Genomic DNA, 53,886 nt, shown 5'->3' on the forward strand with positions numbered 1-53,886 from the left:
ACGGCATAGACATGCCAGTCGCTCACGGTGGTGGCGATGTTGCCGCCGTACTGGGCGTACTGGCCGTTGTTGTCCTGCCAATGGATGGTGCCGTAGACCTTCTGCTCGTCGTTGACGTGTTCCATCACGTCGATCTCCCCGGAGGCCGGCCAGCCGACCTGCGGCAGGTTGGCGCCCAGCATCCAGAACGCCGGCCAGGCGCCGAGGAAAGCGGGCAGCTTCATGCGCGCTTCGAGGCGGCCGAACTTGAAGGTTTTGAGCCCCTGCGTCTTCATGCGCGCCGAGGTGTAGGCCATGCCGCCGAAGTTCTCGCGCTTGGCCGTGATGACCAGGGCGTTGTTCTCGATGGTGGCGTTCTCGCGCCGGTAGTACTGAAGCTCGTTGTTGCCCCAGCCGCCGGCGCCGGTCTCGAAGACCCAGTTCGGGCCGATGCTGCCGTTGAACTCGTCGCTCCAGACGAGCTGCCACTGGGCATGGGCGAGGCTCGCTGTGGCCATCAGCAACCCGGCCAAGGCGGGCCGGATGAGGGATCGAAGCAGATTCATTGAATGTCTCCAACAAGTGGTTGTGGTGCCCGTCGCCTGTATCGGCAACTTGAAAGCGCTTTCAAGCGTAAGCGGACGGATGCCTGGGCGGCAACACCTGGCGTGTGCCTGAACTCAGGGACGGGGAGACCCGAAGCCCCTCGTCCAAGGAAATACCTTGGCCGGTCCCCCGAGGGGACGGCGATGCTTGCGGCATCGAGCCGCAAGCACATCGCCTAAGGCGGGCCGGCTAGGGAGCGGCCCGGCGCTCGGCCCGCGAACGCCGGGTTCGGAACGTCAGGGCAGAGCGTTCAGCGCGTTGCGCACGCCGTTGGAGAAGGACTGCCCATCCTTCTTGTCCCAGTTGATGGACCAGGTCATGACGCCCTTCAAGGTCGGGTAGGCCACCGGCGGCTTGATGGCGCCGCACTGGGTCAGCCGCGTCAGGCAGTTCAGCGCCGCCGTGATGGTGGCGAGGCTGGCCTGGCCACTGTTGGCCGACGACGGGCCCGACGGCAGGCCGAAGGCGACCTGGTCGGGCGGGATGCCGCGGAAGACATACGGCCCGCTGCCGTTGTTGGTCGTGAAGCCCTCGATCAGCATGCGGCTGGCGGCCACCAGCATGTCGGTGCTGCCCTCGGCGAGTCCCTGCGTCGCATAGGGCGTGTAGACGGCGCCGTTGTTGTAGTACTGGACATGCAGCACCGAGAGTTCGTCGCGCAGGCCGTCGATGATGGGCAGGTAGGCGCCCCAGATGCCGCTGTTGGCGACATAGCCGCCCTGCACATACGGGTGCTCCGGTGCCATCGACAGATAGAAGCTGCTGCCGATGCGGGCCTTCAGCTGCTTTACGGCGGTGACGAGGTTGGTGATGACCGGCGCGCCCGACGTGACGCCGGCGCCACTTTCCAGGTCGATGTCGATGCCGTCAAAGCCGTATTTGCGCAGGATGGCCTCGACACTGTTGACGAAGTTGGTCACTTGGGTGGCGTTGGTCAGCGTGACCGTGCCGTTCTGGCCGCCGAAGGACAGCACGACCTTCTTGCCCTTGGCGCGCGCTGCGGCGATGTCGGCGATGAAGCGCGCTTCGCCGCCGGAGCCCGAGTCGAGGTTGAAGGTGATGCTGCCGTTGCCGCCGTCATCGGCAAAGGCCACGACGATGACGTCATAGGCCGCCGGCACATCGCTGATCGGGAAGGTGGCCCCCGACGGGTTGGTGAAGTTGTGCCAGTAGCCGATGAGCTGGTGCTTGCCGGGTGGCGGTGCGGGCGTGGGCGAAGGTGCCGGTGTGGGCGCTGGGGTCGGCGCAGGCGTGGGAGCCGGTGTTGGAGCGGGAGTAGGCGCCGGGGCCGGTGCGGGTGTTGGCGCAGGTGAGGGCGCCGGTGTGCCGCTGACGATGGTCCAGGGCTGGCCGGAGCCGGCCGGGCCGTTGTGCGTGGATGGGTTGTCGCCCTGGGTCCACCAGTTGGCCTTGTAGTTCACGCCCTGATAGGACACGACGGCGCCGGCCGAATAGGCGGTGCTGGCGCTCCAGGTACCGGCCGGCGTGGGGGCGGGAGCCGGCGTGGGAGCCGGTGTCGGCGCAGGTGTTGGGGCTGGGGTGGGCGCGGGCGTTGGCGCCGGTGTGGGCGCAGGGGCCGGGCCCGACGCCGGGCCGATGTCCGTCCACAGCGAGGTGTTGGTCGGGTTCCAGCCGGTGGAGGCGTAATCGGTCTGGTTGACGGTGGCCTTGTAGATGCGGCCGTTGTAGGTCACGACCGTGCCGGCCGTGTAGTAGACGTCGGCATGCCAGGCCGGGTAGGTCTGGGCAAAGGCGGGGTTGCTCAGCAGCAGGGCACCAGCGAGCAGCCAGGGCGTGGCCGCGCGCGGCAAAGGTGGGCGCGAGATCATGGAAAGTCTCCGAAGGGGATGGAAAAGGCCGCCGCCCGGCAGACCGGTGCGGCGGCGATTCAGCTCAGCGGAGCTGCTTACTTCCAGGGCGCGTTCTGCAGCGCCGGGTCGTCGACGAGGTTGAGCAGGCCGGCGGCCTTCTTGCCGATGGAGCCGGGCGAGGCCAGCGGCGCGCTGCCGCAGCTGCCGCTTGCCGTCTTCAGCGCCTGCCACAGCATGGCGCCGTCACGCGGGTTCTTGTTGGCCAGCGTGCTGGTCGTCACCGCGTTCAGATAGCGCTCCACCGAATAGGCCTGGTTGATGTTGACGCCATAGCTGTTCTGCAGGATGACGGAGCCCGTGCACTGCGCGTCGGCGTTGTTCACCACCAGATTCGCGCCGCTCCAGCCTTCCGGCGACGTCTCGAAGCCGATGGACACGATGGTGCTGGCCGGGAAGAGCTGGCGGTACTGCTTCCAGGCGGTCACGCCGTCGAAGTGCTCGAAGCGCGCGTCGTACGTCATGATGTTGACGATGTTGAACGCCGTCTTCAGCGCCGGGTAGGCGTTGACGAGCAGGCGCTCGCCGCCGGCCTTGCCGCCCCAATAGCTGGTGCCCACGCCGTTGCACTGCGGGTCGCTGCCTGTGGAAGCGGTGCAGTCCGAGCCGGACGACCAGGCGGCCACCGTCAGGATGCGCCCGCCGCCGGCCAAATCCACGGCCTTGCGCATGGCCTTCACGGCGCCGGCGTAAGCGTCCGTCGTGATGCCGTCGACCTCGTAGTCGACGTCCAGCCCGTCGAAGCCGACGTCCTTCATCAGGTTGGACAGGGCCGTGATGGTCGGGCCGCTGCCCGCATGGCCTTCAGCCGACAAGGTGCCCCAGCTGTTGTAGGTGGCGCCACCCACGGCCAGGATGACCTTGATGTTGCGGGCGTGCAGCACGTCGATGGCGGCTTTGATGTCCGACGGCCGGCCGTTGAAGTTGATGCCGGTGCCCGACCAGTTGTTGGTCGCCATGCCGCCCCACGAGAAGTTGGGCTGGGCAAAGGCCGCCACCACGTGGGTGTAGCTGGCCGGAATGCGCGCGAAGTTACTGGCCGCGAAAACCTGGTTCATCGTCATGCCAGTGGCATCGAACCAGTTGTCGCTCCAGCTCGGGTAGTAGACGGTGTAGGCGCGGCCGTTCTGGGTGGCGGACTTGGCGTTCGGGTCGCTCAGGCCGGGCGCCGGGGCAGGCGAGGGGGCCGGGCTGGGCGAGGGACTCGGCGACGGGCTCGGGCTGGGCGCGGGGCCGGTCGTGCACGCGCCTTGCGAGGTCCAGGGCTGGCCGCTGCCGACCGGGCCGTTGTTGGTGGCGGGGTCGTTGCCCTGGGTCCACCAGTTGGCCTTGTAGTTGGTCGTGCCCTTGCTGGCGATGGCGCCACCGTTGTAGGCCGTGGTGCTGGACCACACAGGCGCGCAGGTGCCGGTGGGTGCCGGCGCGGGGCTGGGGGCGGGTGACGGGGCCGGCGTGGGAGCGGGCGTCGGCGCAGGGGTCGGGGCGGGCGTGGGCGCAGGCGACGGCGCCGGGCCGGAGGCGGGGCCGAGGTCCGTCCACAGCGAGGCGTTGGTCGGGTTCCAGCCGGTGGATGAATAGTCGGTCTGGTTGACGAGGGCGCGGTAGTTGTGGCCCTGATAGGTCACGACGGTGCCGGCCGTGTAGTAGACGTCGGGCGCCCAGGCGGGATAGGTCTGGGCCAGGGCGCTGGTGGCGCTGGCGCCGAGTGCGAAGGCGGTGGCGGTGATGGCGGCAAGGCGACGCAGTTGCTGCATCGGGATGCCGGTAGAGGGCTGCTTCATGAGAGACGTTCCTGTTGTGCCAAGGTCTCGTTGAAAAGGAGAGTCCCAACGGGGCTCTCCGGCGGCTGGCCTGCCTCTCCGTGCAGGCTCTTTGGAGCTGGTTCTAACTGGTATGCATCCAGTTTGCGACTGCTACCACCTCTTAAATACCACTTTGCCACCAGTGATTTCGGCGTCACCGGTGGAAACCCGGGGTTCGGGTGACAAAACGTTGCTGTCGCGGGTTGGGCGCCTTCGTCTGAAGTTGCCCTAGGGTTTGTGCTGCTGGGGCGTCGCACCCGCTAGAAGCACAATCTTGAAAGCGCTTTCAAACCATGTCCGACTCCCATTCCTTCCCCCGTCGCCACCTGCTCGCGGCCGCCCTTGGCGGCGCTGCCGGCCTGAGCCACGCCAAGGAGCAGTCGCCACTGACCGTGGCCGCATTCCCACTGGTCGACGTCATCGCCAAGGATGTGCTCAAGGGCTGGAACCAGCGTCACCCCGAGATCCGCACCGAGGTCATCAGCCGCCAGTACGACGACCACCACACGGCGATGACGACAGCGCTATCGACCTCCGGCCACTTGCCCGACGTCATCGCGCTGGAGACGAGCTACCTCGGTCGCTTCTCGCTGGGCACGGGGCTGGAGGATTTGTCGGCGCCGGCCTTTGGCGCCGAGCGCTTCAAGGACCGCTTCGTGTCCTTCGCCATTGAGACGGCGCGCAACCGCGAGGGCGCCATCGTCGCCCTGCCCACCGACATCGGCCCCGGCTCGCTGTTCTATCGCGCCGACCTGCTGGCCCAGGCCGGCCTGAAGGAAGCCGACCTGACGCAGTCCTGGGAGGCCTACGTCGACGCCGGCATGCAGCTCAAGGCCAAGACCGGCGCCTACCTGATCGGCGACGTGCGCCTGCTCAAGGACATCATCGTGCGCGGCGGCACGCCGCCGGGCGAGGGCCAGTTCTTCGACAACCAGGGCCGCGCGCAGATCACGTCGCCGCGCTTCGTGCGAGCCTTCGAGCTGGCGCAGAAGGTGCGCCGGCAGAAGCTGGACGCGCGCGTCGAGGTCTGGTTCAACGATTGGGCCGAGATGCTCAAGCGCGGCCGCCTGGCCACCGAGCTGTCGGGCGGCTGGATGGCCGGCCAGATGGCCAACTGGGTGGCACCGCAGACGGCCGGCAAATGGCGCATCGCGCAACTGCCCGAGAACACCTACTGCTCCTACGGCGGCACCTACTACGCCATCCCGCGCCGCTCGGCGCCCGAGCGCAAGCAGCTCGCCTGGCAACTGATCCAGGAGCTGACGCTGGACCGCCAGCGCCAGCTCGAGGCCTTCAAGTCGCAAGACGCCTTCCCGGCCCTGCTGGATGCGCAGCAGGACGCCTTCTTCGACCAGCCGGTACCCTTCCTGGGCGGCCAGCACGCACGCCTGCTGTGGCGCGACGCCGCGCGGCGCATCCCCGTCGTCAAGATGCACAAGCAGCACAAGTTCGCCGACGAGGTCATCAACGCCGAGCTCGACAACGTGCTCGAGTACGGCAAGCCCATCCACCAGGCATTGGAGGATGCTCAGGCGCTGTTGGTGCACAGGGCGAATCGGTGATGGTTGCTCGTTCGAACCGGGGTGTTTTGGCCAAGCCCAGCCGGGATTTCGTCCCGGCGGCCGACCTACTTTTTGCGCCGCCAAAAAGTAGGCAAAAAGCTCTCCCCTGCGAAACCGCCCCTGTCGGGGTCCCCTGCGATGCTCGCGTTCAAACAAAGGGGCGCGAAGTCAGAAGTTGATGCGAGCTGCGCTCGCGCCTCGGGCTCCTGCGCTTCTCGGCGGTTTAGAAGGGGAGGCCCCGAACAGCCACAACAGCCAAACCCGAAATCGGGCTGCCACTGGGCTGTTCAATCACACCCCCTTTGAGGCCGCCGAGGAGCGCAGGACTTCAAGCCCGTTCGCGCAGCGAACCTCAAGAACTGACTCGCGACGCTTGTTTGAGCAGAGCGTAGCGGCGCGAGTTCGGCGCGCGGGCTTGAAGTCCGACGCACTGAGGCAGGACCGAGCACAGCACCTGCGTGCTGTGCGACGCCTGACGAAGGACTTGCCGCTTGCAAGCGGCAAGGCACGCAGGGCAGCCCGCTGCGAAGCTAAGGGCCGGGCGGTTCGGGGGCGACTCTTTGCCTTCTTTCTGGTCGCTCAGAAAGAAGGTCGCCCGCCGGGGCGACGTCCCGGCATGGCCATCGGCATCAACCTCCGACAGCTCGCGGAGCGCTGACCTCATGCGCATCCCTGCCTCCTGGACGCCCTACCTCCTGGTCAGCCCCTTCCTGATCCTGTTCGCCGTGTTCGGCCTGTTCCCGCTGCTGTTCTCGGCCTGGCTGGCCTTCCAGTCCTGGGAGCCGACCAGCGGCATCGACTCGATGAAGTTTGTCGGCCTCGACAACTTCATCTTCGCGTTGACCGACGGCTGGTTCTGGAAGGCGCTGCGCAACACGTTGTGGCTGGCCTTCGCCTCCGGCGCGCCGCAGCATCTTGTGGCGTTGCCGCTGGCCGTCTTCCTGCACCAGGCCTTCGGGCGTTGGCGCGGCCTGTTCTCGGGTGCCTACTTTCTGCCCTACATCACATCCACGGTCGCCATCGCGATGCTGTTCGGTTCGCTGTTCTCGAACGACTACGGGCTGATCAACCAGGCCCTGCATGCGCTGTTCGGCATGGAGAACATCAACTGGATGCGCTCCCCCGAGGCCATCAAGCCGGCCATCGCCCTCGTCGTGTTCTGGCGCTATGTCGGCTTCAACCTGGTGCTGTATCTGGCCGCGCTGCAGACCATCCCGCACGACCTCTACCAGGCCGCCAAGCTCGACGGCGCCAACGCCTGGCAGCAGTTCTGGCGCATCACGCTGCCCAGCCTCAAGCCCATGATCCTGTTCGGCGTCACCCTGTCCCTGATCGGCGGGCTGCAGCTGTTCGAGGAGCCCTTCATCCTGACCAATGGCAAGGGCGGTGCCGACCAGCAGGCCATGACGGTGGCCATGTACCTCTACCGCGAGGCCTTCGACTTCAGCGACTTCGGCGGCGCCAGTGCGCTGGCCTGGATCATGTTCGGCGTCATCGCCGGGCTGACCTGGCTGACCAACAAGGCCTTTGCGGACAGGCGGGTGCAGGCATGAAGAGGGTTCCGAAGTACGCGGCCTACGCGGTTGTCGGCGCTGGTGCGCTGATCATGCTGGCGCCGTTCTATTTCATGTTCGTGTTCGCGACCCAGTCGCGCACCGACATCTTCAACGTGCCGCCGCCGCTGTTCTTCAGCACCGAACTGCTCAACAACATCGGCGTGCTCACCACACGGCTGCCGTTCTGGAAGAACGTCGGCTGGAGCCTCTACGTCGGCCTCATGTCCACGGCGCTGACCCTGCTGTTCTGCTCGATGGCCGGCTATGCCTTCGCGATGCTGGAGTTCCGTTTCAAGAAGGCTCTGTTCGCCCTCGTCATGGGAACCATGATGGTGCCGGCCTTCATGAACATGATCCCGACCTTCATGGTCATGGACACGCTGGGCTGGATCGACACCCACCGCGCGCTCTACCTGCCCGGCGCGGCGAGCGCCTTCGGCATCTTCCTGATGCGCCAGTTCGCGGCCAGCACGGTGCCGCATGAGCTGATCAACGCCGCGCGCATCGATGGCTGCAGCGAGCTTGGCATCTACTGGCGCATCGCGTTGCCGCTGATGAAGCCGGCGCTGGGCACGCTCGGCCTCATCACCTTCATCAGTTCATGGAACAACTTCATGAACCCGCTGATCGTCATGCGCACCGCCGAGAACTACACGCTGCCGCTGGCCCTGCGCAGCCTTTTCAGCACCACGAGCACCGAATGGGGCGCCCTGATGGCCGGCTCGGCCATCGCGACGTTGCCCCTGCTCGTCCTCTTCGTCATCTCGTCGCGCCAGCTCATCGCCGGTCTCACGGCTGGCGCCGTCAAATAAGAACAGTCCATGAATCCTCTGCACCGCCCTCTGTACCAGCAATTTCCGCCCAACTTTGTGTGGGGCGTCGCCACCAGCAGCTTCCAGATCGAGGGCGCCGCCCACGCCGACGGCAAGGGCGAGTCCATCTGGGACCGCTTCTGCAGGCAGCCCGGCGCGATTGCCGACGGCAGCAATGGCGAAGTGGCATGCGACCACTTCAATCGCCTCGACGACGACCTCGACCTGATCGCGTCGCTGGGCGTCAACTGCTACCGCTTCTCCATCGCCTGGCCGCGCGTGCAGGCCAAGGGCTACGGCGACTTCAGCCCCAAGGGCCTGGACTTCTACGAGCGCCTGGTCGATGGCCTCAAGGCGCGCGGCATCCAGGCCTTCGCGACGCTGAACCATTGGGACCTGCCGCAGGGCCTGCAGGACCGCGGCGGCTGGAACGACCGCGATACGGTGCACCGCTTCGTCGACTACGCCCGCCATGTGCAGGCCCGCATCGGCGACCGCGTCGACGGCATCACCACGCACAACGAGCCCTGGGTCGTCGCCGTGCTGGGCAATGAGCAGGGCAACTTCGCGCCCGGCATCAAGAGCCGCAGAACAGCCATCCAGGTCTGCCACCACCTGCTGCTCAGCCACGGCCTGGCCTTGCAGGCGCTGCGGGCCGACGGCGCCAGGAGCCAGCTCGGCATCGTGCTCAACCTGTCGTCCACCGTGCCGGCCACCGCCATGCCCGAGGACATCGCCGCCGCGGCCATGGCCGACGCCCGCAGCCGCCGCTGGTATGCCGACCCGCTGTTCAAGGGCAGCTATCCCGAGGAAGTGATGGCCGAGCTGGGTGCGGACGCGCCTGTCGTGCATGCCGGCGACATGGCCGCAATCGCCCAGCCGATGGACTACCTCGGCGTCAACTACTACACCCGTACCGTCGTGTCGGCGAGCGGCGCGGACTGGAAGCCCGAGGAGCGCGGCCTGCCGGTGTCGGACATGGGCTGGGAGATCTATGCCGACGGCCTGACCGACCTGCTCGTGCTGCTGCACCGCGACTACCCCGGCCTGCCGCCCGTCTACGTGACCGAGAACGGCGGTGCCTTCAAGGACGAGACCCTGGTGGGCGGCCGCGTGCAGGACGACGACCGCATTGCCTACCTGCGCGATCACATCGCGGCGGTAGCCAGCGCCATGCGGCAGGGGGTGCCCATGGCCGGCTACATGGTCTGGAGCCTGATGGACAACTTCGAATGGGCCAGCGGTTACCTGAAGCGCTTCGGTATCGTGCACGTCGACTACGAGACGCAAGCCCGCACGCCCAAGGCCAGCGCCGAGTGGTACCGCGACTTCCTGCGCGATTGGCGGGGATAGGCCCACCCCCTACCGGCTGCGCCGGCCCCTCAAGGAGGCGTCGCCAGCGGCCTGGCAAAGCCAGTTCCGCGGCGCCCCTTGGGAAGGCACGACGCCTGACACGACAACTACGGAGACAAAAATGAAGCAAATCACTCCCACTCCCAGCCCCTGGCGCCATGTGCTGCCGGCCATCGCCTTCGTGCTGACAGCCTGCGGCGGCGGTGGCGGTTCGGCCACCGCTGCGCCGGCCGCCGCGCCCGCTCCCGCACCGGCCCCCGCGCCATCCAACAGCTGGACCCTGGTCTGGAGCGACGAGTTCGACGCTGCCGCCGGCACCGTGCCCAAGGCCGCCAACTGGAACTACGACATCGGCAACGCCGAGAACAGTGGCTGGGGCAACCACGAGTTTCAGTACTACACGTCCAACGCCCGCAACGCGCAGATGGACGGCAGCGGCATGCTCGTCATCACGGCCGAGAAGGCCAGCAACGCCGGCCCCTGCTGGAACGCCAAGCCCTGTGACTACACGTCGGCGCGCATCCACACCAATGGCAAGGTCGGCTTCACCTACGGCAAGGTCGAGGCGCGCATGAAGCTGCCGTCCGGCCAAGGCATTTGGCCGGCCTTCTGGGCGCTGGGCACCGACCTCGCGACGGCCGGCTGGCCGAAGTCCGGCGAGATCGACATCATGGAATTCATCGGCAAGACGCCAAACACCACCTACGGCACTCTGCATGGCCCCGGCTACTCGGGCGCCCAGGGCATTGGCAAGCCCTACGACTTCGGCAAGCCGGTCGCGGATGACTTCCACACCTACACGATCATCAAGCGGCCCAACGAGATCGTCTGGCAGGTCGACGGCGTCGACTATCACCGCCTCACGCCCGCGCTGCTGCCCGCTGGCGGCACCTGGGTGTTCGAGAAGCCCTTCTTCGTCATCCTCAACCTTGCCGTCGGCGGCGACTGGCCTGGCGCGCCGGACGCCACGACGCCGCTGCCGGCACAAATGAAGGTGGACTGGGTCAGGATCTACAAGGAGAACTGACCATGCGTCGTCTGCTTTGCGTCCTGACCCTGACCCTGACCGGCGGCCTGCTCTGCGCTACGGCTGTCGCCCATGCCGTCGAAGTGAAAACCTCCTTCGGCAGCTTCAACGCTCCCGAGGGCGTGTCAGTGGTCAATCGCGAGGAGAAGCCCGACAAGGCCGGCAAGCCCACGGGGCTGGCGGTCTATTCGCGCACCGACGATCCCAGGGCCGTCTTCATCGTCTTGTGGAACTATGCCGAGCCCGATCCGGCCAAGCCCTACGACCCGCTGGACGGCGCGGTCAAGATCGGCAACCCCTTCGACAAGAAGCTGACCCGCGATGCCGCCAAGCCGGTGCTGGTGGGCGGCGTGGAAGGCGGACGCTACGAGGGCAAGCTGCCCAACGGCCTGCGGGCCGTCAGCTATGTGGCCGTGAAGGGGGGCTACCGCCTCATCGTGCTGTTGAAGGCGCCGCCGGAGAGCCCCTACAAGGAGCTGTCCGACGCCTTCGCTCGGGGCGTCGAAGGGTTTGCCTGGGCGGTGCCCCTGCCCGAGCAGGCGGCCTCGGCACCGTCGCAGTGAAGCGGCCGCCTGGGCGCTGACGAACTGTTTCTTGCGCCAGGGCGCTGCAAAGATGCGTAGCATGGCGGCGGCTTTTCGATCGTGCCGGTCGTCCGCCGCATTGCGCAGGCGGCCACGGCGAAACAGCCGCCCCAGGAGGAACCGTGGTCGCCATCCGCCTGCCGCTGCGCATGCTTTGCACCGTCCTGGCTGCGATGGCGTTGGATGCCGGCGCCGCGGGCGCGCTGCCGTCCACGCTGCGGCTGGCCAGGCTGGATGGCGTACCCGATCAGCGCATAGGCAGCGAAATCCTCAAAGTCGCCTATGCGCGGCTGGGCATCGACCTGCAGTTCGTCGCCGTGCCGGCCCTGCGCTCGCTGCTCGAGTCCAGCGAGGGGCGTCTTGATGGCGAGGTCCAGCGCATCCTGAACGTCGAGGTGCAGTACCCGACGTTGCTTGCAGTCCGGCCCTCGATCAACTACATCGAGCCGGCCGCCTTCGTGAAGAAACTGGATTTCAAGATCCAGGGCTGGCCCTCCATTGCGGCCTACCAGGTCGGCATCGTGCGCGGCGTGGGCTCCTCCGAGGCGGGAACCCAGGGCATGGCCCGCGTGACGGCAGTGCCTTCGATGGAAGCCCTCATGCGCATGGTCGCCGCGGAGCGCATCGACGTGGCCGTCAACGACCGCCTGAGCGGCATGCTCATCCTTCAACAGCTGGGGCTGCAAGGCGAAGTGCACCCGCTCGATCCGCCGCTGCAGCACATCCCGCTCTACCACTTCCTGCATGTGCGGCATGCGGAGTTGCTGCCGCGGATCGAGGAAACCCTGCGCGGCATGGCGGCCAGCGGCGAGCTGGAACAGATTCGCTCACGCGCGGCGAAAAGGATCGCCGAGGAGTACGAAAGACGCGCCTTGCCCTGACGCCGCGCTCGCACCGTCGTCCGCGGCGACACTGCGACCGGTCCAGACGCCGATCCACCGCATGCCCTGCACGCCGTTCCACCTCCGCCCCATCCCGAAGCTCTGCCTAACCCTGTGCCTGTGCGCAGGAGGCGCCGCTGCCCAACTGCCCGAGTCCACCGGGCTGCGCCGCAACGAGGCCCTGCTGACCCTCGAATACCAGACCGTCAAGGTGCCGGGCGACCAGTCCATCGACCTGCTGGGCTTTCACGCCTACCGCAAGCTGCTCGACGGCGTCTATGTGGGTGGCGGCTTCTATGCGCCGCTTGTCAGGGGTGCCTATGGCGGCTTCGTGGCCGCGGACCTGGGCCTGCACTTCAGGCGCCCGTTGGCCGGGCCGGTATTCGCGATGGCGGGCCTGTCGGCCGGCGGCGGCGGCGGCGGGCGCAGCGTCGAGCACAGCAAGCTGCTGTCGGGCAGCGGCGGCTTTGCCAAGGGCTATGCGGGCCTCGGCTATGACTTCGGCGAGTTCACGCTGGGCGCCACGGTCTCGCGCCTGAAGTTCCGCCAGGCCATCATCGACGGTACCCAGGCCAGCCTGCTGCTGGAGGTGCCCTTCAGCTACCTCACGGGGCCGTTCTCCGGCCACGGCCAGCCCTTGCCGGCCGTGGACGACCACCGTGCTGGCGCGGAGATGGGCGAGAACATGTTGACGCTGTCCCTGGACAACTACCGGCAGCGGTCGCCCCAGGGGTCGAACAGGAACACGGTGCGGCTGGCCGACCTGCAGTACGCGCATTTCTTCGCCGCCGACAGCTACTGGTTCGCCGCCCTGGGCATGGGCTACAGCGGCCTGCCCCTGTACAACCAGTTGTTGGGCGGGGTGGGCCAGCGCTGGCGCGTCGCACCCGACATCACGCTGTACGGGCAGCTGGGCCTGGGCTCGGGCGGTTATTCATCGGACGTGATCGACACCAGCTCCGGCCTGCTGGTCTATCCCAAGCTGGCTGCCGAGTATTCGCTGACGCGCGACCTGGGTCTGGCGCTCTCTGTCGGATACATGACGGCACCCAAAGGCAGCTCGCGCAACCAGACCTGGGGCCTGAGCCTGACGCACCACTTGCGTTCCGGCCGCAGCGCCGAGGCACCCGGCCCGGCCCGTTGGCAGGGCCTGCGCCTGTCGGTGCTGCACCAGACGGACCTGCACCTGAGCTACCGCGGGACCGACGGGCCCTCACTGCAGATGCTGGGCCTGCAGCTCGACATTCCCGCCGGGCAGCGCTGGTACCTGCCGCTGCAGGCTTCGGCGGCCTACAACGCCTACCTGGGCTATCCGGGCTATGCCGAGATCCTGGGCGGCCTTGGGGTGCAGACGCTTGCAGGGTCGGGGGAGCGCCTGCAGGCCTATGGCCAATTGCTGGCCGGCGCCAATGTGCACGGCAAGGCGGTCAAGGCCAATGCGGGTGTGCGCTGGCTGCTGGATGAGCGGCTGGCCATGAACTTCAGCGTCGGCCGCATCGAGGCGCGCAGCGCCGGCGGCGGCCGGTTCAAGGCCGACAACCTGGCGCTGGGGCTGGACTACCGGTTCTCGATCCCGACGCGTTGAGTACTCACACTTCGATGCGGTCTCCGGCCGCGTCGAACCACATCGTCTTGCCCGCATCGAAGCCAAAGCGCACCTTGGCGCCTTCCTGCACTTCCGGTTGACCCGGCAACACGGCGGAGATGGTCGAGCCGGCACAGCTCAGCCAGACGACATGCTGGTTGCCCAACGGCTCGACAAGCTGGACCTCGGCCTCGAAGGACTCGCCGGCGCCGACGCGAACGTTCTCCGGCCGGATGGCCAGCGTCAGCACCTCGCCTTGCGGGCGCGCCGCGAGCACGGCGGCCAGCGGCACGCTGAAGGCGGGGGACGCGAACACGCCGCCTTCGCCGACCTGGCCCTCGACGCGGTTGATGGCCGGCGAGCCCACGAAGCCCGCCACGCGCAGGTTCTTGGGCTTCTCGTAGACCTCGGCCGGTGTGCCGATCTGCTGGATGACGCCCTGGTGCATGACGACGATGCGCGTGGCCAGCGTCATCGCCTCGACCTGGTCGTGGGTCACATAGATCATCGTGTTGCCCAAGCGGCTGTGCAGCAGCTTGAGCTCGCGGCGCAGGTCGGTGCGCAGCTTGGCGTCGAGGTTGGACAGCGGCTCGTCCAGCAGCAGCACCTTGGCCTCGCGCACCACCGCGCGGCCGATGGCCACGCGCTGGCGCTGGCCGCCGGAGAGCTGGCCGGGCCGGCGCTCCAGCAGCGGTGTCAGCTGCAGCATGTCGGCCGCGGCGGCCACGCGCTTTTCCAGCTCGGCCTTGGGTGTCTTGGCCATCTTCAGCGGGAAGGCGAGGTTCTCCTTCACGGTCATCGTCGGGTACAGCGCATAGCTCTGGAACACCATGCCGACGCCGCGCTGGCTGGGCTCGGCGCGGGTCATGTCCTGCTCGCCGATCTGGATGCTGCCGCCGCTGACCTGGTTCAGCCCCGCGATGGTGTGCAGCAGCGTCGACTTGCCGCAGCCCGAGGGCCCCAGCAGCACGAGGAACTCGCCGCTGTTGACGTCAAGGTCCAGCCCCTTGATGACTTCATGGTTGCCGAAGCGGATGCTGAGGTCCTGGATGTGAACGCGGGTCAAGGTTGTCTCCTGTTGTCGTCTGTGTTCTGCAAGACCCTGGCGAGGGTCTGTTGCACCGTCTGCACGGGGATGTCGCGGTTCCAATAGTCGCTGACCGCGCGTTCGAGCGCCGTCAGCTGCGCCGGTGCGAGCAGCAATTCCGTGTTGCCGACCAGCCGGCCGGCATCGCGCAGCGCCGCAGCGCCGGCCTGGGCGCAGACGTCCAGCGTGCGGGTGTCGAGGTCGGTGCGCACCGGTACCGAGCCCTTGCGGGCGCTGAAGGCGAGTTGGGTGGCGGGCGCAGTGGCGACGCGGGCCAGCAGGGCCTGGGCTGGCCGGGCGCTGCCGTTCTTGTCCTTGGGAAAGACCAGCACGTCGCCGCTGACGATGTAGGTCGAGCGCGGGCTTAAGCCCGGCGTGCAGCCATAGTCGCGGCCCGGTTGCTGGCCGGCCTGGGCGAATTCGCCCTTGGCCCAGTCGCCCATGAACTGCAGCCCCGCGCGGCCGCTGACGAGCAGGGCCGTCGTGTCAGCCCAGCTGCGCCCGGGCGAGGCCGGGTCCACATAACGGCGCAGCTTCTTGTAGCTCAGCAGCACCTGGCGCAGCGCCTCGCCCTGCACGGCCGCGGCATCGCGGTCACGCAGCACGGCCAGATACAGGTCGCGTCCGCCCTGGTTGGCCAGCAGCGCGATGAAGAGGTTGAGGTCCTGCCAGGACTGCCCGCCGTGGGCCAGCGGGATCAGCCCGGCGGCTTGCAGCTTGTCCAGCGTGGCGAAGAGCTCGTCCATGCTGCGCGGCTCGGCCTTCACGCCGGCTTTGGCCAGCGCCGCCTTGGAGCTCCACAGCCACACCGGCATGTGGATGCTGACGGGGGCGGCGTAGACATGACCGTCCACCTTCACGGCGTCCAGCAGCACGGCAGGCAGCACCTCGGCCCAGCGGCCCTGGGCGGCCACGTCGTCGATGGCTTGCAACCGGCCTTCGCGCGCCAGCCGCACGAGGGCGAGGGACGGGTTGAACTGCGCCGCCATCGGCGGGTTGCCGGCGGCGACGCGCTCCTGCACGACCGCGCGCGCCTGCTCCGACGCCGTCACCGCCAGCTCGCGCCACTGGCCGCCGGCCGCGCGGTAGGCCTCGGCCAAGGCCTGCTTGGCGGCCGTCTCGCCGGACGAGATCCACCAATGGACGACGTCCGTCGGCGTCCCGGCCTGGGCCACGGCGGCAAACAGGGACGTGACAAGAAGGACGCAGGCGCGGAGCATCACGGCATCATTACCGAGAGTTAATAAACTTAATATCGTATTAACCACTAGCGCCGACGCCATTAAAGTCTGCCAACCATGAACCTGCTGCTCGCCGAAGACGACGCCCTGCTGGCTGACGCGTTGCAGCAGCAGTTGCTTAACGCCTCATTCAAGGTTGAATGGGCCGAGAACGGCGCCGTGGCCGAGTACCTGTTGCGCAAGCAGGACTTCGACATCGCCATCCTCGACCTCGGCCTGCCCATGGTGGACGGCCTGACCGTGCTCAAGCGCGTTCGCGAGGCCGGCCGCACCCTGCCCATCCTCGTGCTGACGGCGCTGGACGCGCTGGAGCACCGCGTCGCCGGCCTGCAGGCCGGTGCCGACGACTACCTGACCAAGCCCTTCGACTTCCCCGAGCTGGAGGCGCGCCTGCACGCGCTGCTGCGCCGTGGCCGCCCGGCCTCGCAGACCCAGCAGCTGCGCCGCCTGAGCCTGGACCGCGCCGCGCGCCGCGCCAGCGTCGGCGGCGAGCCGCTGGAGCTGAGCCCGCGCGAATGGTCGCTGCTGGACCTGCTGCTGACCGAGCGCGACCGCGTCGTCACCAAGGCGCAGATCGTCGAGGCCTGGGGCGCCGATGAAGGCGGCTCCATCGAGGTTTACATCCACCGCCTGCGCAAGAAGCTTGAAGGCTCGGGCCTGGCCGTGCGCACGGTGCGCGGCCTGGGTTATCTGCTCGAAGCCACCGCGTCATCGTGAACTCACCGGCCGGCCGCTCGCTGCACCGGCAACTGCTGTTGTGGCTGCTGCTGCCGCAGATCGTGCTGTGGCTGGTGGCGGCTTTCGGCGCCTATCGCCTGGCCAGCAGGCATGCCGACGAGCTGGTCGACAGCAGCCTCTTGCAGGCCGCCCGGGCGCTGGCGCGCCAGATCCGGCCCACGGCCAGTGGCCTCTTTGTCGACCTGCCGCGCTCGGCCCAGGACATCCTCGCTGCCGACCCCGACGACCGCGTCATGTACATGGTCAGTTCGCCGCCGGGCCAGCTGCTGCTGGGCGACGCACGCCTGCCGCCGCCACCAGGATCGCCAGCGCTGAACGAGCCGGTGTTCTTCGACGCCACCGTGCCTGAGCGCATGCGCGTCGTGTCGCTGGACCTGCATCTGGGCGCGGCCGGCACGGCGGATTCGACGCTGCGCGTGCAGATCGCCCGCTCCAGCGCGCCGCGCGAGCTGCTGGCGCAGCGCATGCTGCTGGACACGGCCCTGCCGCTGTCCCTGCTGATCGCATTGATGAGCATGGTGGTCTGGGCCGGCATCCGCAAGGGCCTGAAGCCGCTGGCCGAGCTGCAGCAGCAGGTGGAAGGCCGGCGCGCCGACGCGCTCGACCCGGTGCAGCTGCGCGCCGCGCCGCCCGAGGTCAGCGCGCTGGCCGGCGCCGTCAACGAGCTGCTCGGCCAGGTGCAGCAGAGCCTGGCCACGCAGCGCCGCTTCATCAGCGATGCCGCCCACCAACTGCGCACGCCGCTGGCGGGGCTGAAGAGCCAGACCGAGTTGGCGCTGGAGGCCAACAGCGATCCGGCCCTGCACCAGCGACTGGAGCGCGTGCACGAGAGCGCCGTGCGTGGCGCGCGGCTGGTGTCACAGCTGCTGGTGCTGGCCCGCGCCGAGCCCGAGGCCGTGGCGACCCAGGGCTGGGCGGCGGTGGACTGCGACCGCCTGGTACACGAGGTCACGGCCGAATGGGTGCCGCGTGCTCTGGCCGCCGGCTGCGACCTGGGTGTGGACATCGTCAACGCGGGCCTGAGCGTGCAGGGCGTTGAGCTGCTGCTGCGCGAGGCCCTGGTCAACCTGATTGACAACGCGGTGCGCTATGCCGGCCGTGGCGCGGCCATCACCGTCAAGCTGCGCCGCGCGGGTGACGACGTGTGGCTGGACGTCGAGGACAACGGCCCCGGCCTCACGCCCGAGCTGCGCGGGCGCGCCTTCGAGCGTTTCGTGCGCGGCTCGGCCCATGGCGAGGGCTGCGGCCTGGGACTGGCCATAGCCCGTGAGATTGCAGAGCGCCACGGCGGCAGCGCCGAGTTGCTGCCGGCGGCACCCACGGGCTGCATCGCGCGTCTGACACTGCCGGCGGCTTAGGCCAGCAGCTCGGCGACGCGGCCCAGTGCCTCGGCTATGCCATCGGGCGTGACGCGCCCAAAGCCCATCAGCAAGCCGTCCCGCCCGGCCGCAAACGCCTGCAGCGGATACAGCCCCACGTCCACGCGCCGGGCCAGCGCCGCGAGCTGCGGTGCGTCGATGGCAACGCCCGGCTTGAACAGCGCCGCCTGGTGGAAGCCAGCCTCCGCGGGCAGCAGCGTCAGCCATGGCGCCAGCGGCCCGGCAAAGCCCGCCATCAGCCGCTCGCGCCGCTGCGCATACTCGGCCACGCAGCGGCGCAGATGCTTGCGGTAGTTGCCTTCGGCCATGAAGCGGGCTAGCACGTTCTGCAGCAGGCTGGGGCCGTGCACGTCGGCCAGGTGCTTGGCGTGCAGCAGCGCGTCGCGCAAGGCCGGCGGCGCGATGACATAGCCCAGCCGCAGCGACGGCGCCAGCGTCTTGGAGAAGCTGCCGACAAAGGCCACACGGCCGTCCGTGTCCAGCCCCTGCAGGCTGTCGCGCGGTTGGCCCTCGAAGCGGAACTCGCTGTCGTAGTCGTCCTCGATGACGACGGCGCCCGTGCGCGCCGCCCAGGCCAGCAGCGCACGCCGTCGTTCCATGCTCATCGCCACACCGAGCGGGAACTGATGGGCCGGCGTCGTGTAGATGAGCTTGGCCTCTAGCGGCAGCAAGTCGGTCACCAGCCCTTGCTCGTCCACGGGCACAGAGGCGATGCGCGCGCCCTGGGCCTGCAGCAGCCCGGTGATGGGCGGGTAGCCGGGCGACTCGATGGCCGCCACATCGCCGGGCCCGACCAGCACGCGGATGAGCAGGTCGAAGGCCTGTTGCGCGCCCTGGGTGACGATGACGTCCGCCGCCGAGCAGCGCACGCCGCGGGCATAGGCTAGGTGTTCGGCAATCGATTCGCGCAGCGCGGCCAGCCCGGCCGGCGGGGCATGCGCGCCGCCCTGGCCGAGCTGGCGCTGGGCCGCGTGCAGGTGGCGGCGCCAGTCCTCGTGCGGGAAGAGGGCGGGCTCGGGCGAGCCGCCGATGAAATCCCAGCGCGCCAGCGGGTTGTCGGCAAAGCGCAGCAGCGGCACCGGCAGGGCCTGGAAGGCGGCGATGCGTTCGGCGCTGGCGAGGCGCGCGGTGGTTGCCACGGGCCGTTCGGCCTCGGCCGCCGGTAGCGCGCGCACAAAGCTGCCGCGCCCGCGCCGCGCCTCGATGAGCTGCTCCAGCGTCAGCCGCTCATAGGCCTCGGCCACGGTCTGACGCGCCAGGCCCAGTTGCTCGGCCAGCAGCCGTGTGGGTGGCAGCTGGGCACCGGTGGCCAGCCGGCCGCTGCGGATCAGGCCGCGCAGCTGGCGCAGCAACTGCTCGCCCAGCGGCTGGTCGCGGTCGATGACGATGTGGAGAACCATCCGGTGGCCTGCTCGATTTGGTCGGGATTGGACTGCTTGGCGCGGCGCCCGGGATTCAACATTCGTTCACCCCAACCCCACCCGCTGGAGCATCTCATGACCACCCCCCGCATTGACTTCTACACCGCCTCCCCCGCCGCCCTCAAGGCCATGCTGACGCTGGAAGGCAGCATCGCCAAGCTGGGCCTGGAGCCCAGCCTCATCGAGCTGGTGAAGATGCGCACCTCGCAGATCAATGGCTGCGCCTTCTGCCTGGACATGCACAGCCGCGATGCCCGCGAGGCCGGTGAGAGCGAGCGCCGCCTGCACGTGCTGCCGGCCTGGCGCGAGACGACGCTGTTCACGCCGCGCGAGCGCGCCGCCCTGGCCTGGACCGAGGCGATCACGCTGATCACCCAGGGCCACGCCAGCGACGCCGACTACGCCGCCGCCACGGCCGAGTTCAACGAGGCCGAGATGGTCAACCTGACGCTGGCGATCACGACCATCAATGCCTGGAACCGCTTCGCCATCGGCTTCCGCAAGGCATTGCCCGCCTGAGCGGCCTGATCAGGCGTAGCCGTCAACGCCATTGACGAGCCGCGCGCACAGCCGCGGCTCGCCGAGCTTTTCCAGCCACCAGGCTAGCGCCCGGCCGTCCCCGGCGCGCCAGCCCAGGTAAAGCGTGTTGGGCTCGCGCGGCACGCTGGCCTGCTTGGCCACCAGCTCGCCACGCTTGAGCAGCGAGGCCACGCGCACCTCCGGCAGCCAGCCCACGCCCAGCCCGGCGCGCTGGGCCGCAATCTTGGCCGTCATGCTCGGCACGGCCAGCGTGGCCTGGCCGGCGCCGTGGCCATAGGCTCGGCCATCGCCACGGCGTGAGCTGTCGGCCACGACGACGGCGCGGTGGGCCTGCATCTGCTCGGCCGTCAGCGGCCCCTTGACCTTGGCAAGCGGGTGGCGGGGTGACACCGCGTAGACCCAGCTCAGCACGCCCAGCTCACGCCACTGCACACCGGCCTGCGTGGGCGGCTCGTTCGTCGCGCCGATGACGAGGTCGGCTCGGCCCTCGGCCAGCGCCTCCCAGGTGCCCCCCAGCACCTCGTGCGTGATGCGCAGGCTCACGCCCGAAGCCAGCGCATCAAAGTCCTGGATGACCGGCATCAGGCTCTCGAAGGCGATCAGCTCGTCGGTGACGATCCACAGCCGGTCCTCCCAACCCTTGGCCACCTGCGTGACGCGCCGCGTCAGGCGCTGCATGTCGTCGCGCAGCCGCGTGGCCTCGCGCACCAGCAGGGCGCCGGCGGGCGTGAGCTGCAGCCGGTAGCGGCGACGGTCGAAGAGCAGGGCGTCGAAGCGGGTCTCGATCTGGCGCAGCGTGTACGACACGGTCGACGGCGCCTTGCCCAGGCTGGCCGCGGCGCGCGTCAGGCTGCCGCTGGCCCCGATGGCCTCCATCAACTGGATCTCGTCGTCGCTGAGCATGATGTTCGAAAGCCTTGCACGAGTCGGCCAACACGGCCGTGCGTCAAAAGGGACGCTGAATCCGAGTATCGAGTCCACGGCAAACAAGCCGCTAACCGCAGACCCAAAGGAAACCATCATGTCTTCACGCTTCACCAACAAGACCGTCCTCGTCACCGGCGGCACCTCCGGCATCGGCCTGGCCGCCGCCCGCGCCTTCAAGGCCGAAGGCGCCCACGTCATCGTCACCGCCCGCCCAGGCAAGCAGCACGAGGCCGAAGGCTTCGAGCTGGTGGCGCTGGATGCGTCTGACGTGCTCGGCGCCCGCGCGCTGGGTGCCCACCTCGCCGCCGCCGGCCGTCAGCTGGATGCCGTGTTCGTCAACGCCGGCATCGCCGAGTTCGCATCCCTGGCCGATGCCAGCGAAGACCTGTGGGACCGCACGTTCAACATCAATGCCAAGGGCGCCTTCTTCCTGATCCAGGCACTGCGCCCGGTGCTGGCCCGCGGCGCGTCCATCGTGCTGAACGGCTCCATCAATGCCCATATCGGCATGCCCAACTCGGCCATCTACGCCGCCAGCAAGGCCGCGCTGATCTCGATGGCCAAGACGCTGTCGGCCGAGTTGCTGCCGCAGGGCGCGCGCGTCAACGTCATCAGCCCGGGCCCGGTGACCACGCCGCTGTACGGCAAGCTGGGCTTCGACGCCGACACGCTGACGCAGGTCGCCGCGCAGATCCAGAGCCAGGTGCCACTGGGTCGCTTCGGCACACCGCAGGAGATTGCGTCCACGGTGCTGCACCTGGCCGCGCCTGAGTCCGCCTTCATCGTCGGCACGGAAATCATCGTCGACGGCGGCATGAGCCAACTTTAAGGAGCACACATCATGAAGCGCTTCATCTCCGCAATCGCTGCCGTGCTGCTCGCCGCTGGCGTGCAGGCTGCCACCATCGAAGACCGCAGTGCCACCGCCAATAGCCTGCAGCTGCACTACCTCCAAGCTGGAGCGGGTGCGGAAACGCCGGTCGTGCTGCTGCACGGCTACACCGAGACCAGCCATATGTGGCGGCCGCTTATCGACAAGCTGGCCGACCGCCGCGTCGTCATCGCACCCGACCTGCGCGGCGCCGGCGGCTCGGCCAAGCCCGATGGCGTCTATGACAAGAAGACGCTGGCCCAGGACGTGCACGCCCTCGTCAAGGGCCTGGGCCACCGCAAGGTCAAGATCGTCGGCCACGACATCGGCCTGATGGTGGCCTATGCCTACGCGGCCCAATACCCGGACGAGGTGGAAAGCATCGTGCTGATGGACGCCTTCCTGCCCGGTGTGGGCGACTGGAAGAACGTCTGGCTGCTGCGCGACCTGTGGCATTTCCACTTCCACGGCGAGACCGCGCTGCAACTGGTGGCCGGCCGGGAGCGCATCTATTTCGAGCACTTCTGGAATGACTTCGCGGCCGACAAGACGCGCTCGCTGTCCGAGGCCGACCGGCAGTTCTACACGGCGGCCTATGCTCAACCGGGCGGCATGAAGGCCGGCTTCGGCTACTTCAAGGCCTTTGAGCAGGACGCGGCGGACTTTGCCGGCTTCGCCAAGGTCAAGCTGCAGCAGCCCATGCTGGTGCTGACGGGCGAGAAGGCGTCAGGCACCTTCCTGATCGAGCAGGCCAAGCTGGTGGATGACAAGGTCGAAGGCGTCGTCATCAAGGGCTCGGGCCACTGGCTGATGGAAGAAGCGCCGGCGCAAGTCATACCCAAGCTGGTGGACTTCCTGAACCGCCGCTGACCTTGGCGGTGCGGGTTGCGACAATCGAGGTTCTGCCTGAATCTCGATTGCCATGACCACCCGTACCGTCTTCGGCGCCTGCCCCCACGACTGCCCCGACACATGCGCGATGCAGATCACCGTCGAAAACGAACGCGTGATCAAGGTGCAGGGCCGCGCCGACCATCCCAACACGCACGGCGCGCTGTGCACCAAGGTCTCGCGCTACCCCGAGCGCACCTACCACCCCGAGCGCCTGCTGCACCCGCTGAAGAGGGTCAGCAAGAAGACCGAAGCGCCGGCCTTCGTGCGGGTGAGCTGGGCCGAGGCCATCGCCGACATCGCCGCCCGGCTCCAGGCGGTGAAGGACCCGCAGTGCATCCAGCCCTACAGCTATGCGGGCACCATGGGCCTGATCCAGGGCGAGGCCATGGCCGGCCGGCTGTGGAACGCGCTCGGCGCTGCGCGGCTGGACCGCACCATCTGCGCTTCCGCCGGCGGCGCCGGCCTGGCAGCCACCTATGGCCACAAGCTGGGCATGCACACGCGTCACTTCGCTGGCGCCAAGCTCATCATCATCTGGGGCAGCAACTCCATTGCGTCCAACCTGCATTTCTGGACCTATGCGAACCAGGCCAAGCGCGAAGGCGCCAAGCTGATCTGCATCGATCCGCGCAAGACCGAGACGGCGGACAAATGCCACCAGCACATCGCCGTGCTGCCCGGCACCGACGGTGCGCTGGCCCTGGGCCTGATGCATGAGCTGATCCAAAACGGCTGGCTGGACCAGGACTACATCGACAACCACGTCGACGGCTGGGATGAACTGCGCGGCAAGGCCCTGGACTGGCCGCCCGAGCGCGTCGCCGAGGTCTGCGGCGTCACGCCCGACGAAGTGCGCGGTCTGGCCCGCGACTACGCGACCACGACACCCGCCGCCATCCGCATGAACTACGGCCTGCAGCGCGTTCGCGGTGGCGGCAATGCGGTGCGGCTGATCGCGCTGCTGCCCTGCCTGACCGGCGCCTGGCGCCACCAGAGCGGTGGCGTGCTGCTGTCGGCCTCGGGCTGGAACGCGCCGTACAAGAACCCGGATCTGGAACGCCCGGGCCTGCTCGCCGGGCGCACACCGCGCATGGTCAACATGAGCACCATCGGCGACGCGCTGCTGCAGGCCGCCCCGCCCATCGAGGCGCTGATTGTCTACAACAGCAATCCCGTCGCCGTCGCGCCGGAGTCGCCCAAGGTGGTGAAGGGCTTTCAGCGCGAAGACCTGTTCACCGTCGTGCTCGAGCACTTCATGACCGACACGGCCGACCTGGCCGACTATGTGCTGCCCGCCACGACCCAGCTCGAGCACCTGGACGTGCACACCTCCTATGGCCACACCGATGTGCTGATGAACCAGCCGGCTGTTGCGCCGCTGGGCGAAGCCAAGACCAACACGCAGATCTTCCGCGAGTTGGCCGCGGCGATGGGCCTGACGGATCCCTGCTTCAAGGACAGCGATGAGGACCTGGCCGCGCAGGCCTTCACGTCAGACATCGACATGGGCCTGCTGCGCGAGCAGGGCTGGCAGCCCCTGCCCATTCCCGAGGCGCCATTTGCCGAGGGCGGCTTCCGCACCCCCAACGGTCGCGCGCAGGCCGCCGGCGCCGACTACGTGCCCAACTACGAAAGCGCGCAAAGCTCGCCCGAACTGGCCGCGCGCTACCCACTGGCCATGATTTCGCCGCCGGCGCGCAACTTCCTGAACAGCAGCTTTGTCAACGTGAAGAGCCTGCGCGACATCGAGAGCGAGCCCATCATCGAGATGCACCTCGGCGATGCCGTCGAGCGCGGCCTGGCCGATGGCGCCCTGGTGGCCGCATTCAACGACCGTGGCCGCTATGTGGCCAAGCTCAAGGTCAGCACGCGCGCGCGGCCCGGCGTCGTCAACGGCCTGGGCGTGTGGTGGCGCAAGCTCGGCGTGCAGGGCAGCAATGTCAACGAGGTCACCCACCAGCGCCTGACGGATATGGGCAATGCCCCGGCCTTCTACGACTGCCTGGTGCAGGTTGAAGCTGCCTGAACTTTCCTGACGTGATTTTTGACGTCTGAACCGGGCGGCTAACGGCGCGATGCGCCGGGACGCGTTGGCACAATCCGTGCCCGGCGCCGCGCACGAGGATGCGGTGCCGAGAACACAAGGACAGGGAGAACGATGGAGGGCCTCTTCAAGGCTGGGCTGCGCCATGTGGCGGCTGCCTGTGGACTGATGCTGCTTGCCGCCTGCGGCGGCGGTGGAGGCGGTGGCGGTGTGTCGACACCGACGCCGACGCCGACGCCGCCAACGGCGCCCGCCGTGCCAGACCCGGTCGTGCGCCTCAGCGCCTCGGCCACCCAGCTCTACGCCGGCGAGTACGTGCAGTTCACCGCTGGTGATACGCAGAATGGTGTCAACTGGCGCTGGGAGTTCAGCGACGGCGCAGCGGCCGAAGGCCTCACCGTGGAGCGCCGTTTCGCCCAGGCGGGCAGCTTCACCGCCACGGCCGTAGCGCAGAACAGTGCCGGCGTGACGGCGCGCGCCAGCACCACCGTCCAGGTCGAAGCACAGCCTTCGCCAGTGGCACGTGCTGCAGGCTCACTCTTGCCAGGCTGCAGCGGCCTGCACTGTGCGGTGGCTGCGGATGGGGGCTATGCCGGCAGCGGCGTCGGTGTCTGGCGTTTGCGCAACGCCGGCGCCACGTCCCAACTGGTCGACGTGGACATCGCCAACGTGCAGCCTGGGCAGTCCGTGACGCTGGTGTTCAGCAACGGCCAGGCCAGCGATGCCACCGAGCTACCGAAGAGCGGCAGCGCGGCGGTGGTCAGCCTGGGCGCGGCACCGAACGCCCGAATTCAGGCTGCCAGTGCATCAGCTGCCGACGAATCCCATCACGACGCCCTGCACGCGCGCATGCTCGGCCTGCAGCAGCAACAGTCGCTGGAGGATCTGCAGGATCAGCAACTGCCTGCTCGGCCCCTGCCGGAGAGCGCCATCGAGCCGCGCCGCCGCGCCCTCGCCGCCGCCGAGGTCGGCAGCACACGCATCTGGAACGATCTCTATGACGATCCCGCCAAGCCCGTGCCGTTCATGGCCAGCGTGCTGAGCACCTGCAGCACCGGAACCGGCCGTCGCCTCGTCTTCTGGGTGGACCAGGCGCTGACCACGGCCCGCACGGTCGAAGCGGCCCAGATCGAGCCCCTGAAGCGCAGCTTCTGCGGCGACCAGGGCGGCTTTGCGCGCGTCATCGCCATGCTCGGCGACGTCTGGGGCGGCAGCGAGGTGGCCAACCGACCGTGGCTGATCCAGGAAAGCGCGGCGCAGCTGCAGGACGTGAACATTGTCGTCACCGACCACATGGGCGCCGACGCCTCCGCGGCCGGCTACTTCTATGGGCTGAACAACTCCTACCGCTGGCGCAACAGCCGCTACGCGAATTCCAACGAAGCGCTGGCCTTCTTCGTGAACGGCACGGGCCTGGCAAGCAACCCGACCTTCTACGCGTCCACGCTGGTGCACGAGCTCACGCACATGGTGACCTATCACCAGGGCACGATCCAGCGCGGCCTGCTGCACGACGCCTGGTTGGAAGAGACGGCTGCCATGGCCACCGAAGACCTGCTGGCCGAGACCATCACGCCGGGCGCCAACAAGATCGTCATCTTCCGGCTGCCCAGCTACCTCCGTTCTGGTGGCAGTGTGGCCATGATCGACTGGCTGGAGGGTGCCGATAGCGCCAACTACGGAGCCGGCGGCAGCCTGGCCGCCTTCTTGAATCGGCGCTACGGCAGCGGCTGGTGGCGCCAGTTGGTGACTGATTGCAGTGCGACGGTCAGCAGCTACATCTGCCTGGACACGCTGCTGCGGCGCGCCGGCAGCGAGGGCCTGGCCGACGAGTGGGAGCGCCTGGGCAGCAGCGTGTTCGGCGGCATGCCGCAGCGCCATGCGCCTTGGGGCTACGGCTTCCCCCAGGTGCAGTGGGAAGGGCTGTGGCTGATGGGCACCGACACCGCGCAGCAGGCCACCAACCGCAAGCCTGCGTCGATCAACGGCCTGACGCGCTTCGGCGGCACCGGGCACACCTACCTGGACGATCAGGTACCGGCTGGCGCAACGCGCTACCAGCGCCGCGGCGTGCGCGTGCCGGCGGGCACCGTGCTGACGGTGGTAGTGCGCTGACGGTTACTTGCGCGGCGAGGCGGGTGGTGACAATCGCGGCTCCATTCGCATCGCCATTTCGCTTGATCTCTGCACGCGCCCTGCTCGTTGCCGCCGCTGCGCTCTCCCTGAGCGGCTGCGGCGCCGTGGGCCATTGGGGCCAGGCCGCCGGCGGCCATCTGGGCATCGTTCGTGCCGCCAGGCCGGTCAGCGACTGGCTGGCCGACCCGGCCACCCCACCCGAGCTGGCCGAGCGCTTGAAGCTGACGCAGCAGATGCGCGACTTCGCCACCGCGCGCCTGGCCCTGCCCGACAACAACAGCTACCGCCGCTATGCCGACCTCAAGCGGCCAGCCGTCGTCTGGAACATCGTCGCCGCGCCCGAGTTCGGCTTCCAGCTCAAGACCTGGTGCTACCCCATCATGGGCTGCGCCGGCTACCAGGGCTGGTTCGACCGCGATGCCGCGCAGCGCCACGCCGACGAGCTGAAGGCCGAGGGCTGGGAGGTGCAGGTGCAGCCCATTCCCGCCTATTCGACGCTGGGCTGGAGCCGCTGGTTCGGCGGCGACCCGCTGCTGAACACCTTCATCCGCTACCCCGAGGGGGAACTGGCGGCCATGGTCTTTCACGAGCTGACCCACCAGCGCGTCTACACCAGCGACGACACCGGCTTCAACGAGGCCTATGCCACCGCCGTCGAGATGCTCGGTGCCCGCGAATGGCTGGCGGCCAAGCCCGAGGCCCTGGTTGCCTTCGAGGCCGGGCGGGCGCGGCGGGCGCGCTTCCTGGCGCTGGCGCGCGAAGGGCGGGAGAAGCTCAAAGCGGTTTACGCCGGCCCGGCCGAGTCGCGTGCCGAAGCCAAAGCCGCCGTCATGGCCGAGCTGCGCGAACGTGCCCCCAAGGAGGCGCCAGGCTACGAAGCCTGGTTCCAGCGTGCCAACAACGCCAGCTTCGCGATTCTTTCTGCCTATGACGAACTGGTGCCGGCCTTCACGCGCCTGTTCGAGCGCGAGGGTCGTGACTGGGTCAAGTTTCACGCGGCCGTCGAACGGCTGAAGCCGCTCGCGCGCGAGGAGCGTCGGGCTACATTGAAGAGCCTTGAGGGAGGGACTTATGACACTGATCCTGCGACGCGCCCGGGCCAGTGATGCCGCAGCGGTTGCCGAGCATCTGGCCGAGCCGGACATCTTTCCTGGCCTGCTGCAGCTGCCCTATGCCAATGCAGAACTGTGGCAACAGCGCCTGAGCACGCCACCCGCCGCTGGCTCGCCCGAGCTGTTCCTGTTGGCCGAACGTGACGGCAAGCTGCTCGGCAGCGCCGGCCTGCACCCGGTCGGCGCCCAAGTGCGCCGCCGCCACGCAATGGCGCTGGGCATCTCGGTGTCGGCCGCGGCGCAGGGGCAGGGCATTGGCGGTGCCTTGATGACTGCGCTGCTGGACTACGCCGACAACTGGGCGCAGGTTCTGCGCGTGGAGCTGACGGTCTACCAGGACAACGAGCGCGCAATCCGGCTGTACGAGCGCCATGGTTTCGAGCACGAAGGGCGGCTCAGGGCCTATGCGCTGCGTGATGGCGTCTACGTGGACGCGCTGACGATGGCGAGGCTGCATCCGAAACAACCGTCAGTGCGCAGTTAAACCTTTACCTCGACGTTGAATGAGACGCAGAGAACATCCAACTGGCCGCAAGCGTTGAAGTTGAAGCGCAGATGGCGATGCTTTGAATCTGGAGGCACCGAGCCGCTTTCAACGTGCCGAGCGAGCCATTCCGAATGAATGACCTCGCAGGAGCCGTCGTATGACTCTCCTTCAAGCAGTTGCTCAGCTTCTTGCCAGCGGAATGCACAGACTTGAAGGAACTGGATGCGGATTGGCTTTTCTGACCAGTCTTGGAACGTGAGGCTCAGCACACCGCCGGCCAAGCCAAGCTCAGGGTACTCAGCATCGGCGGTGCTGAAGCCTGGCTGGATCGATTCGATCCGTTGCATGAGCGGCAGCGTTTCCCTCATGGCAACGCCTGCCCCCGCGCCGCCTCGATGGCCGTGTGGGCATGGGGAATGTCGGTCTCGGTGATGGGGCCATCGCCCCAGTCGCCGCCCAGGGCCATGCAGCCGTAGACAAGGGGGCCGACGTCTATCAAATGGGTGTTAAGCGGCTGGCTGCGGCGCATGTTCATGCGATGGAGGTGGGGCCGGAATCATGCGCCAGCGGGTGGCTGTTGCGCCAGCCGAACAGGCCGAACAGGCCGGCCAGGACCGCGGCGAGGCCCGCGATGATGGCCGTGGCGCTGGCGACGTGCAGCAGCCGGCGGCGCTGCCTGGCGCTCAGCATGGCTTTGCGTGCCGGAGTCTGCGCGAGCTCGTGAATCAGCATGATCTCGTGCTGGCGCTCCTCGATGGCGCGCGCCAGTTCGCTGCCGTGTTCCATGCGGCGCGCGAGTTCGCGCACCGCCTCCAGCTCGCGCTCGCGGATGCGCAGGCCTGGCGCCTTCAGCGGGCTGCCCATGGCGCGGGCGCGCATATAGAGGGCCTTGGCGGCCAGGCGGTCGGGCTGGCAGCCCCAGCCTGACTCCAGGCAGGCGGCCAGGTTGAAGGTGGCATCGGCATGGCCTTGGGATGCGGCGACGGTGTAAAGCGCCACGCCGCGCGGTGCATCGGGGTCGCCACCCCAGCCGGCGACGAGGATGCGGCCTAGATGGAATTTGGCAGTCAGGCTGCCCTCGCTGGAGGCGCGCTCCAGGCGCTCACGGGCCTGCACCGGGTCCCGCGGCAGGCCCAGGCCCTCAAGCTGGCAGAGCGCGAACATGGCCAGTCCCTCGGCGTCGCCCGCGTCGGCGGCGACGCGGAACCAGTAGACAGCCTGTTCATGGTCGGGCTCGGGCGCACGGAAATGCGTCAGCCCCTCCATGAGCGGGTCGAGGCAGAGCGGGTCGGGGTCGACAAGGCGCATGGATCCTCCCTGGGCTTCGGCTGGCTTTGCGCCAGGCTTTTCTGCGCCTAAGTATGGAGGCAAATGCGCCCACGGCAGTGGCACCGCCCTTCTCGCTTAGAGTGGGGTGCACGAGACAACGGAGAGCCGCTGATGGCCGAGATCCGCATTCACCGAGACCACGACCTGGGCCTGAAGAAGGCCCGCGAGATTGCCTGGAAATGGGCCGAGCAGGTCGAAGAGAAGTTCGACATGGAATGCACAGTGCATGAGGGTGACGACGGCGACACCGTGGAGTTCACGCGCTCCGGCGTCAAGGGCGAGCTGACCGTGGCGGCCGACCACTTCGACCTGGTGGCCCAGCTTGGCTTCCTGCTCGGGGCCTTCAAGAAGACGATCGAGGGCGAGATCGAGAAGGAACTCGATGCGCTGCTGGCGGCCGGCAAGAAGAAGGCACCGGCCAAAAAGAAACCGGCTTGAGCACAGGCCCAGCCGGTTCTTGGGCGCCGACGGCGCCGGTTTACTTCAGGGATTCGATGAGGTCGATGTACTGCTGCATCGCGTCATCGGTGCTCGTGCCCTTGAGCTCGTTCCATGCGTCCCACTTGGCACGACCGACCATGTCGGTGAAGCCGGGGCGCTTGCCGTCGACGTCGCCGGCGCTGCCTTGCTTGTAGAGCGCATAGAGCTTCAGCAGCGTCATGTTGTCCGGCCGCTCGGCCAGGTTCTTGGAGTCGGCGACAGCGGCTTCGAATTGGTCTTTCAGGCTCACGGGGGTTCTCCAGGCTGATTGGGGCGTCGATTCTCATGACAATCGACCGACGGGCCGCCGAGTTTAGGCCCGGCCAATAACGAATCCGAGGAGACGCATGGGCCCCAGCAGCGAACGCATGTCCAAGGTGGATACCGCCTGGCTGCGCATGGACACCGAGGCCAACCTGATGATGATCGTCGGGGTCTGGTCCATCCGCCCCGGCATCACGCTGGCCGCGCTGCGCGAACGCGTGGCCGAACGGCTGCTGCAGTACCCGCGCTTCCGGCAGAAGGTCGTCGAGGACGCCTTGCTGGGCGCCCAGTGGGTGGCCGACAAGGATTTCGATATCGCCCGCCACGTCGTCGCCGAGGTGCCGCTGCCCCTGCGCGGCCAGAGCCGTGATGAGGTGTTGCGCGAGCGTGTCGCCGAGCTGTGCTCCGAAGCGCTGGACCCGGCCCACCCGCTGTGGCAGTTCCAGCTCATCGAGGACATGGGCGACGGCACGAGCGCGCTGATCGCCCGCATCCACCACTGCATTGCCGACGGCATCGCGCTGATCGCCGTCATGCTGTCCATCACCGATGGCGGCAAGGCGCCGCCCAAGCGCGCGGCAAAAGATGTGGAAGAGCCCGGCGAGGCCGACTGGCTGCTCGACGCTTTCCTGCGCCCGATCAGCAACCTGACCGTCAAGGCCATCGGCATGACGGGCAAGGGTGTGGCCAAGGGCGTGGACCTGGCCATGCGTGGTGACACGCCGATGGATTCGTCGCTGGAGATGGCCCGCATGGGCTACCAGGCCGTGTCCGACGTGGCCGCCTTCGCGCTGATGCCCGACGATTCGCCGACCCGCCTCAAGGGCAAGCCCGGTTCGAAGAAAACCGTGGCCTGGGACGACAGCCTGGCGCTGGACGAGGTCAAGGCGGTGGGCAAGGCCTTGGGCGCTTCCATCAACGACGTGCTGCTGGCCTGCGCGGCCGGCGCCATCGGCCGCTACCTGGCGGACAAGGGCGACGACCCGGCGGGCAAGGAGATCCGCGCCATGGTGCCGGTCAATCTGCGCCCGCTGGAGCAGGCCTGGCAACTCGGCAACCGCTTCGGCCTGGTGCCGCTGGTGCTGCCCATCGGCATCGCCAACCCCATCGAGCGGCTGTTCGCGGTGCGCGCGCGCATGAGCGAGCTCAAGGGCAGCTTCCAGCCGGTGATGGCCTTCGGCCTGCTGTCTGTCGCCGGCCTGCTGATCAAGCCCGTGCAGCACGCGATGCTCAACCTCTTCGCCAAGAAGGCGACGGCGGTGATGACCAATGTGCCGGGCCCGGCCGAGGCGCTCAAGTTCTGCGGCTCGACGGTGGAGAAGGTGATGTTCTGGGTGCCGCAGTCGGGCGACATCGGCATGGGCGTCAGCATCCTGACCTACGCCGGCCGCGTGCAGTTCGGCCTCATCACCGACACCGGCCTGTGCCCCGACCCCGAGGCCATCATCGCCAACTTCGCACCGGAGTTCGAGAAGCTCTTGATGTTGTCGCTGATGATGCCGTGGGAAGCCTGAGCCCCTCGTCCAAGGACATACCTTGGCCGGTCCCCCGAGGTGACGGCGATGCTTGCCGGATTGACCAGCAAGCACATCGCCTTACGCGGGCCGGCTAGGGAGCGGCCCGGCGCTCGGCCCGCAAGGCGCGCGCTCCGGCTGGGCTCACTTCGACTTGGGCACCGCCGCCGTCGTGACGGCGTTGGCCTTCTTGGACTTGGCCTTGCCGGCGGCGGTGGGATAGGCCATCGTCACCGTGGCCGGGTCGGCCTTTTCCAGATAGGACGCGAACTGCGCTTCGTCGCAGGGCTTGGCGTCGTTGTAGTACCGGTGGTCGCCCTTGGGGCGTTCGCCGGTGAAGGTCGGCGCCACCGCGCCGGCGGCGTAGTAGGTGGCGACGTGGCTGGCATAGGCCTGGGCGCAACCATCGTGCAACACGGCCTGGGCGTGGCTGGCCGGTGTGTCGGCCGCGAAGGCCGGCAGCGCGGTGACCAGAGACGCAATGGTGACTGCGAGGGTTCTCATGGCGGACCTCCTTGCTGCTCAAGGTGAGCCCAAGGCTACGCCTAAGTGCAAGCAAATGCACGCCGCACTGCACCAATCAAAAGGCGCCCGAAGGCGCCTTTGCATCGACTCAGCCCTTGGGCGCGGAAGGCGCCGTGGCCGGCTTCTTGGCCTTGGGGCGGCCGGCGGCGGAAGGGTAGGCGCGCATGACGAGGGCAGGGTCGGCCTTGTCGAGATAGGCCGCCAGCTGCTCCTCGGTGCAGGGCTTGGCGTCACCGTAGTACTGGGAGTCGCCGGGGTATTTGTCGCCGCGGTACTCAGGCGCATTGCCGGCTGGGTGATGGGCGCTGAAACTGGCGTAGCTTTGCGCGCAGCCGGTGCGCAATTCGGAACGGGCCTTGTGCACGTCAGCGTCATCTGCGAGGGCAACGGTGCCGGCCAGGCAGGTCAGGGTGGCGATGAGGATCTTCACGGCGTGGCTCCTTGGAAAGTCCAGTGACTTTCAACATTAGGTCGGCCGCGCCGGAAAAACAAAAGGCGCCCCGCAGGGCGCCTCGTTGGCTGACGATTCGAAACGATCAGCGGCGAATCACAGGCGTTTCACAGACGGAAAGGCTCGGCCTTCTTCTTGGCGGCGGTCGGGCGGCCAGCGGCGGTCGGGTAGGCGGCCATCACCTTGGCCGGGTCGGCCTTGTCCAGGTAGGCGGCGTACTGCTGCTCGGTGCAGGCCAGCAGCTTGCCCGGCTTGGCTTCGCCCTTGTACTTGCCATTGGCGTAGACAAACTGGTACTCGTTGGACGGGACCGGCGTTGCCACGCTGCTGGTGTCGGTGTAGCTCTTGGCGCACTCGGCGCGCAGTTCGGCCTGCTCGGGCGTGGCGTTGTTGCCGGCTTGGGCGGCAAAGACGGTGACGGCAGCGAAAGCGGGGATCAGGAACTTCATGGCGCGGTCTCGTGTGGGGGGTGGCTGGTGGGGACGAAGCTTACGCCGCGACGCGCTGACTTGCACCCCCGGAGGCACGGGAGATCGGGTCGTGAACTCCGTCACGATCTGCGATCGGTACCGTGAATTACTCCTCAAGTTCCTCTTTGGCCAGCTCGATGTCGAGCAGTTCCATCGCGTCCATCGCGTCGCAGGCAGCCGCGTCGGCGTACAGCTTTTCGGCTTCCTTCATGCGCTTGTCGCCCTCCAGCATGACGAGGCCGTTGGCACGTTCGATCATGGCGATGGCACTGGCCGGGTTGAGCTTGAGGGCCTGCTCGAACATCTTCAGGCCGGTGGCCGTGTCAGCACCTTGGGTGCGGCCCAGCAGCTTGCCGACCTTGTCGATGACTTCGGCGTGGAAGGCACCCAGCGCGATGTGGGCGTCAGCGTGCTTGGGCGCGAGTTCGATGGTGGTTTCCAGCGCGTTCTTGACCTTGCTGCCCAGGCCTTGCGCCAGCGCCTTGGCGACGCTGATGCCCTGGCCGTAGCGGCCGATCGCGTAAGCCTGCCAGTACCAGGCGTTCGGGTTCTTGGGCTCCTCGCCCTGCTGCGCCTCGGCGCGCTCCGCGATCTCCAGGAACATCTCCAGCTTCACCTTCTCCTTCTTCTCGAGGTAGTTGGCGTAGATGCCCTGGGCCTTGTTGGCGACCGTGATGCCGGCGCCACCGGCGGCGAGGCCCGCGTCGTAGGCTGCCTGGAAGTCACCGGCATGGAAATGAATCCAGGCCTGCAGCACCGCGGCGTCCTTGGGGAGGGGCTCGGCGTCACCGGCATGCAGCCGCGCCCAGTGCTTCTTCAGCGTGGCCGGCGTGTAGACGAAGGCGCTGTTGTCGTAGGGGAAGGCAGTCCACTTGGCCATCGCTTTTGTCTCCATCAGGGTTGTGATGATTGGTATTGGCCGGCGAGCTTGAAGAGGTGTTCCTTGGACGCAGGCTCAAGGTAGGGTAGCAGCAGGGAGAGCGCGTGGAAGGCGCCACGCATCAGCGCTGCGCCGGCGCGATCGGGCTCCAGCGCATGGCGCGGGTCGCGCACGTATTCGTAGCTCAGCCAGTAGCTCACCACCACGACCATCGCGTTGGCCGTCGGCGCCGCCTCGCGCAGGTCCATCTTCAGCGCGCCGCCCAGGTGCAGCCCCGACAGCACGTGGCGCATCGCCTGCTCCTTGGCGGCAAGCAGGGTCTGGAAATGGGTTTCGAGGCGGCGGTTCTTGAACAGCAGGTCGTTCAGGTCGCGGTACAGGAAGCGGTGCTTCCAGATCAGCTCGAACAGCATGTGGAAGAACAGCCAGGCGTCCTCCACATTGCGCACGTTGTCGGCCGCGGCGAGCAGCTCGTTCAGCTCGGCCTCGTAGCGGCCGAAGAGAGCGTTGACCAGTTCGTCCTTGGCCGGGTAGTGGTAGTAGAGGTTGCCCGGGCTGATCTTCAGTTCCGCCGAGATCAGCGTCGTCGACACATTGGGCTCGCCAAAGCTGTTGAACAGCTCCAGCGTGACCTCCAGGATGCGCTCGGCGGTGCGGCGGGGGCGTTTGGGGGTGGGCATGTCAGGAGCGCGCGGCCGCCCGGAGCGGATGACGCACCCCCTCGGGGCACAGTGAATGCAATGAGCATGGGGGCGCACAGGTCATCGGGTCATTCTGGCAGTGATCGGCACCGAAATAGGGCTGACTTTTAGAATCGCGCCCCATGCCGAATTCAGCCTCCCCGCCCGCCATCTCCTTCGAGAACGTCAAGAAAACATACCGGGGAGGGCAGGTGAAGGCGTTGGACGGCGTCAGTTTCGACATCCACTGCGGTGAGTTCTTCGGCCTGCTGGGCCCCAACGGTGCCGGCAAGACGACGCTGATCAGCGTGCTGGCCGGCCTGGCCAAGGCCACCGAGGGCCGTGTGCGCGTCATGGGCCATGACGTGGTGGACGACTACGCTGCCGCCCGCAAGGCGCTGGGCGTGGTGCCGCAGGAACTGGTGTTCGACCCCTTCTTCAGCGTGCGCGAGTCGCTGCGCATCCAGAGTGGCTATTTCGGCGTGCACGGCAACGATGACTGGATCGATGAATTGCTGCACAACCTGGGCCTGACGGACAAGGCCAACGCCAATATGCGCCAGCTGTCGGGCGGCATGAAGCGCCGCGTGCTGGTCGCCCAGGCTCTGGTGCACCGCCCACCCGTCATCGTGCTGGACGAGCCCACGGCCGGCGTGGACGTGGAACTGCGCCAGACGCTGTGGCAGTTCATTGCCCGCCTCAACAAGGAAGGCCACACGGTGCTGCTGACCACGCATTACCTCGAAGAAGCCGAAGCCCTGTGCCAGCGCATTGGCATGCTGAAAGCCGGCCGCATCGTGGCACTGGACCGCACCTCGCAGCTGTTGGCGGGTACGGCGTCCACGATGCTGCGTTTCAAGACCGATGCCGCGCTGCCACCTGACATCGCGGCGCGTGCGCGGGTAACGGGGCGCATCGTGCAGGTGACGGCGCATGACGCCCATGAGGTCGAGACGACGCTGGCCGAGCTGCGCGGACAGGGAGTTCCCATCGAAGACCTGGAGATCGGTCGCGCCGATCTCGAAGACGTGTTTCTTGAAATCATGCAGGGAGAGCACGCATGAATGGTGCTTCCACCCTCTTCAAGAAGGAAGTCCTGCGCTTCTGGAAGGTTGCGTTCCAGACGGTCTGCGCCCCGGTGCTGACGGCGGTGATGTACCTGCTCGTTTTCGGCCACACGCTGGAAGACCATGTGAAGGTCTACGACAGCGTCGGCTACACGCAGTTTCTGATCCCCGGTCTCGTGATGATGAGCGTGCTGCAGAACGCCTTCGCCAACAGCTCGTCCAGCCTCATCCAGAGCAAGATCACCGGCAACCTCATCTTCCTGCTGCTGACGCCGCTGTCGCCGTCGGCCTGGTTCGTCGCCTATGTCGGCGCGGCCGTCGTGCGCGGGCTGGCGGTGGGGGCGGGCGTGCTGCTGGTCACCGCCTGGTTTGCGCCGCCGGGCCTGGACAACATCCTGTGGGTGCTGCTGTTCACGGTGCTGGGCGCCGGCCTGATGGGCACGCTGGGCCTGATTGCGGGCTTGTGGGCCGAGAAGTTCGACCAGCTGGCCGCCTTCCAGAACTTCATCATCATGCCGATGACGTTTCTGTCGGGCGTCTTCTACTCAGTGCACTCGCTGCCCGGTTTCTGGCAGGGCATCAGCCACCTGAACCCCTTCTTCTACATGATCGACGGATTCCGCCGCGGCTTCTTCGGCGTCAGCGACGTGTCGCCGTGGTTGAGCCTGGGCGTGGTGGGCGTGAGCTTCGTGGTCACGGCGGGCCTCGCTTTATCGCTGCTGAAGAGCGGCTACAAGATCCGTTCCTAAAGGATGGTTTTCGCAGCCCCGAAGGGGGCCGCGCCCACCCTTCCCTAAAATGTGGGGTTTTCCAGAAGGACAGTGATGGCCGACCCGACCCCGCAAGAAGTGCGCGATTTCATTGCCGCAGGCCTGCCCTGCGCGCATCTCGAAGTCGAGGGCGACGGCCGCCACTTCTTCGCGACCATCGTGTCGGACGAGTTCAACGGCCTCTCGCGCATCAAGCGCCACCAGCGTGTCTACGCGGCGCTGGGCGAGCGCATGCGCGAGCAGATCCATGCGCTGTCGATGAAGACGCTGAGCCCCGAAGAGTGGAGCGCCCAATGACCGGCCTGACCCTCGCTCTCTCCAAGGGCCGCATCTTCGAAGAGACGCTGCCGCTGCTGCGCGCCGCCGGCATCGAGGTGCTGGAAGACCCCGAGACCTCGCGCAAGCTGATCCTGCCGACCAACCGCGAAGGCGTTCGCGTCGTGCTGGTGCGTGCCAGCGACGTGCCGACCTATGTGCAGTACGGCGGCGCCGACCTTGGCGTGGCCGGCCGCGATGTGCTGCACGAGCAGGCGCTGGCCCAGGGCGGCTCGCACGGCCTCTACCAGCCGCTGGACCTGAAGATCGCCCGCTGCCGCATGAGCGTCGCCACCCGCGCCGACTTCGACTACGCCGCTGCGGTGAAGCAGGGTTCGCGCATCCGCGTTGCCACCAAATACACCGAGATCGCCCGCCAGCATTTCGCCGACAAGGGCGTGCACGTCGACCTCATCAAGCTCTACGGCTCCATGGAGCTGGCGCCGCTGACCGGCCTGGCCGAGGCCATCGTCGACCTGGTCTCCACCGGCGGCACGCTGAGGGCGAACAAGCTGGTCGAGGTGGAGCAGATCATGGACATCTCGTCCCGCCTCGTCGTCAACCAGGCCGCGCTCAAGCTCAAGCGCGACGCGCTGCGTCCGCTGATCGACGCCTTTGCCTCGGCCATTGCATGAAACTCGTTCGCCAACTCTCCACCGCCGCGCCCGACTTCGATACCGAGTTCGAACGCCTGCGCTACTGGTCGGCGGCGGACGATGCCGCCATCGAAGGCCGCGTCGCCGAGATCCTGGCCGATGTGCGCGAGCGTGGTGACGCTGCCGTGCTGGATTACACCGCGCGCTTCGACCGCGTGACGGCCGACAACGTCGCCGCGCTGGAGATCACGCAAGCCGAATTGCAGGCCGCGCTGGCCTCGATCACGCCGGCCCAGGCCACCGCCCTGCAGGCTGCAGCCAAGCGGGTGCGGGCCTACCACGAGCGCCAGCTGGAAGCCTGCGGCCGCAGCTGGAGCTACCGCGACGAGGACGGCAACCTGCTCGGCCAGAAGGTCACGCCGCTGGACCGCGTGGGCATCTATGTGCCGGGCGGCAAGGCGGCTTACCCCAGCAGCGTGCTGATGAACGCCATCCCCGCACAGGTCGCGGGCGTCGGCGAGATCATCATGGTCGTGCCCACGCCGGACGGCGTGCGCAACCCGCTGGTGCTGGCCGCCGCAGCGGTGGCGGGCGTGCATCGCGTATTCACCATTGGCGGCGCACAAGCCGTGGCGGCGCTGGCATACGGCACGGCCACCATCCCGCGTGTCGACAAGATCACCGGCCCGGGCAATGCGTATGTGGCTTCGGCCAAAAAGCATGTGTTTGGCCAGGTCGGCATCGACATGATTGCCGGCCCCAGCGAGATCCTCGTCATTGCCGACGGCACGACACCGCCCGACTGGGTGGCGATGGACCTGTTCAGCCAGGCCGAGCACGACGAGCTGGCGCAGAGCATCCTGCTCAGCCCGGACGCCGCCTTCCTGGATGCCGTCAGCGCCAGCATGGAGCGCCTTGTCGAGGAGATGCCGCGCGAGGCCGTCATCCGCGCATCGCTGGCCGGCCGCGGCGCGTTGATCCTGACGCGCTCGATGGAAGAGGCCTGCGAGATCAGCAACCGCATCGCGCCCGAGCATCTGGAGATCAGCGCCACCGAGCCGCAACGCTGGGAGCCGCTGCTGCGCCACGCCGGTGCCATCTTCATGGGCGCCTACACGAGCGAGTCGCTCGGCGACTACTGCGCCGGCCCCAACCATGTGCTGCCCACGGCCGGCACAGCGCGCTTCTCGTCCCCGCTGGGCGTCTACGACTTCCAGAAGCGCAGCAGCCTCATCGAAGTCAGCGCCGAGGGCGCGCAGACACTCGGCCGCATCGCCAGCGAACTGGCCCACGGCGAAGGCCTGCAGGCCCATGCACGCGCAGCCGAACTTCGACTGAAGTGACCTACAGCTGAAAGCTAGGCCGCGTCGACAGGCGCGGCCTTGAACGGGCTGCGCTCCGGCGGCTCGTCGTGCTCGGCCGTCTTGGTCAGCGCGGTGGTGATCCAGTTCAGCGCCGACACGCGGTGGCGCACCGCGCAACTCAGCGGCTCAGGTCTACAACCCATCTTGGCCTTGGGCTCCAGCGCCGTGCGGCCCAGGCTCAGCCGCGTCGAACCGAAGGCGATCGCGTCCTGCACAGTGGACTGCAGCAGCGTCAGGTAGATCGGCGCGTCGGCATTGGCCGCGCGGTCGTAGCCGATGTAGTAGCCCAACGTCGTGTCGCCGTCGTGCACGCTGGTGACGAAGCCCAGCCAGCGCCCGTCGGCATGCTCGGCCACACGGCAGCGGAAGCGCGGGCCCAGGGCGGCGGCCATGGCGGGCAGATAGCCTGGCGTCAGCGTTGCCAGCCGCAGGCCCTGGGCCTGGTGGACCTGGCCATAGAGAGCATGCAGCTCGTCGGCCCGCGCCAGCAGCTCCTCGGCGCTGGCCTCGCGCAGCGTCAGGCCGGCCGCGGCGCAGTCCTTCAGCAGCTTCTTGGCTGCGCTGCGGTAGCCCGAGGTCATGCTGGCCAGGTAGTCGTCCCAGCTGCGCCATTCGGGGCGCAGCGTCAGCACCATGTCGGGTTCGGTGTCGACGCTGCGATAGCCCAGCAGGCGCAGTGACGGTGAGACGTGCCGGGCGGCCATGCCGAGGTCCTTGATCAGCGCCAGGTCGGACTGGCCGTCGAGCTTGTCGGCGCGGCGCAGCCGGTAGATGGCTTCGCAGACGCCATGCCAGAGCTGGCCCTCATCGGCATGCGGCGCCAGGGCCATGGCGCGCGCGCCCCAGACGAGCAGGTTGCCGCAGACCAGCAGATGCTCCTTGAGCCCGGCCATGGGTGCATCGACCAGCTTCTTGCTGCCGGGCTTGCGCAGCTGGGCGCCGCCGACGGCCACGCGCTGCAGCAATAGCGCCGCGACTGGCGCACCATCGGCATAGGCCATGGCGTAGCGCGGCTCGATGTTGTCCGGCGCATGCTGCTCCAGCACGCGCAGGTAGTCGCGCGACAGGAAGAGGGTCTGCGCCGCGAGCGCGTCCCAATGTGCCGGGTTCAGGAAGTCGACGCGGTCGGCCAGCACCAGTTGCAGGCCCGAGGCTGTGCGCCGCGCGACGCGCCTGGCCTTGATGTCCTGCAGGGCCTGGACGGGGTTGACCACCTGGGGCTTGAGCTTGCCGAGGGCGCGGCCGGTGCGCTTGAGCTTGGCCACGGTGGCCTGCAGGGGCTTCTTGGCGAGGGGCGATATGGGCATTGATGGTGGAGTGACAACGGGATGCAAAGGCTAACTCAATCGATTCAAGCGAGAGGTATTTGGACACGAAGTTCGTGCAACACGAACTTCGTGTGATACGCTTGATGCCATGAAGAACGTCACCGTGTCCATGGATGACGCCGTGGCCGAATGGGCCCGGTTGGAAGCCGCGCGGCGCAACACCAGCGTGTCTCGCCTGCTGGGGGAACTGCTGGGCGAGAAGATGCGCCACGACGACGCCTACGAGCGGGCGTTGCAGGACTGGTTGCACCGCGAGCGGTCCTGGGCCTCCGACGGGCAGCCCTATCCCGGCAGGCAGGTGCTTTGATGGCGGATCCCGTCTTCGTCGACACCTCCGTGCTGCTGTTCAGCGAGGACGGCGCCCGCCCCGCTGAGCGCGAGCAGGTGCTGGCCTGGCTGCGCGAGCTGTGGGCCACCCGCACCGGCCGGGTGTCGGTGCAGGTGCTGAACGACTTCTACCTGCTGGCCACGCGCCAGGTCACGCCGCCCATGCCGCAAGGCGATGCGCGTGCCGAGGTGCGCCGCTACCAGCACTGGCGCCCGTGGGCGACGGACCAGGCGACTGTCGAATCCGCCTGGTCGCTGGAAAGCCGTTTCACCCTGCCGTTCGCCGACGCCCTCGTCGTCGCCAGCGCCAAGGCGCAGGGCTGCACTCGACTGCTCAGCCTGGCCCTGCCGCACGAAGCCGTCTTCGACAGCGTGCAAGTGTTCAACCCCATCGTGACCGCCCCATGAGCCTCGACCAAGCCCTTGCCCAGATCCGGCCCGACGTGCGAGCGGCACAGGCTTACGTCGTCCAGCCGAGCACCGGCTTCGTCAAGCTGGACATCATGGAGAACCCCTACCGCCTGCCGACCGAACTGCAGTTGGCGTTGGGCGAGCGCCTCGGCGCCGTTGCCATCAACCGCTACCCGGCCGAGCGCACCGCCGACCTGGCCGCGGCGCTGAAGGTCCATGCCGGCCTGCCCGAGGCCTTCGGCATCACGCTGGGCAATGGCTCGGACGAACTCATCAGCCTGCTGACGCTGGCCGTGTCCAAGCCTGGTGCGGTCATCCTGTCGCCGCTGCCCAGCTTCGTCATGTACGAGATGTCGGCGCGGCACCAGCACCTGCGTTTTGTCGGCGTGCCGCTGCAGGCTGGAGACTTCGAGTTGGACGAGGCCGCCATGCTGGCCGCGATTGCGGAGCATCAGCCGGCACTCATCTACCTCTCCTACCCCAACAACCCGACCGGCAACCTCTGGGACGCCGCCGCCATCGAGCGCATCGTCGCCGCGGCGCCTGGCCTGGTCGTCATGGACGAGGCTTACCAACCCTTTGCATCCTCCGACAGCCTGGCGCTGATGGCCCGCCACCCGCACGTGCTGGTGATGCGCACCATGAGCAAGTTCGGCCTGGCCGGCGTGCGGATCGGCTATCTCTGTGGTTCGGCCGAGCTGGTCGCGCAGATCGAGAAACTACGCCCGCCCTTCAACGTCAGCGTGCTTAACGCCGAGGCCGCGCTGTTCGCGCTGGAGCATGCCGAGGTCTACGCCGCCCAGGCCGCCGAGCTGCGCCAGCAGCGTGAGCGCCTCTTCAGCGCCTTGCAGGCCATGCCCGGTGTCACACCCTGGCCAAGCCAGGGCAATATGATCCTGGCCAGGGTTCAGGACGCCGCCGCGACCTTCGTGGCGCTGAGGGCCCGGGGCGTGCTGATCAAGAACGTCTCGGCCATGCACCCGCTGCTAGCGAACTGTGTGCGCATCACGGTCGGAACGCCCGACGAAAACACCCTGCTGCTCCAAGCGATTCAAGCATGTCTGAACTGAACGCCTCCACAACCGCGCGCATCGCCGAAGTCACTCGCAACACCCGCGAGACGCGCATCACGGTGCGCGTCAACCTGGACGGCACGGGCCAGTCCAAGCTGCAGACCGGCATCGGCTTCTTCGACCACATGCTGGACCAGATCGCCCGCCACGGCCTGATGGACCTGGACATCCATTGCGAGGGTGACCTGCACATCGACGGCCACCACACCGTCGAGGACGTCGGCATCACGCTGGGCCTGGCCGTCGCCAAGGCCGTGGGCGACAAGGCCGGCCTGACGCGCTACGGCCACAGCTATGTGCCGCTGGACGAGGCCCTGTCGCGGGTCGTCATCGACCTTTCCGGCCGCCCGGGCCTGCACATGGACTGCAAGTTCACCGCTGGCAGCGTCGGCGCCTTCGACACCCAGCTGACCTTCGAGTTCTTCCAGGGCTTCGTCAACCACGCGCTGGCCACGGTCCACATCGACAACCTGAAGGGCCACAACGCCCACCACCAGGCCGAAACCATGTTCAAGGCTTTTGGCCGCGCGTTGCGCATGGCGACGACGCCGGACCCGCGCTCCGCAGGCGTGATCCCGTCGACCAAGGGCTCGCTGTGAGCCGCGCCTTGCTCCGCAGCCTCGCGGCACTGGCGTTGAGCGGCCTGTTTGCCGTGGGGGCCATGGCGCAGGAAGGGCAGCCTTGCCCGCGGCCGGGTACCCAGGAGGACATGCCCCAGACGCTGGGCCCGGGCTTTGAGCGCATGATGACCCATGGCTTCGAAGCCACCATGCCCGGCGGCGGCTGCAGCATCCGCTACAAGCATCCGAGCGGCATGTGGGCCGACGTCTACATCTACCAGGCCCAATTGGGTCGCGTCGAGGACGTTGCGCGAGATCCCCGGTTGCTGGAGGAGTTCAAGTCCGCGATGAGCGGCATCGTCAAAGGCTGGCAGCAGCGTTACCCCGACACCAAGGTGCGCGACGTCGTCGCGCAATATGAGAACCACGGCCAGAGCCGAACCGAGGTCTTGGTGGGCTGGGCCACGATCGACCGCCCCGAGAAGGAAGTTTTGCGCAGCTATGTGCAGCTGTGGAGTGGCGGTGGCTCCATCTGGAAGCTTCGCACCACCTTCCCCGGCGTCGACAAAGCCGTGTCCGAGCCCGCCGTGACGGCACTGGGCAATGCGCTGGTCGACCTGTCCCGGGGGAAGCCATGACCCGCACCGTTGCCGTCGTCGACTACGGCATGGGCAACCTCCGCTCGGTGTCTCAAGCTGTCATCCATGCCGCCGAGGGCCAGGGTTTCGAGGTGGCCATCACTTGCGACCCCGAAGTAGTGCGCGCCGCCGAGCGTGTTGTGCTGCCCGGCCAGGGTGCCATGCGCGACTGCATGCGCGAGCTGGCCGACTCGGGTGTCAAGGAAGCCGTGCTTGAAGCCGCCGCCACCAAGCCGCTGCTGGGCGTGTGCGTTGGCATGCAGATGCTGCTGGATCACAGCGAGGAGCAGGACACGCCCGGCCTGGGGCTGATCCCGGGCCGCGTGCAGCGCTTCCGCCTGGAAGGCCGGCTGCAGGAAGACGGCAGCCGCTTCAAGGTGCCGCAGATGGGCTGGAACCGCGTGCACCAACCGCGGGCGCATGCTGTTTGGGATGGCATCCCGGACGAGAGCTGGTTCTACTTCGTGCACAGTTTCTACGCGACGACTGCGTTGCCGGAACACAGCGCCGGCGAGACCGACTACGGTGCTCGCTTTACCTGCGCGGTGGCCCGGGATAATATTTTTGCGACTCAATTCCACCCCGAGAAAAGTGCCGCGCTGGGCCTCGCCCTCTACCGCAATTTCCTGCACTGGAAGCCCTGAACGGGTCTGCACTTTCTCGTCTCCCGCCTTCCTTTCCCTCCAGCCCCTCAGCCCCCGGCCATGCTGCTGATCCCTGCCATCGACCTGAAAGACGGTCGCTGTGTCCGCCTCAAGCAAGGCGACATGAACGACTCCACCACCTTCGGCGAAGACCCCGCTGCGATGGCGCGCCGCTGGCTCGATGCCGGCGCGCGGCGCCTGCACCTGGTGGACCTGAACGGCGCCTTCGCGGGCAAGCCGGTCAACGAGCCGGCCATCAAGGCCATCATCAAGGAGATCGGCGACGAGATCCCCATCCAGCTCGGCGGCGGCATCCGTGACCTCGACACCATCGAGCGCTACCTGGACGATGGCCTGAGCTACGTCATCATCGGCACCGCCGCGGTCAAGAACCCCGGCTTCCTGAGGGACGCCTGCACTGCCTTCGGCGGCCACATCATCGTGGGCCTGGACGCCAAGGACGGCAAGGTTGCCACCGACGGCTGGAGCAAGCTGACCGGCCACGAGGTCATCGACCTGGCGCAGAAGTTCCAGGATTACGGCGTCGAAGGCGTCATCTACACCGACATCGGCCGCGATGGCATGCTGACCGGCATCAACATCGAGGCCACCGTCAAGCTGGCCCAGGCGCTCACCATCCCGGTGATCGCCTCGGGTGGCCTTTCGGACATCGCCGACATCGAGCGCCTGTGCGCCGTCATGGGCGACGGCGTCGAGGGCGTCATCTGCGGCCGCTCCATCTACACCGGCGCGCTGGACTTCACGGCCGCCCAGGTGCGGGCGGACGAACTCATCGCAGCGGCCGGCTGAGAGCCTCTCAGCGCCTGCGCCGGCGGGCCAGCAGGGCCAGCGCGCCCAGGCCGCCCAGCATCAGCGCGTAAGTCTCGGGCTCAGGTACCGGTGCAGCCACGAGGAAGGTCCTGATCTCGCCGCCGGTGGACAGCGTGGAGTGGATGTTCAGATAGGCCTTGCCGTCGGCCAGGCCGGTCGCGAAGGCGGCAAAGGCGCTCGACACATTGCCGCCATTGGCCGTGACGAAGGCAGGGTTCCAGCTCGATGTCTGCGTCATGTCGAAGGTCATCGAATAAGTGCCCGACATGACACCCGCGCCCGAGGGAAAGGCCGGGAAGCTCGGTACCGGCGTCGCGACGCCCGCCGAGCCCCCCCCGGCCGCCGCCGTGCAGCAGTGGATATGGCTGGCCGTGACACTGCCGGTCAGATTGCTGAAGGTCACGTTCACCTTCATCGAGAAGGTGTCGTCATCGAAGATCACACTGACCGTGCCCGTGCCGAGCGATCCGGCCGCCGCGGCAGGTTCACCGAGGTTGCTCAGCGTGCCGATATAGGTCACCGGGTGAGCCGAGGCAGCGGCGGCGCCCAGGGCGAGGGTTGCGGCGAGCAGGGCGGGGGAGGTCAGTCTCATCGTCATCTCCTGTTGTGGTGGTGGAACTTGCGAAGCTACGGATTGAGCGCCAGTTCGGTTCCGCCGCGAAGCCCCTAACCATCGAGGGAATAATTCAGCCCTCGCTTCCGTATCCCCGTCATGCTTGCCAAACGCATCATTCCCTGCCTCGACGTCACCGCCGGCCGCGTGGTCAAGGGCGTCAACTTCGTCGGCCTGCGTGATGCGGGCGATCCGGTGGATATCGCCGCGCGCTACAACGAGCAGGGCGCCGACGAGCTGACCTTCCTCGACATCACCGCCACCAGCGACGGCCGCGACCTCATCCTGCACATCATTGAGGCCGTCGCCTCGAAGGTGTTCATTCCCCTGACCGTGGGCGGCGGCGTGCGCGCGGTGGCCGACGTGCGGCGGCTGCTGAACGCCGGCGCCGACAAGGTGTCCTTCAACTCGGCGGCGGTCGCCGACCCTGAACTGATCCGCGCCGCCAGCGACAAATACGGTGCGCAGTGCATCGTTGTCGCCATCGACGCCAAGCGCCGCGCCGACGGTTCGGGTTGGGACGTCTACACCCACGGCGGCCGCAAGAACGTCGGCCTTGACGCCGTCGATTGGGCCCGCAAGATGGCCGAGTTCGGCGCCGGTGAGATCCTGCTGACCAGCATGGATCGCGACGGCACCAAGAGCGGCTTCGACCTCGAATTGACCCGCGCCGTTTCCGACGCCGTGCCCGTGCCCGTCATCGCCTCGGGCGGCGTGGGCTCGCTGGACGACCTCGCCGATGGCATCACGAAGGGCGGCGCCGACGCCGTTCTGGCCGCCAGCATCTTCCACTTCGGCGAGCACACCGTGGGCGAGGCCAAGGCCTTGATGGCGGCGCGCGGGATTCCGGTCCGCCAGTAGATGGGTGAAGTTCGCATCATCGGCGGCCAGTGGAAACGCTCCAAGCTGCCCGTGCCTGACCTGCCTGGGCTGCGCCCCACGTCGGACCGCATTCGCGAAACCCTCTTCAACTGGTTGGGGCAGACGCTCGACGGTTGGCGGGTGCTTGATGCGTTTGCTGGCAGCGGGGCCTTGGGTTTCGAGGCAGCGTCACGCGGGGCGGATGCGGTGGTGATGATCGAGCGCGAGGCGGCCTTGGTAGACGGGTTGCGGGCCAGCCAGAAGCGTCTGCAGGCCACGGCCCTCATCATCCACCGGGCCAATGCGCTGAACTGGATGCTGGCTTGCCCGGACCGCTTCGACCTCATCTTTCTTGACCCGCCGTTCGCCGACAACCTGTTCGACCGCGCGCTGGCCGCTGCCATGCAGCTGTTGGCCGAAGGCGGGCTGATCTACGTCGAATCCCCGGGCGAGATCGCTCCCCCGGCCGGATTCACCACCTGGCGCCAGGGCCGAGCCGGCGTCGTGCACTACCAATTGCTGCGTCGCGAGGACAATCCGGCCGCATGACGACCCGCACCACCATCACGGCCATCTACCCGGGCACCTTCGACCCGATCACGCTGGGCCACGAGGACCTGATGCGCCGCTCGGCCGCGATGTTCGAGCGCCTGGTGCTGGCGGTGGCGGTCGGCCATCACAAGAAGACCATGTTTTCCCTGGACGAGCGGCTGGCGATGGCCCAGGAAGTGGCGGCACCGCTGGGCAATGTCGAGGTCATCGCCTTCGACGGTCTGCTGCGCGACTTCGTGCGCACCCACGCCGGCCGTGTCGTCGTGCGTGGCCTGCGCACCGGTGGCGACTTCGAATACGAGTTCCAGATGGCCGGCATGAACCGCAAGCTCATGCCCGAGGTCGAGACCATCTTCCTGACGCCCGGCGAGCACCACCAGTACACATCCAGCACCTTCGTGCGCGAGATCGCGACGCTGGGTGGCGAGGTGGCGGAGTTTGTGTCGCCCGGGGTACTGGCGCGGCTGAACGAGCGCTGCAGGAAGGGGGGCTGACGATGGCGCTGATGATCACGGACACGCGGGGCGGGAATCGGCAAGGCATGCCTTGCCCCGCCACGCGCGGCGAGCGCATGCAGGCGCTTGCCGTATTCGTCCGCCAGGCCGATGGAGGTGTTCCATGGCGTTGATGATCACGGACGAATGCATCAACTGCGACGTCTGCGAGCCCGCCTGCCCGAACAACGCGATCTCGATGGGCGAGGAGTTCTACAAGATCGAGCCGAGCAAGTGCACCGAGTGCGTTGGCCACTTCGACGAGCCGCAGTGCGTGATGCTCTGCCCTGTCGCATGCATCCCGATCAACCCGGCCCATATCGAGAGCCGGGAGACCTTGATGCAGAAGTATCAACGCCTCACCGCCGCGGCTACCGCGGGAACGCTGCCTGCAGCACCCGGGCCAGCCTAGCTCCTGCGCGCGTCAGCTGCTGGCGCTTGATGGCGTCTGCCCTGGCGCCGTAGCCGCCGGGCAGTTCGATGTCCCACTGCGAGCCCTGCCTGGCCGAGAACTTCAACCCGTCGAAGACGCGTCCGGCTTGCTCCAGTGACTGCGTGGCCCAGTGGGGCGGCCAGTCGACCGCAGTGCCTGGGTCGGCACGAACCTGGCGCGCCTCGGCCAGCCAGTCGGCATCGACATGCTGGGGCCTGAATTCCTCAGGCACGTTGTCCCAGTACGAATGGAAATTCTTCGACCCCGTCGTCGTGGCCGGATCGAGCAGCAAGCTGTTGCCACCGATGGTGAAGCTGGCGCGATCGAAGCCCTGCTTGTCGGGGTCGACACGCTGCCCCTGGGCGTCGAGATAGACGCTGCCGACGTGCAGCGGCTGGTGGATGTCGCCCACCAGATGCACCAGTACCAGCAAGGCCTCGCGTTGGTTCTTGAAGTTGGGCTGACCGGGCGAGGGCTTGCCCTGCAGCACCAGGATGGCCGCACGCAGCGCGCCGACGACGTCATCCGGGCGCGTGCCGGTCACCTTCGGTAGGTAGCGGCCGCGCTGCACGGCGATGTCGGCGTAGTGGGTCTGCTTGTGGCAGCTGTCCTCGTCGAGACCCAACTGGCACTGCCGGTCGTTGCGGCGCACGTAGTCGGCCATCTCGGCGATGCGTGCGGGCGTCTCCAGCGCGGCGCACGCGGGGTACTTGCCCGGCGCGGGATAGGTATAGCCCTGGCTGGGCGCGATGCCCTTCACGCAGTCGGCCCAGATCGAGGCCAGCGAAAGCGGCATGTCGCCCAGCAGCCCGGCGACGCGGGCTTCAGCCGGGGTCCCTTTGATGAGGCCGGCAGCGATGGTCGCGACGGTCTGGTGGCCGTCAGAACCCCAGGCGTGGGCGGCCAGGGGCAGGGCGAGCAGGGCGGTGGCAAGGAGGCGGCGCATGCGGAAATTCGTCAGCCGATCAAGCCCGCAATCTTGCCCGGTTGAAAGTGCAGGTCGATGAAGTCTGCCAGCCCATCAAAGACGGCATCCAGCGACCGGCCAGCCTGGCCGAACAGGGCCTTGAGCACGGTCGGCTGCTCGAACAGGCCGTGGGCGTAGACGCCCAGCACCTGGCCGGCCTGCCAGCCCACCGCCTCGCCGGCGGCATTGCGCAGCGCCACGCGCGGCGGCGGCAGGCCAGCGTGGGGCTGGGTGCGGCCGTGGCGGATCTCATAGCCACTGGCCTGCACACCGGCCAGGGCCTGCCAGCCGCCGTCCAGCGACGTGGAGAAGCTGAACTCCGCGCTGCGCAGCAGCTTCTCGGGCTCGAAGACGGTCACCAGCGGCAGCAGGCCCAGGCCCGGCGCATTGCCGTCCAGGCCATGCGGGTCGATCAGCGCCTCGCCCAGCATCTGCAGGCCGCCGCAGATGCCGAGCACGCGGCCGCGGTGGCTGTTGATGGCTGCGTCGAGCTTTTGCGCGCGCAGCCAGGCGAGGTCGGCGGCGGTGGACTTGGAGCCGGGCAGGATGATCCAGTCCACGCCGGCCAGGTCCTTGGGCTCGCGCGCCCAGCTCAGGCGCACGCCGGGCAGTTGGCGCAGCGGCTGGAATTCGTCGAGGTTGGAGATGCGCGGGTAGGCGATGACGGCGATGCGCAGGCCGCTGCCGGTCGTCGTCTCATCGAAGACGCCGTCCTCCTCGGGCAGGCCGTGGCCCCGCCACATCGGCAGCGTCGCGATGGTGGGCACGCCGGTCAGGTGCTCGAGCTGCTCGGGCCCGGGCGACAGAAGGCCGGCGTCGCCGCGGAAGCGGTTCAGCACGAAGCCACGCACCTGGGCGCGCACGTCATCGGGCATCAGCTGGTGGGTGCCGTACAGGTGGGCGAAGGCGCCGCCGCGGTCGATGTCGGTGACGATCAGGCAGGCGGCGTTGGCGTCGCGAGCGGTGCCGAGGTTGACGTAGTCGCTGGGCGCCAGGTTGATCTCGGCCGGCGAGCCCGCGCCTTCGATGACGACGACATCGTTCTCCCGCATCAGCTCGTGCAGGGCCGCGCGGGCGCGGGGCTTCAGCAGCGCGCTGCGTTCGCGCCAGGGTATCGTGGCCATGGCCGGGTCCACTTCGCCCAGCACGACGACCTGGCTCTGCGTATCCGCCTCGGGTTTGAGCAGCACCGGATTCATGCGCACCTCGGGCACGCGGTTGGCGGCCAGGGCCTGGAAGTACTGGGCCGAGCCGATTTCGCCCATCAGGCCGTTCAAGCCGGGCACGACGCGCGCGTTGTTGCTCATGTTCTGGGCCTTGAAGGGCGCGACCTTGAGCCCCTGGCGGGCATACCAGCGGCACAGCGCGGTCGCTAGCCAGCTCTTGCCCGCGCCGCTCGTCGTGCCGAGCACCATCACTGCTTTACTGATCATTGATGCACCCTTCGGCCTACGGCCTGTCCCGCCGAGCGGGAGCGAGTTTGCTTGGGACGGCCCGGCGCTGCACTCATGAGTCTTCGCTTTCGATTTCAAGCAGGGCCTGCTGCAGCGCCTGCTGCGAGGCGGGAGGTTGGGCTGACACGCGCACCCAACCGGGCAGGCCGAAACTGGTTGCGTCGCGCACGCGGATGCTGCGTTCGCGCAGCCGGGTCGCGATGTCAGATCGCGGTGGGCGAGCCAGCCAGAAGTGGGTGCAACTGGGTCGCTGCAGCCAGTCCAGGCGAGCCAGCATCGAGCGCTGCTGTGCCGTCCATTCACGCAGCTGATTGCGGGCCTTGGCCAGCCACGCTTGCGTGTCGTCGCTGTGCCAGTGCATCAGCATGGCCACGCCCTCGGCCGACAGAACCCAGCTCGGCGCCAGCGACAACGCACGGGACCAGACCGGGTCGGCGGCTGGCGCGATGAGATAGCCCGCGCGTACGCCGGTCAGGCCCAGGGCCTTGTTGGGGCAGATGAGCTGCCAGGCTCCGGGCGGCAGGGCAGGGCTGTCGCCGTGAAGGCGCAGCGGCTCGTAGGCGCGGTCGATCACGACCAGGGCATCGAGCTGCGGCCATACCGGCACGCTGGCGCCGGTCGGGTTGCAAGGCTCGCAGATCCAGACCAGGGCCGGCGCCGTCGGTCGGATGTCGGCGGGTGCGGCATAGGGCTTCACCGGCAGGCCCAACGCCTGGGCGGCAAGGGCGTAGTCGCCAAAGCCGGGTTGCGGCACCCAGACCTCGCGGCGACCCGTCAACATCGCCGCCAGCGTCAGCCGGCGAATGCCCTCTGCGCCACCGGCCGTGGGCAGGACCAGGTCCGCGTCACCGAGATGGCGGCGCAGCGTGCGGTAGTTCGGGTCGGGGTAGGCCTGACGGTCGGCGGCTTGCACGGCGTTCATCAGCGTCGGCGGCGGGCCCAGCGGGCTGGCATTGGTCGAGAAGTCGTGTGCTGCTGGCGGACCCTCATCCGGTCCCCCATGCTCGGGCAGCATAGGCGCGTTCATGCCCTCAACGCCCAGGCGAGCGCGGCAAGCAGCACGGCACCGGCAAAGACGGCCTGCTGGGCGACGGCGCGGGCAGCGTGCACATCGCCGGCCTGCACGGGGCTCCCTTCGGCATTCAATGCATAGACGCCGGGCTTGGACAGCCGCCGGCCCAGCCGCAGTGCCATCGCGGCCATGGGCCAGCCGCTGTTGGGGGAGGGCGTGCGCCGGGCTTCGCGCGGCAGCCGGGCGAAGGAGGGCGGCATCAGTACCAGCGCCGTCAGCCGGGCCGGCAGCCATGACAGCAGGTCGTCCGCCCGCGCCGCCCATTTGCCGCACCACTCGCGCGCGTCGCGGTAGCCCCACATCGCATCGGCCGTGTTCGCAAAGCGGTAGATCGCGGCCCCGGGCAGGCCGAGGATGGCGAACCAGAACAGTGGCGCGATGACCGAGTCGTTGAGGTTTTCGGCCAGCGTCTCGATGGTGGCTTCGCGCACCTCGGTCTCGGTCAGCGCCGACGTGTCGCGGCTGACCAGGCGCGACAGCCGCGCGCGTCCAGCTTCCAGCGATTCATTCAATGCAGCTTCCACGGCCAGCGCCTCCTCGGCCAGCATGCGCCAAGCCAGCAGTGGCTTGAGCAGCAGGCCGACAGCCAAGGCGGCGCCGACGAGGCGCAGCGGTGAATGCCAAGGCTGCAGCAGGAGCAGCACCCAGCCCTCCAGCCACAGCGCGATGAAAGCGACGATCGCGGCGCCGACGAGCCAGGCCAGCGCGCCGGCGATGAAGCCGACGGCTGGCGGTAGCTTCGTCAGCTTGAACAGGCCAAGATAGCGCCCCATGCCGACGACGGGATGGGCCCAGCTCGGCGGCTCGCCCAGGCGATCCACCAGCAGGGCCACCATCATGGCCAGCGGCAGCAGCAGGTTCATAAGCCCAGCGGTGGCAGGCGGGCCACCAGGCCGCCCTTGAGTCGATCAGGCCGGCGGTCCCAGGCCAGCAGGCCGTCACCCGGCTCCGAATGTTGGGCGGCCACCGACAGCAGCGCGTCGACGCTGGCGGCGTCGGGCGCGAGCTGCCCGAACAGATAGCTGTGCTTGCCAGGGCCTTGCAGGGCCGCCGTGCAGCTCTGCTTGCAGGCAGCCATGCAGGCTTGTCCCCGAACGGGCAGCAACCAGTCGCGTGCCAGCGCCTCGTTTTCGACGGCTTCCAGCAGAGCCTGGCCCTGGCCATCGGCGCAGGTGGTGCAGATGATGAGGGCGCTCAATCCTCGATCCCCCGCTGCGCCGGCACGCCCGCCTTGTAGTGGTGCTTGATCATCGCCATCTCGGTGACCGTGTCGGCCAGCTCGATCAGTTCGGCCGGCGCGCCACGCCCCGTCAGCACGACGTGCACATGCGGCGGGCGCTCGCGCAGGCAGGCCAGCACCGTCTCCAGCGCCAGCCAGCCGTAGCGCAGCGGGTACATGATCTCGTCCAGCACGACGAGGAAATGGTCGCCCGCACGGATGACCGATTCGGCGCGGCCCCAGCCCTCGCGGGCGAGTTCGGCGGAGTGCTCCAGGTCCTTGCTCTTCCACGAGAAGCCGTCGCCCAGGCCCTCGATGGGCACGCCCAGTTGCTCGAACACGCGGTGCTCGCCGAAGCGGGCGCTGGGCACCTTCATGAACTGGTAGATGCGCACCGGTTTGCCGCGCCCATGCGCGCGCAGTGCAAGGCCAAAGGCGGCGGTGCTCTTGCCCTTGCCGTCGCCGGTGTGGACGATCACCAGGCCACGGCGCTCGCCGCTGGGGATGACGCGTTCGCGGTCGACGGGAGGTTGTTCGATTTCCATGGGTCAGCCCCTGAAGAAAGCCGCTATGGCCTCCGGGTTGGACGGGAAGTAGTGGTGCACATAGCTCGCCCGCAGCGAGCCCTGCTGGTAGAGGGCCTCGGCGGTGTTGCCGCCATTGGGGTTGCTGGCCCGCATGATCGGCGCCAGCGGCGTCTCCAGCGTCGAGTAGTGATAGCTGTGGCCGCGCAACGGGCCTTCGGGCCAGGCGATGGCCTGCAGTCCCAGAGCCGCGAGGCGGTGCTGCACATGGGCGCGGCCGGGCATGACGCCGACCATGCGGTGAGTATCACCGGCCGCGTCAGTCAGTGAGTCCAGCAGCGCCAGCATGCCGCCGCATTCGGCGAGCAGCGGTTTACCTGCGGCGACATGGCCGGCCAGGGCTGCGGCCAGCGTGGGGTGGGCACCCAGCGCCTCGACATGCAACTCGGGGTAGCCGCCGGGCAGCCAGAGTGCATCGCAAACCGGCAGGGCCTCATGGCGGATGGGCGAGAAGAAGGACAGTTCGGCGCCCAGGGCGCGGAGCAGGTCGACATTGGCTGCGTAGATGAAACCGAAGGCGGCGTCGCGGGCGATGGCAATGCGGCGGCCCTGGAGCAGCGGTGGCAGCGGCGGCTCAGTGTTCGCCTCAAAGGCCTGGGGCTTGAAGGCCAAGCCAGGCCGCAGCCCG

60 protein-coding genes (2 of these 60 running past the window's edge) are annotated in these 53,886 nt (G+C 68.0%); 35 read left to right on the plus strand and 25 right to left on the minus strand.

Translation table 11 applies throughout. From position 1 onward, the window contains the following. From ASC91_RS05730 to ASC91_RS05740, 3 genes are all read right to left on the minus strand, one after another. Positions 1 to 545: the start of a carbohydrate-binding protein gene (locus ASC91_RS05730; protein WP_082532461.1), read on the minus strand. The gene continues 871 nt to the left of window position 1, outside the view; the window shows 545 of its 1,416 coding nt (coding positions 1-545); the start codon lies at positions 543 to 545; the stop codon falls past the left edge of the window. A gap of 276 nt (positions 546 to 821) precedes the next feature. Beyond that, positions 822 to 2,414, minus strand: coding sequence for a chitinase (locus tag ASC91_RS28745; protein ID WP_082532462.1), 1,593 nt, complete (start codon positions 2,412 to 2,414; stop codon positions 822 to 824). 77 nt (positions 2,415 to 2,491) lie between these two features. Next, the gene (locus ASC91_RS05740; protein ID WP_056193609.1) at positions 2,492 to 4,234 is read right to left on the minus strand and encodes a glycosyl hydrolase family 18 protein; all 1,743 of its coding nucleotides are present in this window, start codon (positions 4,232 to 4,234) and stop codon (positions 2,492 to 2,494) included. A 314-nt stretch (positions 4,235 to 4,548) separates the two neighbouring features. On the opposite strand from ASC91_RS05740, the gene ASC91_RS05745 reads away from it, so the two are divergent. From ASC91_RS05745 to ASC91_RS05780, 8 genes are all read left to right on the plus strand, one after another. Further along, positions 4,549 to 5,817, plus strand: coding sequence for an ABC transporter substrate-binding protein (locus tag ASC91_RS05745; RefSeq protein ID WP_056193612.1), 1,269 nt, complete (start codon positions 4,549 to 4,551; stop codon positions 5,815 to 5,817). 662 nt (positions 5,818 to 6,479) lie between these two features. Beyond that, positions 6,480 to 7,370, plus strand: coding sequence for a carbohydrate ABC transporter permease (locus ASC91_RS05750; protein WP_056193615.1), 891 nt, complete (start codon positions 6,480 to 6,482; stop codon positions 7,368 to 7,370). Then, on the plus strand, positions 7,367 to 8,185 hold the full coding sequence (locus ASC91_RS05755; RefSeq protein ID WP_056193618.1) for a carbohydrate ABC transporter permease: 819 nt from the start codon (positions 7,367 to 7,369) through the stop codon (positions 8,183 to 8,185). The genes ASC91_RS05750 and ASC91_RS05755 overlap by 4 nt, the downstream gene beginning before the upstream one ends. A gap of 9 nt (positions 8,186 to 8,194) precedes the next feature. Beyond that, positions 8,195 to 9,538: a GH1 family beta-glucosidase gene (locus ASC91_RS05760; RefSeq protein ID WP_056193621.1), complete on the plus strand. Its 1,344-nt coding sequence runs from the start codon at positions 8,195 to 8,197 to the stop codon at positions 9,536 to 9,538. 121 nt (positions 9,539 to 9,659) lie between these two features. Further along, complete coding sequence (locus tag ASC91_RS05765) at positions 9,660 to 10,565, plus strand: family 16 glycosylhydrolase (protein WP_082532463.1); 906 nt, start codon at positions 9,660 to 9,662, stop codon at positions 10,563 to 10,565. A gap of 2 nt (positions 10,566 to 10,567) precedes the next feature. Continuing rightward, positions 10,568 to 11,128, plus strand: a complete 561-nt coding sequence (locus ASC91_RS05770; RefSeq protein WP_056193627.1) for a hypothetical protein — start codon at positions 10,568 to 10,570, stop codon at positions 11,126 to 11,128. A 143-nt stretch (positions 11,129 to 11,271) separates the two neighbouring features. Next, positions 11,272 to 12,030, plus strand: coding sequence for an ABC transporter substrate-binding protein (locus ASC91_RS05775; protein ID WP_082532464.1), 759 nt, complete (start codon positions 11,272 to 11,274; stop codon positions 12,028 to 12,030). Positions 12,031 to 12,091: 61 nt separating this feature from the next. Beyond that, complete coding sequence (locus ASC91_RS05780) at positions 12,092 to 13,615, plus strand: hypothetical protein (protein ID WP_056193633.1); 1,524 nt, start codon at positions 12,092 to 12,094, stop codon at positions 13,613 to 13,615. A gap of 4 nt (positions 13,616 to 13,619) precedes the next feature. Here ASC91_RS05780 and ASC91_RS05785 read toward each other — a convergent pair whose 3' ends face one another. Both ASC91_RS05785 and ASC91_RS05790 read right to left on the minus strand, forming a co-directional pair. Continuing rightward, positions 13,620 to 14,681: an ABC transporter ATP-binding protein gene (locus ASC91_RS05785; protein ID WP_056193635.1), complete on the minus strand. Its 1,062-nt coding sequence runs from the start codon at positions 14,679 to 14,681 to the stop codon at positions 13,620 to 13,622. Continuing rightward, positions 14,678 to 15,922, minus strand: coding sequence for an ABC transporter substrate-binding protein (locus tag ASC91_RS05790; protein WP_056193636.1), 1,245 nt, complete (start codon positions 15,920 to 15,922; stop codon positions 14,678 to 14,680). The genes ASC91_RS05785 and ASC91_RS05790 overlap by 4 nt, the downstream gene beginning before the upstream one ends. 78 nt (positions 15,923 to 16,000) lie before the next feature. On the opposite strand from ASC91_RS05790, the gene ASC91_RS05795 reads away from it, so the two are divergent. After that, positions 16,001 to 16,660: a response regulator transcription factor gene (locus ASC91_RS05795; protein WP_056193638.1), complete on the plus strand. Its 660-nt coding sequence runs from the start codon at positions 16,001 to 16,003 to the stop codon at positions 16,658 to 16,660. Continuing rightward, positions 16,657 to 18,039, plus strand: coding sequence for a sensor histidine kinase (locus ASC91_RS05800; protein WP_235531861.1), 1,383 nt, complete (start codon positions 16,657 to 16,659; stop codon positions 18,037 to 18,039). Before ASC91_RS05795 ends, ASC91_RS05800 begins: the two co-directional genes overlap by 4 nt. Here ASC91_RS05800 and ASC91_RS05805 read toward each other — a convergent pair. Continuing rightward, positions 18,036 to 19,460 (minus strand): PLP-dependent aminotransferase family protein, encoded by a 1,425-nt coding sequence (locus ASC91_RS05805; protein ID WP_056193643.1) that lies wholly within the window; start codon positions 19,458 to 19,460, stop codon positions 18,036 to 18,038. The two genes, ASC91_RS05800 and ASC91_RS05805, sit on opposite strands and share 4 nt — an antisense overlap. Positions 19,461 to 19,556: 96 nt before the next feature. Here ASC91_RS05805 and ASC91_RS05810 point away from each other — a divergent pair, with 96 nt between their 5' ends. Further along, positions 19,557 to 20,000, plus strand: coding sequence for a carboxymuconolactone decarboxylase family protein (locus ASC91_RS05810; RefSeq protein ID WP_056193646.1), 444 nt, complete (start codon positions 19,557 to 19,559; stop codon positions 19,998 to 20,000). A 9-nt stretch (positions 20,001 to 20,009) separates the two neighbouring features. Here ASC91_RS05810 and ASC91_RS05815 read toward each other — a convergent pair whose 3' ends face one another. Next, positions 20,010 to 20,924, minus strand: coding sequence for a LysR family transcriptional regulator (locus ASC91_RS05815; protein ID WP_056193648.1), 915 nt, complete (start codon positions 20,922 to 20,924; stop codon positions 20,010 to 20,012). A 118-nt stretch (positions 20,925 to 21,042) separates the two neighbouring features. Between ASC91_RS05815 and ASC91_RS05820 the strand changes: the two genes are divergently transcribed. The 6 genes from ASC91_RS05820 (at position 21,043) to ASC91_RS05845 (ending at position 28,489) form a co-directional block, all read left to right on the plus strand. Then, entirely contained in the window at positions 21,043 to 21,777 is a 735-nt protein-coding gene (locus ASC91_RS05820; protein WP_056193974.1) for an SDR family oxidoreductase, read from the plus strand. 12 nt (positions 21,778 to 21,789) lie between these two features. After that, positions 21,790 to 22,689 carry an alpha/beta fold hydrolase gene (locus ASC91_RS05825; RefSeq protein ID WP_056193650.1) on the plus strand — a complete coding sequence of 300 codons (900 nt, stop codon included), beginning with the start codon at positions 21,790 to 21,792 and terminating at the stop codon, positions 22,687 to 22,689. Between the two features lie 52 nt (positions 22,690 to 22,741). Then, positions 22,742 to 24,739 carry a molybdopterin-dependent oxidoreductase gene (locus ASC91_RS05830; RefSeq protein ID WP_056193652.1) on the plus strand — a complete coding sequence of 666 codons (1,998 nt, stop codon included), beginning with the start codon at positions 22,742 to 22,744 and terminating at the stop codon, positions 24,737 to 24,739. 132 nt (positions 24,740 to 24,871) lie between these two features. After that, complete coding sequence (locus ASC91_RS05835) at positions 24,872 to 26,872, plus strand: PKD domain-containing protein (protein WP_056193654.1); 2,001 nt, start codon at positions 24,872 to 24,874, stop codon at positions 26,870 to 26,872. A 62-nt stretch (positions 26,873 to 26,934) separates the two neighbouring features. Continuing rightward, entirely contained in the window at positions 26,935 to 27,999 is a 1,065-nt protein-coding gene (locus tag ASC91_RS05840; protein ID WP_327082872.1) for an aminopeptidase, read from the plus strand. Beyond that, positions 27,965 to 28,489: a GNAT family N-acetyltransferase gene (locus ASC91_RS05845; protein ID WP_056193657.1), complete on the plus strand. Its 525-nt coding sequence runs from the start codon at positions 27,965 to 27,967 to the stop codon at positions 28,487 to 28,489. The genes ASC91_RS05840 and ASC91_RS05845 overlap by 35 nt, the downstream gene beginning before the upstream one ends. Here the strand turns inward: ASC91_RS05845 and ASC91_RS05850 are convergent. From ASC91_RS05850 to ASC91_RS05855, 3 genes are read right to left on the minus strand one after another with little or no spacing between them, the layout of a single operon-like run. Further along, positions 28,486 to 28,860 (minus strand): hypothetical protein, encoded by a 375-nt coding sequence (locus tag ASC91_RS05850; protein WP_056193660.1) that lies wholly within the window; start codon positions 28,858 to 28,860, stop codon positions 28,486 to 28,488. The two genes, ASC91_RS05845 and ASC91_RS05850, sit on opposite strands and share 4 nt — an antisense overlap. Further along, positions 28,857 to 29,027: a hypothetical protein gene (locus ASC91_RS29270; protein ID WP_157281201.1), complete on the minus strand. Its 171-nt coding sequence runs from the start codon at positions 29,025 to 29,027 to the stop codon at positions 28,857 to 28,859. The genes ASC91_RS05850 and ASC91_RS29270 overlap by 4 nt, the downstream gene beginning before the upstream one ends. Continuing rightward, positions 29,024 to 29,800, minus strand: a complete 777-nt coding sequence (locus ASC91_RS05855) for a tetratricopeptide repeat protein (RefSeq protein ID WP_056193663.1) — start codon at positions 29,798 to 29,800, stop codon at positions 29,024 to 29,026. Before ASC91_RS05855 ends, ASC91_RS29270 begins: the two co-directional genes overlap by 4 nt. A gap of 132 nt (positions 29,801 to 29,932) precedes the next feature. Here ASC91_RS05855 and ASC91_RS05860 point away from each other — a divergent pair, with 132 nt between their 5' ends. Next, positions 29,933 to 30,259: a polyhydroxyalkanoic acid system family protein gene (locus tag ASC91_RS05860; RefSeq protein WP_056193666.1), complete on the plus strand. Its 327-nt coding sequence runs from the start codon at positions 29,933 to 29,935 to the stop codon at positions 30,257 to 30,259. A 40-nt stretch (positions 30,260 to 30,299) separates the two neighbouring features. Here ASC91_RS05860 and ASC91_RS05865 read toward each other — a convergent pair whose 3' ends face one another. Further along, positions 30,300 to 30,551 (minus strand): acyl-CoA-binding protein, encoded by a 252-nt coding sequence (locus ASC91_RS05865; protein WP_056193669.1) that lies wholly within the window; start codon positions 30,549 to 30,551, stop codon positions 30,300 to 30,302. Between the two features lie 97 nt (positions 30,552 to 30,648). Between ASC91_RS05865 and ASC91_RS05870 the strand changes: the two genes are divergently transcribed. Continuing rightward, a complete protein-coding gene (locus ASC91_RS05870; RefSeq protein WP_056193673.1) occupies positions 30,649 to 32,079 on the plus strand; it encodes a wax ester/triacylglycerol synthase family O-acyltransferase in 1,431 nt (476 codons plus the stop codon). A gap of 144 nt (positions 32,080 to 32,223) precedes the next feature. On the opposite strand, the gene ASC91_RS05875 is transcribed toward ASC91_RS05870, so the two are convergent. From ASC91_RS05875 to ASC91_RS05895, 5 genes are all read right to left on the minus strand, one after another. Continuing rightward, positions 32,224 to 32,583 (minus strand): hypothetical protein, encoded by a 360-nt coding sequence (locus ASC91_RS05875; RefSeq protein ID WP_056193676.1) that lies wholly within the window; start codon positions 32,581 to 32,583, stop codon positions 32,224 to 32,226. Positions 32,584 to 32,692: 109 nt separating this feature from the next. Further along, entirely contained in the window at positions 32,693 to 33,034 is a 342-nt protein-coding gene (locus tag ASC91_RS05880) for a hypothetical protein (RefSeq protein ID WP_056193679.1), read from the minus strand. A gap of 128 nt (positions 33,035 to 33,162) precedes the next feature. Continuing rightward, positions 33,163 to 33,504, minus strand: a complete 342-nt coding sequence (locus tag ASC91_RS05885; RefSeq protein WP_056193682.1) for a hypothetical protein — start codon at positions 33,502 to 33,504, stop codon at positions 33,163 to 33,165. A 127-nt stretch (positions 33,505 to 33,631) separates the two neighbouring features. After that, the gene (locus ASC91_RS05890) at positions 33,632 to 34,405 is read right to left on the minus strand and encodes a hypothetical protein (RefSeq protein WP_056193980.1); all 774 of its coding nucleotides are present in this window, start codon (positions 34,403 to 34,405) and stop codon (positions 33,632 to 33,634) included. 14 nt (positions 34,406 to 34,419) lie between these two features. Continuing rightward, positions 34,420 to 35,085 (minus strand): TetR/AcrR family transcriptional regulator, encoded by a 666-nt coding sequence (locus ASC91_RS05895; protein ID WP_056193685.1) that lies wholly within the window; start codon positions 35,083 to 35,085, stop codon positions 34,420 to 34,422. Between the two features lie 143 nt (positions 35,086 to 35,228). On the opposite strand from ASC91_RS05895, the gene ASC91_RS05900 reads away from it, so the two are divergent. The 5 genes from ASC91_RS05900 (at position 35,229) to hisD (ending at position 39,176) form a co-directional block, all read left to right on the plus strand. Further along, positions 35,229 to 36,149, plus strand: coding sequence for an ABC transporter ATP-binding protein (locus ASC91_RS05900; protein WP_056193688.1), 921 nt, complete (start codon positions 35,229 to 35,231; stop codon positions 36,147 to 36,149). Then, positions 36,146 to 36,901, plus strand: coding sequence for an ABC transporter permease (locus tag ASC91_RS05905; RefSeq protein ID WP_056193690.1), 756 nt, complete (start codon positions 36,146 to 36,148; stop codon positions 36,899 to 36,901). The genes ASC91_RS05900 and ASC91_RS05905 overlap by 4 nt, the downstream gene beginning before the upstream one ends. A 75-nt stretch (positions 36,902 to 36,976) precedes the next feature. Further along, positions 36,977 to 37,219: a BolA family protein gene (locus ASC91_RS05910; protein WP_056193694.1), complete on the plus strand. Its 243-nt coding sequence runs from the start codon at positions 36,977 to 36,979 to the stop codon at positions 37,217 to 37,219. Then, positions 37,216 to 37,872, plus strand: coding sequence for an ATP phosphoribosyltransferase (gene hisG, locus ASC91_RS05915; protein WP_056193697.1), 657 nt, complete (start codon positions 37,216 to 37,218; stop codon positions 37,870 to 37,872). The genes ASC91_RS05910 and hisG overlap by 4 nt, the downstream gene beginning before the upstream one ends. After that, positions 37,869 to 39,176, plus strand: a complete 1,308-nt coding sequence (hisD, locus tag ASC91_RS05920; RefSeq protein WP_056193701.1) for a histidinol dehydrogenase — start codon at positions 37,869 to 37,871, stop codon at positions 39,174 to 39,176. The genes hisG and hisD overlap by 4 nt, the downstream gene beginning before the upstream one ends. A 14-nt stretch (positions 39,177 to 39,190) precedes the next feature. Here the strand turns inward: hisD and ASC91_RS05925 are convergent, their stop codons facing one another. Continuing rightward, positions 39,191 to 40,504: a GNAT family N-acetyltransferase gene (locus ASC91_RS05925; protein ID WP_056193703.1), complete on the minus strand. Its 1,314-nt coding sequence runs from the start codon at positions 40,502 to 40,504 to the stop codon at positions 39,191 to 39,193. 109 nt (positions 40,505 to 40,613) lie between these two features. Here ASC91_RS05925 and ASC91_RS05930 point away from each other — a divergent pair, with 109 nt between their 5' ends. From ASC91_RS05930 to hisA, 7 genes are read left to right on the plus strand one after another with little or no spacing between them, the layout of a single operon-like run. After that, positions 40,614 to 40,832, plus strand: a complete 219-nt coding sequence (locus tag ASC91_RS05930; RefSeq protein WP_056193705.1) for a hypothetical protein — start codon at positions 40,614 to 40,616, stop codon at positions 40,830 to 40,832. Continuing rightward, positions 40,832 to 41,260: a PIN domain-containing protein gene (locus ASC91_RS05935; RefSeq protein WP_056193708.1), complete on the plus strand. Its 429-nt coding sequence runs from the start codon at positions 40,832 to 40,834 to the stop codon at positions 41,258 to 41,260. The genes ASC91_RS05930 and ASC91_RS05935 overlap by 1 nt, the downstream gene beginning before the upstream one ends. Then, positions 41,257 to 42,333 (plus strand): histidinol-phosphate transaminase, encoded by a 1,077-nt coding sequence (gene hisC / locus ASC91_RS05940; RefSeq protein WP_056193711.1) that lies wholly within the window; start codon positions 41,257 to 41,259, stop codon positions 42,331 to 42,333. Before ASC91_RS05935 ends, hisC begins: the two co-directional genes overlap by 4 nt. Continuing rightward, entirely contained in the window at positions 42,321 to 42,935 is a 615-nt protein-coding gene (hisB, locus tag ASC91_RS05945; RefSeq protein ID WP_056193714.1) for an imidazoleglycerol-phosphate dehydratase HisB, read from the plus strand. Before hisC ends, hisB begins: the two co-directional genes overlap by 13 nt. Before the next feature lie 8 nt (positions 42,936 to 42,943). Beyond that, positions 42,944 to 43,534 carry a hypothetical protein gene (locus ASC91_RS05950; protein ID WP_157281203.1) on the plus strand — a complete coding sequence of 197 codons (591 nt, stop codon included), beginning with the start codon at positions 42,944 to 42,946 and terminating at the stop codon, positions 43,532 to 43,534. Next, complete coding sequence (gene hisH / locus ASC91_RS05955) at positions 43,531 to 44,178, plus strand: imidazole glycerol phosphate synthase subunit HisH (protein WP_056193720.1); 648 nt, start codon at positions 43,531 to 43,533, stop codon at positions 44,176 to 44,178. The genes ASC91_RS05950 and hisH overlap by 4 nt, the downstream gene beginning before the upstream one ends. Before the next feature lie 60 nt (positions 44,179 to 44,238). Then, positions 44,239 to 44,988 (plus strand): 1-(5-phosphoribosyl)-5-[(5-phosphoribosylamino)methylideneamino]imidazole-4-carboxamide isomerase, encoded by a 750-nt coding sequence (hisA, locus tag ASC91_RS05960; RefSeq protein WP_056193723.1) that lies wholly within the window; start codon positions 44,239 to 44,241, stop codon positions 44,986 to 44,988. Positions 44,989 to 44,995: 7 nt separating this feature from the next. Here hisA and ASC91_RS05965 read toward each other — a convergent pair whose 3' ends face one another. Continuing rightward, complete coding sequence (locus ASC91_RS05965; RefSeq protein WP_235531862.1) at positions 44,996 to 45,601, minus strand: CHRD domain-containing protein; 606 nt, start codon at positions 45,599 to 45,601, stop codon at positions 44,996 to 44,998. 120 nt (positions 45,602 to 45,721) lie between these two features. Between ASC91_RS05965 and hisF the strand changes: the two genes are divergently transcribed. The 4 genes from hisF to ASC91_RS05985 all read left to right on the plus strand — a co-directional run bounded on the left by hisF (position 45,722) and on the right by ASC91_RS05985 (position 47,941). Further along, entirely contained in the window at positions 45,722 to 46,483 is a 762-nt protein-coding gene (gene hisF / locus ASC91_RS05970) for an imidazole glycerol phosphate synthase subunit HisF (RefSeq protein ID WP_056193729.1), read from the plus strand. Continuing rightward, positions 46,484 to 47,032 carry a 16S rRNA (guanine(966)-N(2))-methyltransferase RsmD gene (gene rsmD / locus ASC91_RS05975; protein ID WP_056193732.1) on the plus strand — a complete coding sequence of 183 codons (549 nt, stop codon included), beginning with the start codon at positions 46,484 to 46,486 and terminating at the stop codon, positions 47,030 to 47,032. Next, a complete protein-coding gene (gene coaD, locus ASC91_RS05980; protein WP_056193735.1) occupies positions 47,029 to 47,529 on the plus strand; it encodes a pantetheine-phosphate adenylyltransferase in 501 nt (166 codons plus the stop codon). Before rsmD ends, coaD begins: the two co-directional genes overlap by 4 nt. Before the next feature lie 124 nt (positions 47,530 to 47,653). Further along, positions 47,654 to 47,941: a YfhL family 4Fe-4S dicluster ferredoxin gene (locus tag ASC91_RS05985; protein WP_056193738.1), complete on the plus strand. Its 288-nt coding sequence runs from the start codon at positions 47,654 to 47,656 to the stop codon at positions 47,939 to 47,941. On the opposite strand, the gene ASC91_RS05990 is transcribed toward ASC91_RS05985, so the two are convergent. The 7 genes from ASC91_RS05990 to ASC91_RS06020 form a co-directional block, all read right to left on the minus strand. Beyond that, complete coding sequence (locus ASC91_RS05990) at positions 47,901 to 48,908, minus strand: S1/P1 nuclease (protein ID WP_056193741.1); 1,008 nt, start codon at positions 48,906 to 48,908, stop codon at positions 47,901 to 47,903. The genes ASC91_RS05985 and ASC91_RS05990 overlap by 41 nt on opposite strands. An 11-nt stretch (positions 48,909 to 48,919) precedes the next feature. Further along, entirely contained in the window at positions 48,920 to 50,362 is a 1,443-nt protein-coding gene (locus tag ASC91_RS05995; RefSeq protein WP_056193744.1) for a cobyric acid synthase, read from the minus strand. Positions 50,363 to 50,435: 73 nt separating this feature from the next. Further along, a complete protein-coding gene (locus ASC91_RS06000) occupies positions 50,436 to 51,410 on the minus strand; it encodes a histidinol-phosphate transaminase (protein ID WP_082532467.1) in 975 nt (324 codons plus the stop codon). Continuing rightward, a complete protein-coding gene (gene cbiB / locus ASC91_RS06005) occupies positions 51,407 to 52,318 on the minus strand; it encodes an adenosylcobinamide-phosphate synthase CbiB (protein ID WP_056193750.1) in 912 nt (303 codons plus the stop codon). The genes ASC91_RS06000 and cbiB overlap by 4 nt, the downstream gene beginning before the upstream one ends. Further along, positions 52,315 to 52,653, minus strand: a complete 339-nt coding sequence (locus ASC91_RS06010) for a DUF1636 domain-containing protein (RefSeq protein WP_056193753.1) — start codon at positions 52,651 to 52,653, stop codon at positions 52,315 to 52,317. The genes cbiB and ASC91_RS06010 overlap by 4 nt, the downstream gene beginning before the upstream one ends. Next, positions 52,650 to 53,219, minus strand: coding sequence for a cob(I)yrinic acid a,c-diamide adenosyltransferase (gene cobO / locus ASC91_RS06015; RefSeq protein WP_056193756.1), 570 nt, complete (start codon positions 53,217 to 53,219; stop codon positions 52,650 to 52,652). The genes ASC91_RS06010 and cobO overlap by 4 nt, the downstream gene beginning before the upstream one ends. Positions 53,220 to 53,222: 3 nt before the next feature. Then, positions 53,223 to 53,886: the 3' portion of a cobyrinate a,c-diamide synthase gene (locus ASC91_RS06020; RefSeq protein ID WP_056193759.1), read on the minus strand. The gene runs 626 nt beyond the window's last position; only the last 664 of its 1,290 coding nucleotides appear in the window; its start codon lies beyond the right edge, outside the window; it ends in the stop codon at positions 53,223 to 53,225.

This window comes from Pelomonas sp. Root1237 (assembly GCF_001425055.1).
Classification (GTDB): Bacteria; Pseudomonadota; Gammaproteobacteria; order Burkholderiales; family Burkholderiaceae_C; genus Pelomonas.

Coding starts and splice junctions, on each gene's coding strand:
- hisF (WP_056193729.1), top strand. CDS start 45,722: ATGCTTGCCAAACGCATCATTCCCTGCCTCGACGTCACCGCCGGCCGC.
- ASC91_RS05760 (WP_056193621.1), top strand. CDS start 8,195: ATGAATCCTCTGCACCGCCCTCTGTACCAGCAATTTCCGCCCAACTTT.
- ASC91_RS28745 (WP_082532462.1), bottom strand. CDS start 2,414: ATGATCTCGCGCCCACCTTTGCCGCGCGCGGCCACGCCCTGGCTGCTC.
- ASC91_RS05845 (WP_056193657.1), top strand. CDS start 27,965: ATGACACTGATCCTGCGACGCGCCCGGGCCAGTGATGCCGCAGCGGTT.
- ASC91_RS05870 (WP_056193673.1), top strand. CDS start 30,649: ATGGGCCCCAGCAGCGAACGCATGTCCAAGGTGGATACCGCCTGGCTG.
- ASC91_RS05910 (WP_056193694.1), top strand. CDS start 36,977: ATGGCCGACCCGACCCCGCAAGAAGTGCGCGATTTCATTGCCGCAGGC.
- ASC91_RS05740 (WP_056193609.1), bottom strand. CDS start 4,234: ATGAAGCAGCCCTCTACCGGCATCCCGATGCAGCAACTGCGTCGCCTT.
- ASC91_RS29270 (WP_157281201.1), bottom strand. CDS start 29,027: ATGAACATGCGCCGCAGCCAGCCGCTTAACACCCATTTGATAGACGTC.
- ASC91_RS05765 (WP_082532463.1), top strand. CDS start 9,660: ATGAAGCAAATCACTCCCACTCCCAGCCCCTGGCGCCATGTGCTGCCG.
- ASC91_RS05990 (WP_056193741.1), bottom strand. CDS start 48,908: ATGCGCCGCCTCCTTGCCACCGCCCTGCTCGCCCTGCCCCTGGCCGCC.
- hisD (WP_056193701.1), top strand. CDS start 37,869: ATGAAACTCGTTCGCCAACTCTCCACCGCCGCGCCCGACTTCGATACC.
- ASC91_RS05930 (WP_056193705.1), top strand. CDS start 40,614: ATGAAGAACGTCACCGTGTCCATGGATGACGCCGTGGCCGAATGGGCC.
- ASC91_RS05810 (WP_056193646.1), top strand. CDS start 19,557: ATGACCACCCCCCGCATTGACTTCTACACCGCCTCCCCCGCCGCCCTC.
- ASC91_RS05805 (WP_056193643.1), bottom strand. CDS start 19,460: ATGGTTCTCCACATCGTCATCGACCGCGACCAGCCGCTGGGCGAGCAG.
- ASC91_RS05985 (WP_056193738.1), top strand. CDS start 47,654: ATGGCGTTGATGATCACGGACGAATGCATCAACTGCGACGTCTGCGAG.
- ASC91_RS05995 (WP_056193744.1), bottom strand. CDS start 50,362: ATGATCAGTAAAGCAGTGATGGTGCTCGGCACGACGAGCGGCGCGGGC.
- ASC91_RS05850 (WP_056193660.1), bottom strand. CDS start 28,860: ATGAGGGAAACGCTGCCGCTCATGCAACGGATCGAATCGATCCAGCCA.
- cobO (WP_056193756.1), bottom strand. CDS start 53,219: ATGGAAATCGAACAACCTCCCGTCGACCGCGAACGCGTCATCCCCAGC.
- hisH (WP_056193720.1), top strand. CDS start 43,531: ATGACCCGCACCGTTGCCGTCGTCGACTACGGCATGGGCAACCTCCGC.
- ASC91_RS05935 (WP_056193708.1), top strand. CDS start 40,832: ATGGCGGATCCCGTCTTCGTCGACACCTCCGTGCTGCTGTTCAGCGAG.
- ASC91_RS05780 (WP_056193633.1), top strand. CDS start 12,092: ATGCCCTGCACGCCGTTCCACCTCCGCCCCATCCCGAAGCTCTGCCTA.
- coaD (WP_056193735.1), top strand. CDS start 47,029: ATGACGACCCGCACCACCATCACGGCCATCTACCCGGGCACCTTCGAC.
- ASC91_RS05835 (WP_056193654.1), top strand. CDS start 24,872: ATGGAGGGCCTCTTCAAGGCTGGGCTGCGCCATGTGGCGGCTGCCTGT.
- ASC91_RS05820 (WP_056193974.1), top strand. CDS start 21,043: ATGTCTTCACGCTTCACCAACAAGACCGTCCTCGTCACCGGCGGCACC.
- ASC91_RS06000 (WP_082532467.1), bottom strand. CDS start 51,410: ATGAACGCGCCTATGCTGCCCGAGCATGGGGGACCGGATGAGGGTCCG.
- ASC91_RS05905 (WP_056193690.1), top strand. CDS start 36,146: ATGAATGGTGCTTCCACCCTCTTCAAGAAGGAAGTCCTGCGCTTCTGG.
- cbiB (WP_056193750.1), bottom strand. CDS start 52,318: ATGAACCTGCTGCTGCCGCTGGCCATGATGGTGGCCCTGCTGGTGGAT.
- ASC91_RS05860 (WP_056193666.1), top strand. CDS start 29,933: ATGGCCGAGATCCGCATTCACCGAGACCACGACCTGGGCCTGAAGAAG.
- ASC91_RS05825 (WP_056193650.1), top strand. CDS start 21,790: ATGAAGCGCTTCATCTCCGCAATCGCTGCCGTGCTGCTCGCCGCTGGC.
- hisB (WP_056193714.1), top strand. CDS start 42,321: ATGTCTGAACTGAACGCCTCCACAACCGCGCGCATCGCCGAAGTCACT.
- ASC91_RS05925 (WP_056193703.1), bottom strand. CDS start 40,504: ATGCCCATATCGCCCCTCGCCAAGAAGCCCCTGCAGGCCACCGTGGCC.
- ASC91_RS05890 (WP_056193980.1), bottom strand. CDS start 34,405: ATGGCCAAGTGGACTGCCTTCCCCTACGACAACAGCGCCTTCGTCTAC.
- hisC (WP_056193711.1), top strand. CDS start 41,257: ATGAGCCTCGACCAAGCCCTTGCCCAGATCCGGCCCGACGTGCGAGCG.
- ASC91_RS05750 (WP_056193615.1), top strand. CDS start 6,480: ATGCGCATCCCTGCCTCCTGGACGCCCTACCTCCTGGTCAGCCCCTTC.
- ASC91_RS05770 (WP_056193627.1), top strand. CDS start 10,568: ATGCGTCGTCTGCTTTGCGTCCTGACCCTGACCCTGACCGGCGGCCTG.
- hisA (WP_056193723.1), top strand. CDS start 44,239: ATGCTGCTGATCCCTGCCATCGACCTGAAAGACGGTCGCTGTGTCCGC.
- hisG (WP_056193697.1), top strand. CDS start 37,216: ATGACCGGCCTGACCCTCGCTCTCTCCAAGGGCCGCATCTTCGAAGAG.
- ASC91_RS05885 (WP_056193682.1), bottom strand. CDS start 33,504: ATGAAGTTCCTGATCCCCGCTTTCGCTGCCGTCACCGTCTTTGCCGCC.
- ASC91_RS05755 (WP_056193618.1), top strand. CDS start 7,367: ATGAAGAGGGTTCCGAAGTACGCGGCCTACGCGGTTGTCGGCGCTGGT.
- ASC91_RS05790 (WP_056193636.1), bottom strand. CDS start 15,922: ATGCTCCGCGCCTGCGTCCTTCTTGTCACGTCCCTGTTTGCCGCCGTG.
- ASC91_RS05830 (WP_056193652.1), top strand. CDS start 22,742: ATGACCACCCGTACCGTCTTCGGCGCCTGCCCCCACGACTGCCCCGAC.
- ASC91_RS05965 (WP_235531862.1), bottom strand. CDS start 45,601: ATGAGACTGACCTCCCCCGCCCTGCTCGCCGCAACCCTCGCCCTGGGC.
- ASC91_RS05815 (WP_056193648.1), bottom strand. CDS start 20,924: ATGCTCAGCGACGACGAGATCCAGTTGATGGAGGCCATCGGGGCCAGC.
- rsmD (WP_056193732.1), top strand. CDS start 46,484: ATGGGTGAAGTTCGCATCATCGGCGGCCAGTGGAAACGCTCCAAGCTG.
- ASC91_RS05855 (WP_056193663.1), bottom strand. CDS start 29,800: ATGCGCCTTGTCGACCCCGACCCGCTCTGCCTCGACCCGCTCATGGAG.
- ASC91_RS05895 (WP_056193685.1), bottom strand. CDS start 35,085: ATGCCCACCCCCAAACGCCCCCGCCGCACCGCCGAGCGCATCCTGGAG.
- ASC91_RS05795 (WP_056193638.1), top strand. CDS start 16,001: ATGAACCTGCTGCTCGCCGAAGACGACGCCCTGCTGGCTGACGCGTTG.
- ASC91_RS05745 (WP_056193612.1), top strand. CDS start 4,549: ATGTCCGACTCCCATTCCTTCCCCCGTCGCCACCTGCTCGCGGCCGCC.
- ASC91_RS05875 (WP_056193676.1), bottom strand. CDS start 32,583: ATGAGAACCCTCGCAGTCACCATTGCGTCTCTGGTCACCGCGCTGCCG.
- ASC91_RS05900 (WP_056193688.1), top strand. CDS start 35,229: ATGCCGAATTCAGCCTCCCCGCCCGCCATCTCCTTCGAGAACGTCAAG.